Source organism: Rhizobium sp. RU35A, assembly GCF_900156005.1.
In the GTDB taxonomy this organism is placed as follows: Bacteria; Pseudomonadota; Alphaproteobacteria; order Rhizobiales; family Rhizobiaceae; genus Neorhizobium; species Neorhizobium straminoryzae.
Genome location: NZ_FTMR01000005.1, coordinates 1 through 57,671 on the forward strand (window position 1 = coordinate 1; position 57,671 = coordinate 57,671).

The 57,671-nt window shown below is 62.5% G+C and carries 48 protein-coding genes (1 of these 48 running past the window's edge); 27 read left to right on the forward strand and 21 right to left on the reverse strand.

Translation table 11 applies throughout. The features are described from left to right. The 3 genes from F3H95_RS12405 to F3H95_RS12415 form a co-directional block, all read right to left on the reverse strand. A partial coding sequence (locus F3H95_RS12405; protein ID WP_149746233.1) for a transposase occupies positions 1-177 on the reverse strand: 177 nt, incomplete at its 3' end. Positions 178-331: 154 nt separating this feature from the next. Beyond that, positions 332-544 (reverse strand): helix-turn-helix domain-containing protein, encoded by a 213-nt coding sequence (locus F3H95_RS12410; RefSeq protein ID WP_149746234.1) that lies wholly within the window; start codon positions 542-544, stop codon positions 332-334. Between the two features lie 669 nt (positions 545-1,213). Then, complete coding sequence (locus F3H95_RS12415; RefSeq protein ID WP_149746235.1) at positions 1,214-3,409, reverse strand: methyl-accepting chemotaxis protein; 2,196 nt, start codon at positions 3,407-3,409, stop codon at positions 1,214-1,216. Positions 3,410-3,954: 545 nt separating this feature from the next. On the opposite strand from F3H95_RS12415, the gene F3H95_RS12420 reads away from it, so the two are divergent. After that, complete coding sequence (locus F3H95_RS12420; protein ID WP_149746236.1) at positions 3,955-4,431, forward strand: methyl-accepting chemotaxis protein; 477 nt, start codon at positions 3,955-3,957, stop codon at positions 4,429-4,431. Positions 4,432-4,557: 126 nt separating this feature from the next. Here the strand turns inward: F3H95_RS12420 and F3H95_RS12425 are convergent, their stop codons facing one another. Further along, entirely contained in the window at positions 4,558-6,402 is a 1,845-nt protein-coding gene (locus F3H95_RS12425; protein ID WP_149746237.1) for a sulfotransferase, read from the reverse strand. A 289-nt stretch (positions 6,403-6,691) separates the two neighbouring features. Between F3H95_RS12425 and F3H95_RS12430 the strand changes: the two genes are divergently transcribed. After that, positions 6,692-7,408, forward strand: a complete 717-nt coding sequence (locus F3H95_RS12430; protein ID WP_149746238.1) for a hypothetical protein — start codon at positions 6,692-6,694, stop codon at positions 7,406-7,408. Positions 7,409-7,752: 344 nt separating this feature from the next. Continuing rightward, complete coding sequence (gene cysC, locus F3H95_RS12435) at positions 7,753-9,297, forward strand: adenylyl-sulfate kinase (protein WP_188134378.1); 1,545 nt, start codon at positions 7,753-7,755, stop codon at positions 9,295-9,297. 15 nt (positions 9,298-9,312) lie between these two features. Here the strand turns inward: cysC and F3H95_RS12440 are convergent, their stop codons facing one another. Beyond that, positions 9,313-9,777, reverse strand: a complete 465-nt coding sequence (locus F3H95_RS12440; protein ID WP_149746240.1) for a hypothetical protein — start codon at positions 9,775-9,777, stop codon at positions 9,313-9,315. Positions 9,778-9,922: 145 nt separating this feature from the next. Here F3H95_RS12440 and F3H95_RS12445 point away from each other — a divergent pair, with 145 nt between their 5' ends. From F3H95_RS12445 to F3H95_RS12480, 8 genes are all read left to right on the forward strand, one after another. After that, positions 9,923-11,842 carry a BTAD domain-containing putative transcriptional regulator gene (locus F3H95_RS12445; RefSeq protein ID WP_149746241.1) on the forward strand — a complete coding sequence of 640 codons (1,920 nt, stop codon included), beginning with the start codon at positions 9,923-9,925 and terminating at the stop codon, positions 11,840-11,842. A gap of 8 nt (positions 11,843-11,850) precedes the next feature. Continuing rightward, positions 11,851-12,282, forward strand: coding sequence for a hypothetical protein (locus F3H95_RS12450; protein WP_143127691.1), 432 nt, complete (start codon positions 11,851-11,853; stop codon positions 12,280-12,282). 239 nt (positions 12,283-12,521) lie between these two features. Then, positions 12,522-13,382: a hypothetical protein gene (locus F3H95_RS12455; protein WP_149746242.1), complete on the forward strand. Its 861-nt coding sequence runs from the start codon at positions 12,522-12,524 to the stop codon at positions 13,380-13,382. A gap of 3 nt (positions 13,383-13,385) precedes the next feature. Further along, positions 13,386-14,606, forward strand: coding sequence for a YcaO-like family protein (locus F3H95_RS12460; protein ID WP_149746243.1), 1,221 nt, complete (start codon positions 13,386-13,388; stop codon positions 14,604-14,606). Continuing rightward, entirely contained in the window at positions 14,603-15,316 is a 714-nt protein-coding gene (locus F3H95_RS12465; RefSeq protein WP_149746244.1) for a TfuA-like protein, read from the forward strand. Before F3H95_RS12460 ends, F3H95_RS12465 begins: the two co-directional genes overlap by 4 nt. Position 15,317: 1 nt before the next feature. Then, entirely contained in the window at positions 15,318-16,493 is a 1,176-nt protein-coding gene (locus F3H95_RS12470) for a hypothetical protein (protein ID WP_149746245.1), read from the forward strand. Positions 16,494-16,681: 188 nt separating this feature from the next. Then, positions 16,682-17,680: a GGDEF domain-containing protein gene (locus tag F3H95_RS12475; RefSeq protein WP_188134379.1), complete on the forward strand. Its 999-nt coding sequence runs from the start codon at positions 16,682-16,684 to the stop codon at positions 17,678-17,680. Between the two features lie 255 nt (positions 17,681-17,935). Next, a complete protein-coding gene (locus tag F3H95_RS12480; RefSeq protein WP_149746247.1) occupies positions 17,936-19,714 on the forward strand; it encodes a methyl-accepting chemotaxis protein in 1,779 nt (592 codons plus the stop codon). Between the two features lie 265 nt (positions 19,715-19,979). On the opposite strand, the gene F3H95_RS12485 is transcribed toward F3H95_RS12480, so the two are convergent. Both F3H95_RS12485 and F3H95_RS12490 read right to left on the reverse strand, forming a co-directional pair. Further along, complete coding sequence (locus tag F3H95_RS12485) at positions 19,980-20,249, reverse strand: hypothetical protein (RefSeq protein WP_143127684.1); 270 nt, start codon at positions 20,247-20,249, stop codon at positions 19,980-19,982. Positions 20,250-20,773: 524 nt separating this feature from the next. Next, positions 20,774-21,028 (reverse strand): hypothetical protein, encoded by a 255-nt coding sequence (locus F3H95_RS12490; protein ID WP_149746248.1) that lies wholly within the window; start codon positions 21,026-21,028, stop codon positions 20,774-20,776. Positions 21,029-21,450: 422 nt separating this feature from the next. Between F3H95_RS12490 and F3H95_RS12495 the strand changes: the two genes are divergently transcribed. The 3 genes from F3H95_RS12495 (at position 21,451) to F3H95_RS12505 (ending at position 25,299) form a co-directional block, all read left to right on the forward strand. Beyond that, entirely contained in the window at positions 21,451-21,645 is a 195-nt protein-coding gene (locus F3H95_RS12495) for a hypothetical protein (protein WP_149746249.1), read from the forward strand. Between the two features lie 127 nt (positions 21,646-21,772). Continuing rightward, positions 21,773-24,670: a PAS domain-containing protein gene (locus tag F3H95_RS12500; RefSeq protein ID WP_149746250.1), complete on the forward strand. Its 2,898-nt coding sequence runs from the start codon at positions 21,773-21,775 to the stop codon at positions 24,668-24,670. A 65-nt stretch (positions 24,671-24,735) separates the two neighbouring features. Beyond that, complete coding sequence (locus F3H95_RS12505) at positions 24,736-25,299, forward strand: GNAT family N-acetyltransferase (protein WP_149746477.1); 564 nt, start codon at positions 24,736-24,738, stop codon at positions 25,297-25,299. A 75-nt stretch (positions 25,300-25,374) separates the two neighbouring features. Here F3H95_RS12505 and F3H95_RS12510 read toward each other — a convergent pair whose 3' ends face one another. After that, positions 25,375-26,622, reverse strand: a complete 1,248-nt coding sequence (locus tag F3H95_RS12510) for an AGE family epimerase/isomerase (protein ID WP_149746251.1) — start codon at positions 26,620-26,622, stop codon at positions 25,375-25,377. A gap of 167 nt (positions 26,623-26,789) precedes the next feature. Between F3H95_RS12510 and metH the strand changes: the two genes are divergently transcribed. Further along, on the forward strand, positions 26,790-30,563 hold the full coding sequence (gene metH, locus F3H95_RS12515) for a methionine synthase (protein ID WP_149746252.1): 3,774 nt from the start codon (positions 26,790-26,792) through the stop codon (positions 30,561-30,563). 399 nt (positions 30,564-30,962) lie between these two features. On the opposite strand, the gene F3H95_RS12520 is transcribed toward metH, so the two are convergent. The 8 genes from F3H95_RS12520 to F3H95_RS12555 all read right to left on the reverse strand — a co-directional run bounded on the left by F3H95_RS12520 (position 30,963) and on the right by F3H95_RS12555 (position 38,310). Continuing rightward, positions 30,963-31,259, reverse strand: a complete 297-nt coding sequence (locus tag F3H95_RS12520; RefSeq protein ID WP_149746478.1) for a HigA family addiction module antitoxin — start codon at positions 31,257-31,259, stop codon at positions 30,963-30,965. An 83-nt stretch (positions 31,260-31,342) separates the two neighbouring features. Next, positions 31,343-32,212 (reverse strand): protein phosphatase 2C domain-containing protein, encoded by an 870-nt coding sequence (locus F3H95_RS12525; RefSeq protein WP_149746253.1) that lies wholly within the window; start codon positions 32,210-32,212, stop codon positions 31,343-31,345. Positions 32,213-32,218: 6 nt separating this feature from the next. Next, a complete protein-coding gene (locus F3H95_RS12530) occupies positions 32,219-33,262 on the reverse strand; it encodes a zinc-dependent alcohol dehydrogenase family protein (protein ID WP_143127676.1) in 1,044 nt (347 codons plus the stop codon). 68 nt (positions 33,263-33,330) lie between these two features. Continuing rightward, the gene (locus tag F3H95_RS12535; protein ID WP_149746254.1) at positions 33,331-34,392 is read right to left on the reverse strand and encodes an ABC transporter ATP-binding protein; all 1,062 of its coding nucleotides are present in this window, start codon (positions 34,390-34,392) and stop codon (positions 33,331-33,333) included. A 12-nt stretch (positions 34,393-34,404) separates the two neighbouring features. Further along, a complete protein-coding gene (locus F3H95_RS12540; RefSeq protein WP_143127674.1) occupies positions 34,405-35,187 on the reverse strand; it encodes an ABC transporter permease in 783 nt (260 codons plus the stop codon). Then, positions 35,184-36,083 carry an ABC transporter permease subunit gene (locus F3H95_RS12545; protein WP_143127673.1) on the reverse strand — a complete coding sequence of 300 codons (900 nt, stop codon included), beginning with the start codon at positions 36,081-36,083 and terminating at the stop codon, positions 35,184-35,186. Before F3H95_RS12545 ends, F3H95_RS12540 begins: the two co-directional genes overlap by 4 nt. Positions 36,084-36,179: 96 nt before the next feature. Continuing rightward, positions 36,180-37,286, reverse strand: coding sequence for an ABC transporter substrate-binding protein (locus F3H95_RS12550; RefSeq protein WP_143127672.1), 1,107 nt, complete (start codon positions 37,284-37,286; stop codon positions 36,180-36,182). Positions 37,287-37,422: 136 nt separating this feature from the next. Next, the gene (locus F3H95_RS12555) at positions 37,423-38,310 is read right to left on the reverse strand and encodes a MurR/RpiR family transcriptional regulator (protein WP_143127671.1); all 888 of its coding nucleotides are present in this window, start codon (positions 38,308-38,310) and stop codon (positions 37,423-37,425) included. A gap of 172 nt (positions 38,311-38,482) precedes the next feature. Here F3H95_RS12555 and F3H95_RS12560 point away from each other — a divergent pair, with 172 nt between their 5' ends. The 7 genes from F3H95_RS12560 (at position 38,483) to F3H95_RS12590 (ending at position 46,585) form a co-directional block, all read left to right on the forward strand. Beyond that, positions 38,483-39,262 carry an N-formylglutamate amidohydrolase gene (locus F3H95_RS12560; protein ID WP_149746255.1) on the forward strand — a complete coding sequence of 260 codons (780 nt, stop codon included), beginning with the start codon at positions 38,483-38,485 and terminating at the stop codon, positions 39,260-39,262. A gap of 112 nt (positions 39,263-39,374) precedes the next feature. Next, a complete protein-coding gene (locus F3H95_RS12565; protein ID WP_149746256.1) occupies positions 39,375-40,949 on the forward strand; it encodes an amino acid permease in 1,575 nt (524 codons plus the stop codon). 68 nt (positions 40,950-41,017) lie between these two features. Continuing rightward, positions 41,018-42,388 carry a glutamine synthetase family protein gene (locus F3H95_RS12570; RefSeq protein ID WP_149746257.1) on the forward strand — a complete coding sequence of 457 codons (1,371 nt, stop codon included), beginning with the start codon at positions 41,018-41,020 and terminating at the stop codon, positions 42,386-42,388. A gap of 101 nt (positions 42,389-42,489) precedes the next feature. Then, positions 42,490-43,869, forward strand: coding sequence for an aldehyde dehydrogenase family protein (locus F3H95_RS12575; protein ID WP_149746258.1), 1,380 nt, complete (start codon positions 42,490-42,492; stop codon positions 43,867-43,869). 4 nt (positions 43,870-43,873) lie between these two features. Continuing rightward, positions 43,874-45,019: an iron-containing alcohol dehydrogenase gene (locus tag F3H95_RS12580; RefSeq protein ID WP_149746259.1), complete on the forward strand. Its 1,146-nt coding sequence runs from the start codon at positions 43,874-43,876 to the stop codon at positions 45,017-45,019. A 116-nt stretch (positions 45,020-45,135) separates the two neighbouring features. Further along, positions 45,136-45,534, forward strand: coding sequence for a hypothetical protein (locus tag F3H95_RS12585; RefSeq protein ID WP_149746260.1), 399 nt, complete (start codon positions 45,136-45,138; stop codon positions 45,532-45,534). Between the two features lie 334 nt (positions 45,535-45,868). Beyond that, a complete protein-coding gene (locus F3H95_RS12590; protein WP_149746261.1) occupies positions 45,869-46,585 on the forward strand; it encodes an AAA family ATPase in 717 nt (238 codons plus the stop codon). Positions 46,586-46,660: 75 nt separating this feature from the next. Here the strand turns inward: F3H95_RS12590 and F3H95_RS12595 are convergent, their stop codons facing one another. Beyond that, positions 46,661-48,037: a L,D-transpeptidase gene (locus F3H95_RS12595; protein WP_244618013.1), complete on the reverse strand. Its 1,377-nt coding sequence runs from the start codon at positions 48,035-48,037 to the stop codon at positions 46,661-46,663. 225 nt (positions 48,038-48,262) lie between these two features. Here F3H95_RS12595 and F3H95_RS12600 point away from each other — a divergent pair, with 225 nt between their 5' ends. From F3H95_RS12600 to F3H95_RS12610, 3 genes are all read left to right on the forward strand, one after another. Next, positions 48,263-49,102 carry a DUF4432 family protein gene (locus F3H95_RS12600; protein WP_149746263.1) on the forward strand — a complete coding sequence of 280 codons (840 nt, stop codon included), beginning with the start codon at positions 48,263-48,265 and terminating at the stop codon, positions 49,100-49,102. 122 nt (positions 49,103-49,224) lie between these two features. Further along, the gene (locus F3H95_RS12605; protein ID WP_149746479.1) at positions 49,225-49,563 is read left to right on the forward strand and encodes a TIGR01244 family sulfur transferase; all 339 of its coding nucleotides are present in this window, start codon (positions 49,225-49,227) and stop codon (positions 49,561-49,563) included. Between the two features lie 57 nt (positions 49,564-49,620). Then, positions 49,621-49,962 (forward strand): RidA family protein, encoded by a 342-nt coding sequence (locus F3H95_RS12610; protein WP_149746264.1) that lies wholly within the window; start codon positions 49,621-49,623, stop codon positions 49,960-49,962. Positions 49,963-50,271: 309 nt separating this feature from the next. Here the strand turns inward: F3H95_RS12610 and F3H95_RS12615 are convergent, their stop codons facing one another. The 4 genes from F3H95_RS12615 to F3H95_RS12635 form a co-directional block, all read right to left on the reverse strand. After that, the gene (locus F3H95_RS12615; RefSeq protein ID WP_149746265.1) at positions 50,272-50,922 is read right to left on the reverse strand and encodes a pyridoxamine 5'-phosphate oxidase family protein; all 651 of its coding nucleotides are present in this window, start codon (positions 50,920-50,922) and stop codon (positions 50,272-50,274) included. 100 nt (positions 50,923-51,022) lie between these two features. Continuing rightward, on the reverse strand, positions 51,023-52,672 hold the full coding sequence (locus F3H95_RS12620; protein ID WP_149746266.1) for a thiamine pyrophosphate-binding protein: 1,650 nt from the start codon (positions 52,670-52,672) through the stop codon (positions 51,023-51,025). After that, positions 52,669-53,916 carry a CaiB/BaiF CoA-transferase family protein gene (locus F3H95_RS12625; protein ID WP_149746267.1) on the reverse strand — a complete coding sequence of 416 codons (1,248 nt, stop codon included), beginning with the start codon at positions 53,914-53,916 and terminating at the stop codon, positions 52,669-52,671. The genes F3H95_RS12620 and F3H95_RS12625 overlap by 4 nt, the downstream gene beginning before the upstream one ends. A gap of 248 nt (positions 53,917-54,164) precedes the next feature. Further along, positions 54,165-55,127 carry an alpha/beta hydrolase gene (locus F3H95_RS12635; RefSeq protein WP_149746269.1) on the reverse strand — a complete coding sequence of 321 codons (963 nt, stop codon included), beginning with the start codon at positions 55,125-55,127 and terminating at the stop codon, positions 54,165-54,167. 90 nt (positions 55,128-55,217) lie between these two features. Between F3H95_RS12635 and ettA the strand changes: the two genes are divergently transcribed. Both ettA and F3H95_RS12645 read left to right on the forward strand, forming a co-directional pair. After that, positions 55,218-56,867 (forward strand): energy-dependent translational throttle protein EttA, encoded by a 1,650-nt coding sequence (gene ettA / locus F3H95_RS12640; RefSeq protein ID WP_149746270.1) that lies wholly within the window; start codon positions 55,218-55,220, stop codon positions 56,865-56,867. A gap of 232 nt (positions 56,868-57,099) precedes the next feature. Beyond that, on the forward strand, positions 57,100-57,671 hold the 5' end (the start) of the coding sequence (locus F3H95_RS12645; RefSeq protein WP_149746480.1) for a methyl-accepting chemotaxis protein. The gene runs 1,735 nt beyond the window's last position; the window shows 572 of its 2,307 coding nt (coding positions 1-572); its start codon is at positions 57,100-57,102; the stop codon falls past the right edge of the window.

A 57,671-nucleotide genomic window follows, 5' to 3' on the forward strand; every position in this document is an offset into this window, starting at 1 on the left:
AAGAGCCTTCAGCCGTTTGGCCTCCGCCACTTCCATGCCGCCATACTTCGACCGCCATTTATAGAAGGTCGCGTCGCTGACACCGTATTTGCGGCACAGATCAACAGCCGAAAGACCGGCCTGATGCTCCTTCAGAATACCGATGATCTGCTCGTCGCTGAAACGGGAACGCTTCATTGTCTGTCTCCTTCTCCGGACAACAGACTAACCTCAAACCGAGGACATTCCAGGGGAGAAGGTCAGCTGGGTTGAAGATTTTGCGCGGCGGACAGGCATTTGCGGCATAAGAGCGGAATATGTAACCTTTCTGCCGCCTTAGGTCCTGCGGGTATTATTTCGCTGCGGGGAAATGATAGGTGTAAGGATCGGAAGGGCCGCCGTTTCCACGTCGCTCGATTTCACCTTTGGCGACCAGGAGGCGACAAGTGGAGTTCACGCGCTGCTGATACCCGTCCATGCCGAAGATGGATCGAGCAAGCTCCGACTCCGTGAGGCCGGGCTGTTCGGCTATCCGTTCCTTTATGCGTTCCTGCACCGTGGCCATGGCGCCCCCTGCCTCTTTCCTTCAAGCAAACAGGAAACCGAACCTGCGATAGCCTGTCAACCGGATCAAAAATCAAACCGAGACACGACCGAGAGGTCAGGAATGCACACAAGTTAAACCTTTTCCGCCAATCCCCCGCCGCCCGAAAATCTCATCGAGGACGTAGGCGATTATCCGCCAGAAATTGCGCCGGCATCCGCAACGCACGCGGCTTTTCAGGCAGGCTACCGGAAGTCCCCTTGTCATCCTCGCTCGTGATTTTGGAGACTCCATCCGGGGAAGGCTTGCCGGAATCTTCGAACGCCTGAACCCGCGTTAAGGCTTTGAAAAATAAATGTTTTGCGGGTTTTGCGCGTCATTGCCAAAATCTCGGACGAGATTCTGGCCTCAATTCACCGTTTCCGAGCGTTGGCGGTTTCCGCTTGAAGCCCGTAAAATCAAATGCTTGAAGAGGCAACGTCGGTTTTTGAAGGCGTCTTGAAGGTTTCCGCCTCACCACCCGGATTTTGCGGCATAAGCTCCATTATGAATTTGGTCCGGCTGCGGCCATCCCGACTGCACCTCTGCTTCGCAGCGGCAAAATCCCTTCGAAATAGGACGCTTCCGCGCATTCCCGTCCGACCCCGGAAATTCCCGCAAATTCCGTCTCGGTTTGTCGAACAACAATCCTCACCCGAAATGCCGGTCGTCCTCGTCGGGGCCGCCGAGTTCGAGGGCGAAGCCGCGGACGCGGGCTTGCTGCTGGCCGACCGATGATGCGGCGGAATCCCTGCCGGAGCGGCCTGCGGGCTTCTGGGCCGGGCGACGCGGGCCCTGTTCGGATCGGCCCGCCTGCGTTGCGGCGGTGTATTGCGCCCGGGTGCCTTCGCGGGCGGTGCGGAAGAATGCGATGGAGGTCAGCAGCTGTTCGGCCTGGCTTGCCAGTTCTTCCGAGGTTGCGTTCACCTTTTCCGATGCTGCGGCATTCTGCTGGGTTACGGTGTCGAGCTGCTGGATGGCCTGGTTGATCTGCTCGGCCCCCACATCCTGTTCACGGCAGGCGGCCGTGATTTCAGAGACGAGTTCCGCGGTTTTGCGGATATCCGGCACGAGCGCTGCCAGCATTTCGCCGGCCTCCTTGGCGGCGCGGACCGTTTCGGATGAAACGGAACCGATTTCGGCAGCTGCTGTCTGGCTGCGTTCGGCAAGCTTGCGCACTTCGGACGCGACAACCGCGAAGCCGCGGCCATGTTCACCGGCCCGTGCAGCCTCCACGGCGGCGTTGAGGGCCAGCAGGTCGGTCTGACGTGCGATTTCCTGCACGATGGAAATGCGCTCGGCAATCGTCTGCATTGCCTCCACTGCCTTGCGCACGGCGTCTCCGGAACGTTCCGCATTCTTGGCGGACTGACGGGCGATTTTTTCGGTCTGCGATGCGTTGTCGGCGTTCTGCTTGATGTTGGCCGCCATCTGCTCCATCGAGGCAGAGGCTTCCTCCGTCGCGGCCGCCTGCTCGGAAGCCCCCTGGCTCATCTGTTCCGAACTTGCCGCCAGATCCTGGCTTCCACCAGCCACCTGGGACGAAGCGCTGTTCACCTCAAGCGCAAACTTGGCGAGGTTTTCCACGAGATCATTGATCGCATTCTTCATGCGCTGGTGATCGCCTTCGCAGGCAATCGTGACACGTTCGGTCAGGTCCCCGTTGCTGACCAGGGCCAGCACCCGGTTTCCTTCCGCAATCGGCAGAAGAATGGCATCGAGCATGCCGTTGATTCCCGAGACCAGCTTGCCGAAATCGCCGACGAAGCGGCCCGCATCGCCGCGCTCGCTGAGGCGTCCGGCGGTGGAGGCTTCGATGAGGCGCTGGATTTCCGCGATGATGGCGCGCAGGTTGCGGCGCAGCGTTTCGATCGTCTCGTTGATGAAGGCCTTCTTTCCGGGAAACTGCTCAAGGCTCGCTTCGAAATTCCCTTCGCCGAATTCCTTCACGCAGGCCATGGCCTTCTTCTTGACCGCGATATGGCCGGCCACCATGGCGTTGACACCGCGCGCCATCGACGCGAAATCGCCGCTGAACTTGTCGACGGGAACGAAGACATCGATGTCGCCACGGTCATGTTCCGCCGACATCCGGTTCATTTCGGCAATGAGGCCCTGGAGATTGCCGCGCAGGGTTTCGATCGTGTCGTTGATGAAGGCCTTCTTGCCCGGGAACGGCTCCAGCTTGGCTTCGAAATTGCCGTCGGCGAATTCCTTCACGCAGGCCATGGCCTTCTTCTTGACCGCAATATGGCCCGCCACCATGGTATTGATGCCCTGCGCAACCGTTGCAAAGTCACCCTTGAACTTGTCGATGGGCACGAAGACGTCGATGTCGCCGCGGTCGTGTTCCGCCGACATCCGGTTCATCTCGACAATCAGCCCCTTCATGTTTCGCCGCAGCGTCTCGATCGTGTCGTTGATGAAGGCCTTCTTGCCGGGGAATGGCTCGAGGCTTGCCTCGAAATTCCCGTCGCTGAATTCCTTTACACAGGCCATGGCCTTCTTCTTGACCGTGATGTGACCGGCCACCATGGCGTTGATGCCCTGCGCCATGTCGGCGAGGTCGCCCCGGAACTCGGTGACCGGGATGCGCACGTCAATGTCGCCATTGTCATGCTCTGCCGCCATCCGGCCGATCTGCCCGTTCATGACCGCGACGGGCCGCAACGCCTTGTCCAGGAGGTCATTGACGGCTGCGAGGATCTCCTGCGCTTCGCCCGTGGCCTGCGAGAGGTCGGCCCGCGCCGAGAGATCGCCTTTGTCCACAACGCTTGCGAGATGACGGATGGCCGCCATGGCAGTGGCTGACCGAGATGACTTCTTGAAGTCCAGAAAGTTCGACATATTCGCTCCGCGGCGCAAGGGCGGCGGCTTGCCCGTCCGTCATGTATCCGGACCTGGAAAGCGCCTAATGAGCCAGCGTATATTCGAATAATTTAATGTGCGGTAAATTCAGTCGATATGGATGTGTTTTGGTGCCTTGATTAGAATTTATCATTTAATTTATTGTAATATAATTTAATTTTTTACTTAAAATTATGATATTGTTTTGAATATCTATTGTATCTCAATTTTATATTTTCATTAGTGCGTTCCTTTGTGTGTTTTGACGTGTTCAATACGTAAATTTTGATCGGTTCGTGTTCAGGCGCGACTGGTTCACGCGTTCTGAGCGTCGTCATGCGTATCGATGTTTCGCGCTGTCGTCTTGTTTCCCGAGACGTCACCTTCGCATCCAAGCCCTGGAGTGGCGTATCCCTTGTCCGGACCAAGACACGGGCACTCCGCCCGTCTGTGCTCTGCCTCGGAAGCCGGAGAGGGAACGTGATGCTTTTTCTGGTGCAACCTTAAGTTAAAAATTTCTGCTTGATAACTTTTGAGCCTAACCAATGGCGAGAGGCTTGTGGGATGGGGTTGAGGCGGCGCGTGCCGGGGAGGCTGGCAAGGGGTTTGCGGTTGTTGCGCAGGAAGTGCGCGAACTTGCCCAGCGTTCGGCCTCTGCCGCAAGGGAAATCAAGGCGCTGATCGCGAAGTCCTCGACAAGCGTGGGGCAGGGCGTCACCCTGGTTCAGAAGACCGGGCATGCGCTCTGCGAGATCGTTGAACAGGTGCAGATCTTGGACCAGAACGTGGCGGCCATCGCAACGGCCAGCCACGAAAAGGATCGCGGCATCAACGAGGTCTCCGCCGCCATCAATGCTCTGGATCAGGGCGCGAAACGCAGCGCGGCCTCCATGGGGGCAATGCGGCATCGCAGAACCTGGCACGGGAGGCCGCCAAGCTGTTCGAACTGGTTTCCAACTTCAAGGTCTCGGCTGCGGCGGACCGCAAGCCTGCGAAAGTGGCGTGACGTGACGTGGCGTTGAACAGCGTCTGTCCGGTCCATATTCACGCCGACAGACGCTTGCTTGAACTGTTTGTCTTTGTTCTTTCGGTCTACAGGAGCCCACGTTTCCGTGGCAAACTCTGGATGGTGCCTTGAGGCTGGGTCCTTACCTGCCGAGCATCAGTGCCAGTTCCCGTCTCCAGCTCTCTCGAAATCGTTCTTGAGAATAGCGGGCGGCGGTGGCCGGCCCGTGGGAGGCAATGGTCGCGGTGGATTCCGGGTGCCGGAGGCAGTGTACAAGATCCTGGGCGATGCCTGCCAGATTCGGGTAGGGCTGGACTCTGCAATTCACACCGGGTCGCGCATAGTCCCGGCCGCCAAATCCGTCAAAACCAAGAACCATGGTGCCAAGCGCCATGGCCTCGAGAGGCACAAGGCCAAAGCCCTCGCAAATCGACAGGCTCACCAGGTGCCGGCGCTCCCCGAGTTTTCGGAGCAGGTCGTGCTGTCTGTATTCGCCGGCGCGCAGGATCGAGCCTTCCCAGTCGATGGCTGCCTCGGCTGCCGGATCGATGCGTCGAAGTTCCTCACGCAACCGCGCAACGAGCGCGATCTGCAACCCGCCCTCGCCCTTGAGATAAAGCCATATCGAGTCCGGTTCCCTGTTCCACCAGTCTGTGGGAGTCAGTCCCCGGGTGGATACAAACGGCGCAATGACCGGCGCCTCCACCCCATAGATGTTGGCGAGAAAGTCCTGAACGAAACTGCCGACCGCCACATGCCGGTCGAACCAGCAGTCCAGCGTCGAGAAGGTGTTGAAACCCTGCACATACATCAGCTTGCGGCAATGATGGGTGAGGCCCACCGATCCGTTTGAAAAGGAAGGGTTGCACACAAGCAGATCCTGGGGGCGCAGCAGCCCGGCCAGTTCTGTGCGATCAACCGAAGCAAATGACGCAGGATAATCGAAAAATGATTGTTCTGGGCTTTCATGCCCCCATTTTACGGCATAGCACGCAAATCCCATGTCTTCGCTTGCCACGTGCCCGATTTCATAGGCCATGCGCGTTCCGCCAGCGGGGATGTAGGCGCCCATGACAAAGACCCTGGGGGGATCGGTGGTATGGGGCGCTACGGGAATGGGCATCTGCCGGGTTAGGCTGCCTTCCGCTACGGGGGCCACCGTCCTCGCCGGCAGATATGCTTCCCATCGGCGCGCGAAATCCGGATAGATTTCCTCGATCATCGGCAGAAGCGGCATCAGCCGTTTCGCCAGTGCCGAAAAATCCACCCCGACATAGCGCTGCACAGGATCGAATGCGGATTGTTCGGGATAGGCTGATCGGCCCGGGCAGATCGGAGCAAGCGTCGCGCGCGGGTTGGCGATCAGATCCTCGTAGCGCAGAAGGCGACCCTTCGGCAGCGACAGATACGTCTGCAGCTGCAGGGAGAGGAGCTTCACCTGGCGCTCCAGCGGCTCTTCGATCGCATCCAGCTGCACGCGCCAGTCGGTGGGCGCGAGGCGCTCCAGCATCGGCATCCTGCCACGGTTGATGGGCATGTCGACCGTCTGCCAGGCCGCCATCACCGCAAGCGGATCGCGCACCACCGCATAAAGCGGAAAGTGATCCACCAGCAAATCCGCGAGTGCCGTGAATTCGGCGGGATGCTTCGCGACCAGCGTGAAGTCGTCGGTCAGCGGCTTGTCGAACAGCAGGGCGCCCCGCTCTTCCAGAACGCGCCGCAGGCCTCCGTTTTCCTTGGGCGGTTCCACCCAGTTGTCCGGAATCCTGCCGCCCATATGCTTGGTGACCAGCGGCGAGCCGGCCAGGGCCTGCGAACGATAGTCGTGCATCAGCGCACGGATATGTTCGACAGCTCCCTCTCTATCCTGTCCCTGCGGCAGCGCGAAGGGCTCTGCCAGCGCAATCACATCCGGCTGTGTGTTCAGGAGCGATGCGACCAGTGTCGTGCCCGATCTTGGAAAACCAGTGATCAGAATATCAGCCATGTGTCCCCTTTCAATGCATTCGCAAATCAGACCGCAAGCAGGTTCACGCAAGCTCGTTTCGGCAGAGCGTCATGCGAGGTGGGTGAAACGTCATCACCTCCTTGACGTGAAGCATTCTGCGAAGTTTCAACGCGTTTCGCCGAACTCATGCCCCGGTATGCCTGCGGTGCAGAAGGCGGGACGAAGAGGGCCTGCAAGAGTGCGTTCATTATTGATGTCATTATGCGTGCGATGATGTTATTTCTGGTTGTATTGGAGGTGCATTCTGGACGCAACCGATCAAACTGACATGGAAACAGTTTATGTTCTGCCCGGGAGTCCTGACGTCAGGCGGGCCGTCATTGCCTTTGCCGGCATTCAGTCCATTTTGGGTGGCATCGAGGTGTGGGAGTTTGCGAAAACGCTCACCTCGGATGAGAATGTCGAGGAAGCCCGGCGCCACGTGGCCTTCGTTCGGGAACGGCCGGCACTCTGGTATAACAGCGTGGATCCGGCATGTCTCGCTCCGTTTCTGGCGATGCAGGACGGCCGGGCTGTCGTCACGCTGGGCAACAGCATGGGGGGCTTCGCAGCCATCCTGTTCAGTCTTGTATTGCCCGGGATCCGACGTTCCATTGCCTTCTGTCCCCAGTATTCCGTGCACCCTGATCATTGCCCCTGGGAGCGGCGTTGGCAGGATCAGATTGCGGAAATAGACAACTGGCGGTTCGAGACTTGCCTGCCTCACGGCCCCTGTCCCGAGGCGCAGGATCTTGACCACATGATCTTCTGTGGCAGTGACGTCGGCGACGATGTGCGCCATGCCGAGGCGATCCTTGCCGGTGCAACGCATCCAGTGTCCGTCTTTTTGATTCATGGCTGCGGTCACGATGTCGCCCGCAGCCTGAAGCGTCGAGAGGCGCTTGTTCCTGTGCTCGATCTCTTGATTGACGACCTCGCGCCGCCGCAACATGTCGCCGCCGAGCTTACGAGGCGCGGGATCGCGTTCGACCTGTTGTCGAGCTGAGCAGAGATTCGTACATGTGGCCTCGCCCCGTCAGACTATCGGCATGGGGCCAGTCGGCATTTTCTGAAGGCCTGGCTGCCCTGTAGGCGGCCGGCAGTGGAAGGACAGTTAGGATGGCAGCGGATGGGGCTCTGGACATGACGACGGAAAAGGCCGCTCTCGCGTTTCCAACGAAATCCTTGCGCCGCCTGCTGGTCGGTGGATCTGCACCTGCCGGGACAGGCGCTCTCATCGACAGGCTGCCGGCGTTGATAGAGGTCCCGGGAACCCAAGCGGGCGCCTCGACGGGGCCTTGTCCTGTCATGGGCCATCGTGGTTTTGAACCGGTGGATGTGTCACGCGCGATGACCGCGGCCGGGGGTAACCTTGCGGGCAGCCCGACAGCCGATCTGGCGCTGATGGTGGTGGATGCCCGTCACGGACTGGTCTCGCCGGTGTTGCAGCACAGTTTCGCCGCCGCGCTTCAGGGTGCGTCGCAGGTCATCCTCGTCATTGATCACATGGACCAGGTGGACTTTTCGCAAAGGACCTTCACCTCGATGGTCGAGGTCTATGAACAGGCGGCGGCGCAGATCGGTTTCCGCTGGATCAGGGCCATTCCCGTGGCAAGCGCATCCGGTGACAATCTTGTCCGGCAGTCAGGCCGGATGCCGTGGTTTGCAGGCGGCACGCTTCTGGACGAAATCGAGGCGGCTCCCCTCGCGCCCTCGTTGACAGAAGCGCCGTTTCGCTTTGCTGCCGGCGGTGCCTCCTTCAGGATCGGGACGGCGGCGGCCGTGACCGGACGGGTGATTGGCGGGCGCATTGCGCTCGGCGATCCGGTCGTGGTCGCAGAAACCGGTCAGGCGGCGCGGGTGACCGGCATTCGCGCCCAGGACGGCGAGCAGGCATCTGCATCGGCGGGCGAGGCCTTGACGCTGGTTCTGGATGCCGAGGTGGCAGAGGGGCGTCTGCTGGTTTGCCCTGATGCGCGCCCGCATGTGGCGGATCAGGTGCAAGCCCATATCCTCTGGCTGGATTCCGAGCCGTTGTTGCCGGGGCGGCGTTACCGGCTGCAGACGCAAGGCGATGAGGTTGTCGCGACCGTGACGGCGCTGCGTTACGCCATGAGCGATGACAGCCTCTCGCATGAGGCTGTCCGCCTGCTGCCGGCCGGCCGCATCGGGGTGTGCAATCTGTCGCTGGCGCGTCCGATCGCCTTCGATGCCTCGCGCGACAGCCGGGCGACCGGCAATGGGGTGCTGTTCGACCGTGTCTCGGGTCAGCCGGTGGGGGTGGCCCTTCTCGATTTCCCGCTGCGGCGAGCGGCCAACATCCACTGGCAGGCCACCAGCCTGACGAAACAGGATCGTGCGCATCTGAAGGGACAGCGGCCCGCGGTGCTGTGGTTCACCGGCCTGTCCGGGTCCGGCAAGTCCACACTGGCGAACCGGGTGGAGGCGCTTCTGCATGCCGAGGGGTGCCATACCTATCTCCTCGATGGCGACAATGTGCGCCATGGCCTGAACCGCGATCTTGGTTTCACGGCCGAGGACCGGGTGGAAAACATTCGCCGCGTGGCGGAGGTGGCCCGGCTGATGACCGATGCCGGGCTGATCGTGCTGGCGGCTTTCATTTCGCCCTTCGCGGCGGAACGGCAGATGGCGCGAGACCTGATGGAGCCGGGAGAGTTCATCGAGATCTTCGTCGATACGCCGATCGAGGAATGCGCGCGGCGTGATCCGAAGGGGCTTTATCGCAAGGCAGCGGCAGGAGAACTGCGCAATTTCACCGGGCTTGATTCGCCCTATGAAAAGCCGCTTTCGCCCGACCTGCGCATCGAAACGAACGGGCATGATCCGGACGAGGGCGCGCGGCAGATTGTTCGCTATCTCCTCGATCGCGGTTGAGCGGCGGCCTCTCCCTCAGCTGCCTCCGCTTTTGCTGACCGGCAACTCGTTCAGGCAGCGGTAGCGGCCGGTGGTCGCATCCCAGGCAAAACGGAAAGCGTGCCTGCCATTGTGGGTGGTCAGAACGCGATAGCCATCATGGATCTCGTCGCCGATACTGAGTTCCTGGCCCCAGGCCCAGCCGCCATAGGCGGTGCCCTTGTCGTTGCGCAGGATGATCTCGAAAAAATAGCCGCCGGTTGCCCGCCGCATCTGCAGGATCAGGTCGATATTGTCTTCATCAGTCTCGTCAAAGCGTCCCTCCGCAAGTCTTGCGCAAGCATATCTTGCTTCAGCAAGGGCGGTGACGGGATAAAAGGGCTTTCCATTGTGCCACAGCAGTTCCGTCATGGCATAACCCACATCGTCGGCGCGCTGATAGGGCTCCGTTCGTAAGGGGAAACTCATATAGGAATGCTTGAAGTGCACGCGATCTGTCATGAAGTGTCACGCAATATTTAGACGCGTGTCGTTTTCCTTGCTGTAGATTGTTTCAGAATCATGCACAAAGAGCGTCACGCAGACGTCAAATCTGACAGGTAGTTGATTTTTATTGCAACCTCCGGGGGCAGGGTAGGGAATAGTCGTGGCAGGGCATGAGCAGGGCTTCACGATCAGTCTTCTGGGGATCCCGCGCTGCCATCTGGAGCGTGACGGCTTCTTTCCGGCCAAGGGTTTCGTGCTGGTGGCGGCCCTGCTTCTGGCGCCTGGCCGGCTGTTGACCCGCCAGGCGGCGGCGCTGCTTCTGTGGGAAGATGCGGACCAGAAGCGGGCGCTCGGCAATCTGCGGCAGTTGCTGTCGCGCCTGCAGCCCTTTGCCGAGGGGGATGAGGCGCTGATCGAGGCGACGCCCGGCGGGCTTGCCGCCGGCCCGCTGGCCCGTCGCTCGGATCTCTCCGCCTTTCTCGATGTCGTCGGCGCCGACGACGTGGCGCTGCGGCTGAAGGTGCTGCGCGGCATCGGCGGCGAGTTGCTGCAGGGCGTGGATGCCGATCAGGAACAGTTCCATCTCTGGCTGCTGGCCGAGCGGGCCCGCCTGAAGGACCTCTTCTTTGCCGCGACCGCCCGCCTGCTGGAGGATATGACCCGGTTCGGCGCCCGGCCGCTGGCCGATATCGCCGCTCTTGCCGAAACCGCGCTCAGGCTGGAGGACGACCGGGAGGAGACCTACCGCATGGTGATCTCTGCCTATGCGCGGGCAGGCGATGCGGCAGCCGCCGAGCGCATGTTCGAAAAGCTGACGCAGCGGCTGAAGCTGGACGGGGTGCAGCCCGAGGCGGCGACGCTTGCCCTGATGCGGCGCCTCAGAAGCCATGCCGCGCCGGCCGAGCCGCAGGAGGTTCAGCCGGAGCCGGCGCGCACGGCGCGGCCGCGCGTTGCCTTTCTGCCGCCGGTGGCGCCGGTCGGCGGGCTGGTGCCGGTGCTCGCCCGCGCCTTCATCGAGGATGTCGCCAACAGCCTCGTGCGCTATCGCACGTTCACGGTGCTTGCCCCGCACAGCAGCTTTGCCGCCGCCGTTGACGGGACCGGCGCGCTCTACCAGTCGCTGCGCGCGAATTACCGGGTGCAGTCGCTGCTGCTGGACGAGGCGCGCCTCTCCCTGACGCTGGTGGAGGATGCGACCGCGGAAATTCTCTGGTCGGTGGAGGTGGCGCTGGACGAAGGCAATGCCCACGCAGCCTTCCGCCTGCTGTCGAAGCAGATTGCCGCAGCACTTGCCGAACAGATCGAGCGGCTGCAGATCGATCTCGTGCGCAGCCATGCGGCGGATGCCTATCGCCATCTGCTGGCCGGCCAGCACATGCTGGGCGGCAAATGCGATCTGCCGATCCTGCGGCGGGCGCGCTCCGAATTCCGCAAGGCGGTGGATCTGGATTCCGGCATGGCGGTGGCGCGTGCCCGCATTGCCCAGACGCTGCAGCTGGAATGGCTGATGCTGGGCGGCGGCGATCCGCATCTCCTGCACCGCGCCAAGGCCGAGGCCGAAGCCGCCGTCGATCTCGACCCCGCCTCCGGCATCGGCCACTGGATGTGCGCGGTGGTGGCGCTCTATCGCCGCGACTTCGATACCTCGGCCGAAAAGTTTTTCGAAGCGGAGGCGCTTGCGCCGAATTCCGCAGACCTGCTGCTGCAGCATGCCGATGCGCTGGCGCATTTCGGACAGTCGGGTGCGGCTTGGTTGCGCTTCCAGCAGTCCATCGATCTCAATCCGCTTGCGCCGGATATTTACTGGTGGGCGGGTGCCAGCATCGCCTTCAAGCTTGAGGATTATGCCGAGTCGGTCCGTTTGTGTCGACGCATGCAGAATGACGAGCCCGCCTTGCGTGTATTAACGGCGAGCCTCGCTTTGAGCGGAGATCTGGAGGAAGCCCAAAGCGCGGGCGAGCGGCTTCAACAAAACTATCCGGGCATGACGGCCAAGCAAATTAGCGGGTTGTCTCCCGATCAAGATGTCGACGCGAACGAACGTTTTTGTCATGCGCTTCGACTGGCAGGCCTAAAATAGGAGATACTATGGGCACTTCTCATCTGTACGTAATTGGAAAAAGGGGTTTGGGCGTGCTGTTCGTTAGAACTGCACCGCTTCGCGTCGCGATGGTTTCTGATGAAACCATCTTGAAGTATGAAGAAGCGCATCCCGGTGTTGACGGCTATGCAAAAGTCGCCGCATCGGCCAAGGCGCTTCTTGCTTCCCGCGACGGCCAGCCTGAGGGCGCCATCGATCAAGCGCAAAGAGCAGGAATTGAGGCCCTTGTCGCAGGCGGTGCGGTCATTTCTGATGTAGATTTCTCCTTCCTGGGAGAGGTTACCGACTCGGGTTGGACGATAAACCGTATGGTCAATTCACCTCTTGAAGGCGCACTCGCGGCTTTGGGGCCAGATGCGCCGGCAAGTGGTGACCTGTTCGATGCCATTCTCTCCGACAGCCCGAACAGCGCCGTCTGATAGCGTGAAAATCGACACCACGGTCGCCGCCATGGCGGCCGTGGATCTTCCTGGACGCGCCATTTGCCGACATCCGGCAAAATTGTTCGTCTGACTTCGAAAGCTCTCTGTACAACCAGAAAAACCTGAGCAATGGTTGCATTTTGGCGAGGCTGCAAGCGCCGGCGCCGAGATCGAACCAGAGGGGAAGCATCATGTCCAAATCGCAGCTTTTCATCGTCGGCAAGCGGGGCTCCGGCGTGTTGTTCGTGCGCACTGAGCCTTTGCGCGTCTCGCTCGTTTCGCATGAGACGATTCTTGCCTATGAGGCCGGGCATCCGGGCATTGATGGCTATGCCAGGGTTGCGGCCGCGGCCAAGGCCATGCTGGTGCAAAACGATGGCGAGGCCGACAGTTTTGTCGACATGGCGGAGATGGAGGCTCTCGAAGCCCGCATGACGCAAGGACAGCCTGTGCGGGAGGCCGACATCGCCATGGTTGGCGGCGTGGCTGACGAGGGCTGGGATTTCAATCGAGACATTACCACGCCGCTGGATGATGTGATGGTGGCGCTCGGCCCTCAGAACGGTCGTGCAACCAAGGCTGCTCCCGGCGCGGAACCGGCGGATATCGCCATGGTGGGCGGTGTCGGCGATGACGGCTGGGACTTCAACCGGGATATCACCACGCCGTCTGATGGTTTCGATATCACAAATCAGGCTCATCCGTTGAAAGCCGACATTGCCATGGTTGGCGGTGTTGTTGAAAACGGCTGGGATCTCAATCGCCACATTAAGACCCCACTGGATGACGTCATGACCGCCCTGCAACCCGAGGGCGCTGCTGCGGACATCGCAATGGTCGGCGGCGTTGTGAACGATGGTTGGGATTCCAATCGCTTCATCAGCACGCCGTTGGATGATGTGATGACGGCGCTGGGGGGCCAGGTGGCCGGTTTGGACATCGCTGTCGTCGGTGACATTGTCGGGCAGGGCTGGGATACGAACCGGAAGGTGCATGCACCTGCCGGTGACCGGCAGGAGACGGTTGCCGCAGGACTTGTTGCGCGGGGTGGCCTGCAACACGCCATCCTGTCCGACGCCCCGAACACGATCCAGTAATCCATGCAGCAGGCAGGGCAGGCCGCAGCCGTCGCATCCGGCGGCTGCGAGGGCGGGCAGGTCGCTCCCGACAAGGGGGCGGCGCTGCTGGGGGATCGGGCGCGGCTGCGCCGGTTCGGGGTCACCCGCATCGGCGATGTCACGGGGCTCGATATCATCGGTGTGCCCGTCTGGTTTGCCGTGCGGCCGAATTCGCGCGGCCTCTCCGTTTCGCAGGGCAAGGGCCTGACGGAGCGGCAGGCGCAGCTTTCCGCCCTGATGGAAGCCATCGAAGGCGCTGTCGCGGAAGAGACGCAGCGCCATGTTGCCGCACACGGCAGCTGGACGGCCCTGCAGGCGCGCGGCGAGCGCACTGTGCCGCTCGACAGGATCGCCCGCGTCAATCCCGATCATTTCGAGGCCGGCCGCGAGCGGGCCTGGGTACGCGGGGTTTCCGCCCGCCATGGCGGCCCGGTTCTCGCTCCTTTCGAACTGGTCGGCATGGATTTCCGCGCTGATTTTCCCTGGGACCGCAAGGCGTTCCAGATGAGTTCGCAGGGGCTCGCCGCCGGCTTCGATCATGACCGCGTGGTGCTGCATGCCCTGCTGGAACTGGTGGAGCACGATGCCTGCATCCTCATCGATACGTTCGAGACGCGCTCGCTCGGTCTGCGCCCCTGGGCGCCGGCTGCAGGTCACCGTCCCTCGCTCGACGGGCTGATCGCCACGCTGTCGGCAGCGGGTCTTGCGGCGCGCTTTCTCGATGTCACGGCGTCGAACGGCGTACCCGTCATTCTGGCAAGCCTGGAGCGGCCGGTGATGTCGGCGAGCGGTCCCGGCTTTCGCCATGCGGCCGGCATGGCCTGCCGGTTCGATCCGCTGGCGGCCGCCGAGGCGGCGCTGCTCGAAGCCATCCAGTCGCGCCTCACCGATATCAGCGGCGCGCGCGACGATCTGGCGCCGGACCGCTATCTTCCCGATCTCGCCGGCCGGGCGCCGCCGGTCAGCGCAACACCCTCCGGCACCGGCCCTCAACGGCTTGACCTTGAGGGGGAGGGGCCGCTCTGGCAGCGGCTTGCCGCGCATCTCTTCCGCCATGGCGTGGAGGATGTCTACGTCTTTGCGCTGGAGACCGGCGATCCCGATATTCATGTGGTGCGCGTGCTGGCCGATGGGCTGTCTGCCGCCCATGGCGGACTGAACCGCATGTCGCTGTCTACGCTCGACGGGTTCCTGAGACGATGACGCCCATCACGCACACCGTGATCTTCGCCGGCCCCTCCGTGCATGGGCTGGATCCTTCGGCCTTTCCCGGTCTTGTCTGGCGCGGTCCCGCCGCCTGCGGCGATCTGTTGCAGGCCGTGCAGCAGGGCGCGCGGGTAATCGGCCTGATCGACGGGCTCTATGGCGATTGCGCTGCCGTGTGGCACAAGGAAATCCTCTTTGCCCTGTCGCAGGGTGTCGCTGTCTACGGTGCGGCCAGCATGGGCGCGCTGCGCGCTGCCGAATGCGACCTGTTCGGCATGCAGGGTGTCGGCCGGATTTACGAGGCCTACCGCGATGGTCTGCGCGTGTCCGATGCGGATGTGGCGCTTTCCCATGCGCCGGCCGATCTCGACTACCGTCCGCTGACGCTGGCGCTGGTGGATGCGGAGGCGACGCTTGCGGCGCTCGCTCTGGATCTTGCACCGGCACGGCTCGCCCGGCTTCTCTCTGCGGCGCGTGCGCTGCATTTCTCCCGCCGCACCTGGCGCGCCGTGGCGCTTGCCGCCGGCGAGGGGGCTGATGTTGCGCAGGTCCTTGCCGAACGCGCCGTCAGCCCGAAACAGGCCGATGCGCTGGCGCTGTTGACCCTGCTGCAGAACGAATGTTCTGCCGCGCCTCAGCCGGGCTGGCGGTTCCAGAACACGCTGTTCTTCCGCAGCCTCGCCGTCCGCGTTGCGGGGCAGCGTTGAGATGGGTGACCCGATGATTGTCGAGCAGGTGTGCGATGGGTCGAAGGCCGCGGGACTGCCGGAGGCCGGTCTGCTGCCGGATTGCGGCGGCCTCATCCGTCGCATCGCCTTCTCGCTGCCGCCTGCCTTTCTGGAGGCGCGGCCTTCGGACTGGTATCGTCCGCTGGTGCCGATCGGCAACCTTTTGCAGGCCTTGGCCGAGGATATCGAGGTTTTCGTGCTGGTCGAGCCTCAGGCGTGCGCGTCCGCCGAGGCCTGGATCGGCTGCCTGTCGCTTGCCTGTCCGCTGCGCATCATCCCGGTGGAGGGGCCGGCCCGCGCCCGCCAGAGCCCCTGGACGCAGGATCTGTTTCACGTCCGGGCGCCCGCCACGGCTGCCCATGAACAGGGGAAAATTCTCGCCCGACCTGGCGCCCGCATCGGCCCGACGCTCGCGGCCGCGCTCGGCTGGCAAGTGGCCGATCCCGGTGTCGATCTCGATGGCGGCAACCAGCTGGTGGGGCCGGATTTCCGGCTCATCGGCCGTTCGGCGATTGCCGGAGAGGCGTTTCCGCCGGGCGATGGCGGGGCGGGGGCGGCCCTCCTGTCGCTCGATCCGCGCCCCGTGCACCTCTTCGCCTATCGTGCCTCCGATCTCGGCGGTGCGGCGATGCCGGTTCCAGACCCGCGCTCGCTGAAGGGCGTCTATCAATGCGGCTTCCATGTCGACCAGTATGTGACGGTGACCGGGCTTCGGCACGCGGGGCAGCCGCTGTTGATCGTCGCCGAGGCGCAGATGGCCGATGCCGGCACGAGTCCGATGGTGGAGCAGATCGGCCGTCAGCTCGATGCCTCCGCGCGTCGTCTTGCCGATCAGGGCTTTGCCGTCAGGCGCAATCCGGTGCCTTTTTGCGTGACGCCGGACAGCGGCAAGCGCCTGCCGCGCCTCTACAACAATCTGGTGCTGGAAAATGCGGTGCGGCCGGGAGGCGAGCGCCCGCTGGTCTTTCTGCCGCAGTTTGCCGATGTGGAGCCGCTCGACGCCTATGATGCCGCCAACCGGGCACTGTGGGAGGAGTTGGGCTTCGCGGTGGTGCCCGTGCATGGCTTCAGCCAGCTTGCCAGCCGCAACGGCGCCCTGCGCTGTATCTCCAAAATCGTGCAGCGGCAGTCGTTCCAGTTCGATACAGAAGTGTGACGCCCGCGTGACGCGGCGCATGATGCTTTGACATTCAATATCAGGATCGATGCTTCATATCCGTTCGGACCGGGACCATCAGGCGGGCAGGTTTTGCCTCACCCCATGACCCCTGACCGGGGGCATGTGTGCCGCAGGAGGAACGGGGAAAATCGCCCGAGCCGCGGCTGATCACTATGGAGAGGTGCATGACGCGGGTGGTTGAGCAGGCGCAGAGGCAGGCTGTGTTGGGTTGGCGCGAGCTCCATGCCGTTCTCGATCTCACGCCCACGGCCCTTTTCTGGGCGTCTCTTCCCGATCTTGCCGTGCGCGCCGCCAATTCCGCCTTCATCGGGCGCTTCGGCGCCTTGAATGGCTGCTTTTCCTCCATCGATGAGTGGCTTGCCGCGGCCTGCTCCAATCCGGAACACCGTCAGCGGGCACGGGCGCTCTGGCAGGCGCTTGCACGCGAGGATGAGGTTTCTGGCGCTTCGCCTGCAGCCCTGGAGCTGGATCTTCGCTGTGCCGATGGCACGATCGTCTCGACCCTGCACCGGGTGGCGATTGACCGTCGCGAAGGCGTGGCCATCGCCACCTTCGAGGATATTTCCCACTGCAAGGCCGTGGAGCATGCCCTGCGCCGTGTCGCGCACGAGGACCCGCTGACCGAGCTTGCCAACCGCCGGGCGCTGGCCGAGCGCTGGCAGTTCGAACTGCGTTGTCTGGAGGGGCGCACCGATGGCATGCTGGCGCTGATCCTGCTCGATCTCGACCGCTTCAAGCAGGTGAACGACGATTTCGGCCACGAGGCCGGTGACGAGGTGCTGAAGGCCGTTGCAGACCGGCTGCGCGAGGCGGTGCCGCCATCGGCCACGATCTGTCGTCTCGGTGGCGATGAGTTTGCGATTTTGCTGTCCGTCACCCGCGAACAGCAGGTGGAAGGAGTGACCCGGCGGATCTGTGATGCGCTGCGGCGGCCGCATGTGTGGAGGGGGCATCAACTGGCGCTTGGGGTCAGTGTCGGCATTGCGAGCAGCAAACGCGATGGCAGCGATCTGACCGGGCTGATGCGGCGTGCGGATGCGGCGCTCTATCGTCACAAGCGATCCAGGCAGGGGGGCTTGGACTGGTCCCGGCCGGCCGAGACGCGGGTCGAGACGCCGGTTGTCGCGGATATTCTGGCCTTTTCCCGGCTGCGCACGGTCTGACAGTTCGCATCAATTTTTCATCGTGCCAATGCGTGGTGAGCGCACAGATCACCCGTTCACAAGGGGTTTCACGGCTGCACCCCAATTCTGCATGACACATATTAGCAGTCTGTTCTTAACTGCTGTTTCAGTCTGTCTGTCGGAATCTGAGAGGGAGGCTGCATCGGATTGACGTGTTTCCGCTCACGCCAAGGCCCCGACCGTTCCAAACCCTGGTTCCGGTGTCCGTTTGACCGAGTCACCAAGGAGGTAGGAATGCTGGACCTGATGAGCAAGAGCAACCGCGCGCGCATGCGGGCGCTGGACGATGTGTCCGCCAATATCATGATCGCGGATACGCAGCTCAGGATCCGGTATATGAACCAGGCGGTTCGCGGCCTGCTCCAGGAGGCGGAGTCCGATCTCAAGAAGGAATTGCCGAGCTTCAGTGTCAGCACGCTGGTTGGCAGCACGATCGACGTCTTTCACAAGAAGCCGCAACACCAGCGCAGCATGCTGGCGCGGCTGCAGGCGCCACACAAGGCCACCATCTGGGTTGGCAAGCGGGCCTTCGATCTCACGGTGACGCCGCTGAAAGAAGGCGGCAGCGTGATCGGGTTCGCGGTGGAGTGGTTCGACGCCAATGCCCGTCTTCAGAATCTTGATTATCAGAACCAGATGGCAGCCATCAGCCGCGTGCAGGCCATCATCGAGTTCACGCCCCAGGGCAAGGTGGTCACCGCCAACGAAAACTTCTGCAAGGTGCTGGGCTACCGGCTGGACGAGATACAGGGCAAGGACCATGCGATGTTCGTCGAGCCGGACTACGCGGCAAGCCCCGCCTACAAGCAATTCTGGGCCGATCTCAACGAGGGGCGTTATCAGGCGGCCGAATTCACCCGCATCAGCAAGAGTGGCAAGCCCGTCTATATCAGCGCCTCCTACAACCCGATCTTCGATGCCAACGGCAAGGTGGCCAAGGTCGTGAAGTTCGCAACGGACGTGACCGATCGCGTCAAGGCGGTGGGTCGCATCGGCCAGGGCCTGCAGCGTCTGGCTTCCGGGGATCTTGCCACAACCATCGACAAGCCCTTTGCGCCGGACTTCGAGCCGCTGCGGGAAAATTTCAACGAGGCCCTGCGGCAGTTGGGGACCACGCTGCGCTCCGTCTCGCAGTCCACCCAGGAAATCGATACCGGCACGCGCGAAATCAGCCGCAGCGCGCAGGATCTGTCCAAGCGGACGGAACAGCAGGCCGCATCCCTGGAGGAGACCGCTGCAGCCCTCGACCAGATCACCACCAATGTGACCAATTCCTCGCAGCGTGCCGACGAGGCGAAGGCCGCCGCCGCCACCGCAAACTCCAGTGCCGTCAGTTCGGCACGTGTCGTGGCCGATGCGGTCAGCGCCATGGCACGCATCGAATCGTCCTCCGGACAGATTTCCAACATCATCGGCGTGATTGACGAGATCGCCTTCCAGACCAATCTTCTCGCCTTGAATGCTGGCGTCGAGGCTGCCCGTGCCGGCGAGGCGGGCAAGGGCTTTGCGGTGGTCGCGCAGGAAGTGCGCGAACTTGCCCAGCGTTCTGCCGCCGCCGCAAAGGAGATCAAGGGCCTTATCCAGAACTCCTCCGTCGAGGTCGAAAGCGGGGTGCGTCTGGTCAGCGAGACCGGCCAGGTGCTGAAGGCGATCGAGCAGAACATCTCCGCGGTGAACGAGCGGATCGAGGCGATCGCCAATGCTGCCAAGGAGCAGTCCGTTGCCCTTGCCGAGGTGAATTCCGCCATCAACCAGATGGACCAGATGACGCAGCAGAATGCGGCCATGGTCGAGCAGTCGAATGCCGCCAGCGCCGCCCTTGCCAACGAAACCGCCAGCCTTCGCGAACTGCTCGGCCGCTTTGCGCTCGGCGGGCACGGCGGCGCCGTTGCCGTCGGGGCAAGGCCTGCCGTGCAGCAGCGCGCTGCGCCTGCCCGGACACCTGCCCGATCCCGCCCGGCTGTGGCCGTGAGCGGTGCCAACGCCCTCAAGGAAGACTGGGAAGAATTCTGATCCGATGGAGCGTGCCGGCCCGAGAGCACGTCCGAGCCAAAAGTGCGTCAGCGGTTTTGCGTCCGGACTGCGTGAAAACAAAGAGACAGAGCATTTCAGATGATCTGGTTTTCACCGGAAAAGCTCCAGCAACCGGGTTCGGCGCCAGCCAATCGGAGATATCGAATATCCGGAAGTTCCAAAATGAAACGGCTTGCGACAAATCTGTCGCGAGCCGCTTGCTTTGCGCTGGAGATCGTGCCAAAAACTGACACGAACAAGCGTGTCAAGCCGATGCGCTGACCAGCGTGAGGGTGACGGTTTCACTGGAAGACGGGATCTGGTCCTCGATCAGTTCGCGTGCAAGGTCGAAAACACCGGACGGATCATCTTCGCCATTCTCGTCAAGGGCGTCGAGTGCGTTGGTGTAGATCGCCTTTTCGTCGTCTTGTGAAAGAACGCCGTTCTGGACCAGACGACCGATCAGCGAGGTCAGCAGGGCTGCTGACGACAGGGCGCTGGCCTGTGCGCAGAGAAGTTCCGTATCTGTCTTCATGATTGTGTCCCCGTACAAATCAATAGGGATAGTTTGTCAGTTCCTTTGGTGAAAGGAAAGTGGCGATGCGGCATGGCTGTCGCAAATCGCCCCGCAAACCGTCCGAGTGCCGCTCACATTTTATCTCAATCAATTTATGATTGTTTATAGCTGGCGCGCAATACTCTCTTGGGTTGCTGCCCTCCCAAGCGCTTCACTACCCACCTGGCGTTGCAGGTCACCTCGCGCGCGCTGTTCGCGTCGCAGCGGATGGGAAGCCTTGATTGACAAGGCTCGTCCAGTCAAGGGGTCGTTGTCGCGGTCTCTGACTGGGCTTTTCACGGGCTATATTGCCGCGGCGCGCCCGCCACCATGCACGCCTGATTCCGGGCAGGGGGGCACTTTCCGGCGGGGTGGTGCAAGTGTCAAGAACCGCACAATGCGGTGTTTCAAAATGAAGCGATGCCGGACTCCGAAGGAGACGTGGATCTGCGGATCACGCCAGGCAGTAGCATGTGCCGCCACCCGTCAATCGGTCCTCACCGTCACTCTCCAGGCTTTCCGGGTCTTGTCCGCCGCTGGCCACGCTGCGTCGATGTGCCTGCAAGGCTGAGATCCAGACGCTGATAGAATTCGCGGGCGCGCTGCTCGCGGATGCGCGTTTCCAGACGCTCCACCTGTGCCTGCGTTGTTGCCTTCAGCAAGATTTCCAGATCCTCGATCCGTACGCCGTCTGCCTGCATCAGCAGTGCGATGAGCGGGTCTGCCTTGACATCATTGATGCTGAGATCGCTTTCCATGCCCTGTTCCTCCGCAACATGCGCAAAATGTCAGTCAAATACGACATAATTGTAGAGAATTGGTCCGAACCGGTGATTTTTTGACCGACTGCTCTCTGCGGTGGATGGTGAAGGGGCCCGATGCACAGGGCGACCAACGCGGATGCCGCAAAGGCTTGCATGTCAGGCAATCCGAAGCATCCGTGCGCTCTGGACAAGCTGTGGACAATCTGTGGATAGCGCGAGAAAGGGAACAAATGCGTTTTTGCTATGTTCCGTTCTGTTCACTGCTGGCTTCGCTGTGCACGCATCCCGCCTGTGGAAAACCTTTTTGTCGAAAGCCAAGCTCGATCAGCTGCTTGCATGGTTAATTCTTAAGGTTTCCGGTTTTTTATGGAACGTGTGGCCCGATGTGTCGTTATCGGGCTGAACAGGAGGGCGTCATGGTATTCCGGCTTATCGAACAACTTCGCAACCGCAGCGACCTTGCCGAGCCGACAGGCACCTATCCCGATGGTGCCTTTCCTGCAATGCGCTCCATCGGTCTTGCCAACGAGCATCCGCGTCCGCGCAAGTCCTACGAACGGGATCTCGCGGCCGCGAGGCGCCTTGCCGACATGGTTCCCGTCTTCCACTGACCGCGCCGCGCCACCGGGTCTGAAACAAATTCCGATGCATTGTCGCATGTGAATGCTTGCGCCATTGTCTTTGTCCAGTGCTGCGCTATATGCGCGCAAATAACAGGGCAGTGGCGTGGGGCATCGAATGTTTCGTAGGACTGGGCTCTCCGGGCTCGATCTTGATCACCTCTTTAATCTATCTCCCAATCCTTACGTCATCGTCGATCCGCAGCTTGTGATGGTCGGCATGAACGATGCCTATCTTGCTGCCACGATGCAGACGCGCGAGGCGCTGTTGGGCCGCGGCATCTTCGATGCGTTTCCGAGCGATCCGGATTCGGGGCATGGACGCATGCTGCGGCAGTCCTTCGCCAAGGTGTTGCAGACACGGCAGGTGGATCATCTGCCGATCATTCCCTATCCGATCGCCAAGCCGGATGGCTCCATGGAAGAGCGCTTCTGGAGCGCGACCCATACACCGATCCTTGGCGAAGACGGTCAGGTGCGGCTGATCCTGCAGCATACGGTGGATGTGACCGAACTGCACATGTTGCGGCAGGCGGCGCCGCAAAATGCATGGAAGATCGAGACGGACGTGCTGCGGCGAGCCGATGCGGTGCAGGGCGAGAACCTGGCGCTGGGGCGTGAGCGGGAATATCTGCGCGGTCTGTTCGAACAGGCACCGGGCTTCATGGCGGTGCTGCGCGGGCCGACCCACGTGTTCGAGATCGCCAATGCGGCCTATCTGGCGCTTGTGGGGCGCAGTGACCTCATCGGCAAGCCTGTGCGCGAAGCGCTGCCCGATATCAGCGGCCAGGGCTTCTTCGAACTGCTGGATCAGGTCTATCGCACTGGCCAGCCCTACAGCGCGCATGGCGCCATCGTTTCGCTGCAGCGTGGGCCCGATGCCGAGCGGGAGAATCGCTTCCTCGACTTCATCTACCAGCCATTGCGCGACGGCAGCGGCGAGATCATCGGTACCTTCGTACAGGGCCATGACGTGACGGATCTCAAGCGGGCACAGGATGCCGCCAGCGAGAGCGAGAATCGATTCCAGACCCTGGCGCAGTCGCTGCCGAACCATGTCTGGACCGCGACCGCCGAAGGAACGCTGGATTGGGCCAACCTTGCCATGCGCGACTATTCCGGCCTGCCCGAGACACCGGAAGAACTGAGCCGGATTCGTGACCTCGTGCATCACGATGATCTCTCGGTGGTGGCGACGACCTGGGCTACGTCGATCAAGACGGGCGATGCCTATCACACCGAGATGCGGCTGCGCTGCCGGGAAGGCAATTACCGCTGGTTCCTCAGTCGTGCGGTGCCCATCCGCAATGCGCGCGGCGACATTGTCCGCTGGGTCGGCACCAACACGGATATCGAGGAGCAGAAGAAGACGGTCAGCCGGCTGGAAAACCTGGCCAATACGCTTGAAACCCGGGTGGAGGAGCGTACGGCCGAACTGCTGCGCACGCAGGAAGTGTTGCGCCAGAGCCAGAAGATGGAGGCTATCGGCAATCTGGCCGGCGGCATCGCGCACGATTTCAACAATCTTCTGCAGGTCATTACCGGAAACCTGCAATTGCTTGCAAAGGATCTTGCAGGCAACGAGGCGGCCGAGCGGCGGCTGAGCAGTGCGTTGTCCGGAGCCTCGCGTGGCGCGCGCCTTGCCTCCCAGTTGCTCTCGTTCGGGCGACGCCAGCCGCTGGCACCGAAGGTTCTCAATCTCGGCCGGCTGGTGCGGGAAATGGACCACCTGATCCGCCGCAGCCTGGGCGAGGCGATCGAGATCGACACCATCGTCGGTGGTGGTCTGTGGAACACCCTGGTCGACCCATCCAATGTGGAGAATGCCCTTCTCAACCTCGCCATCAATGCGCGCGATGCCATGGACGGGCGCGGGCGCCTGACCATCGAACTCGGCAATGCCTATCTCGACGATCGCTATGCCCAGAACGCCTTCGATGTGGAGCCGGGGCAATATGTTATGCTCGCCGTCAGCGATACCGGCTGCGGCATGCCGCCGGAAGTGCTGTCGCGTGCCTTCGATCCCTTCTTCACCACCAAGCCGGAAGGCAAGGGCACCGGTCTCGGTCTCTCGATGGTCTATGGTTTCGTCAAGCAGTCCGGCGGCCATATCAACATCTACAGCGAACTGGGGAGTGGCACGACGGTGCGCATCTACTTGCCGCGCTCGATGGAGGCCGAGGACATGCTGGCCGAGGATTCCGGCGGTCCGGTGGCTGGTGGCACGGAGACCATTCTGGTGGTGGAGGATGACGAGGCGGTTCGCGACATCACCGTCAGCCTGCTCAGCGAACTCGGTTACAAGGTGCTGAAGGCACGCGATGCGGATAGCGGTCTTGCCATCATCGAAAGTGGCGTGCCGATCGATCTTCTCTTTACCGATGTGGTGATGCCAGGGCGTCTGAAGAGCAGCGAACTGGCCCGCAAGGCCAAGGAGCGCCGACCGGACATCGAGGTCTTGTTCACCTCTGGCTATACCGAAAATTCCATCGTGCATGGCGGCCGGCTGGATCCCGGCGTCAACCTTCTGAGCAAGCCCTATGCCCGCGAAACGCTGGCCCGCAAGATCCGCATGCTGCTGGACAAGGCGAGGCTACGCGGCCCGTCTTCGGACGGTGCAACGACCGTCTCGTCGGCTTCGAGTGGTCCGCCCCCATCGATCCGCGTTCTGCTCTGCGAGGATGAGGCGCTGATCCGCATCTCGACGGCTGATTACCTGCAGGATTTCGGCATGACGGTGGTGGAGGCGGGCACGGCGCGCGAGGCGCTGGAGGCCGTCGATGGGGCCGCGATCGACATTCTTGTGACCGATGTGCACCTGCCGGACATGAATGGCCTCGATCTCCTGCGGCGCATGCGCGACACGCATCCGGACCTGCCGGTGATCTTTGCGACCGGCGACATGCATGTGCCGGGATCGGAGGGGCTTGCGAAGGCAAAGCTGGTGACCAAGCCCTATGATTACGACGTGCTGGCGCGCCGTATCCGCGAGATGGTGGGCGATATCCGCCGTTGACATTCAGTCACGTCTCCCCGAAGTCCTGGCGGGGAACCCGTTTCATGATTGGAAGGCAGTCCTTGATGTTCAGGCCGAGTTTTGATCCGCAGCCGAGCCTTGATGGTCCGTCGATCTCCATCCGGCCGCTCCGGCGCGACGATTGGGACGGGCTGTTTGCTGCTGCCGGCCATCCCGCCGTCTGGGCCGGCCATCCGGCCAGCGACCGCTACACGCGTGAAAAATTCGAACCGTATTTCGGGCTTCTGCTGGACAGCGGCGGAACCGTTGCCGTCATCGACAGGGCAAGAGACACGATCATCGGCTGTTCGCGCTATTACCCGGCGCCGGATCGTGAAGACAGCCTGTCCATCGGCTACACATTCATCAATCATGAATACTGGGGCGGGCGCACCAATTTCGAGCTGAAGCGGCTGATGCTCGATCATGCGTTTGAAACCTATGACGAGGTGTGGTTCCACATCGCGCCGACCAATATCCGCTCCCAGAAGGCGGTGGCAAAGCTTGGCGCGGAAAACATGTATGAGACGGTGCTGAACCTCTCCGGCGTGCCGGCGCCAGGGTTCTGTTTCCGTCTTGGCAAGAATGCCTGGCTTCTGCGCCGCAAGATGCTTGAAGCTGCCGCGTGAGAAGAGACGGCAAGCCGGGCTTGCCACCTGCTGGAGGGGCGCCACCGGCGTAATGGCCGGTGGCTTGAAATTCCCCTAAAGCGCCGCGCCATGTTCCTGAACGACCTTGGTCAGGCTGCCGGTTGCCGGGAAGAGCGGGATAAGGCAGGCCTGCAAGGCGTGATAGATATCGCCCTTGCCGGGAAACAGCGTGTTCGCAGGGATGAGATCCTCGGTGGTTTCTTCGAACCAGCCGCCGTTCTGGCGGTCGAGGAAATGAGCGGCAATCGTCGACCAGATGGTGCGATAGCTCTCCTCGTGGAAGGCGCCCGGCACATGCTGGTTGAGGAAGTGGGCGGCGCCGGCCGCCTCACTCATCGGCCACCACAGCTTGGAGCGCTTGTCGGGCCGGTCCTGCCAGTCGAGCGTATAGAAGAAGCCGCCCTTTTCCTTGTCCCAGCCGAGCGTCATCGAGCGTTCGAACAGGGCCGCGGCCGCCTCCGGCATCCAGGCATGGCGCTTGCCGCCCAGCGCATAAAGCTGCAGCAGCAGGCGTGCCCATTCCAGCCAGTGGCCAGGCGTCGTGCCGGCCGGACGGAACATCTCGTTCGGATGGTAATAGTCGCGGTCGACCACCCATTCCTCGGAGAAATGCTCCGCTACGCGAAAACCTTCTTCGCGGGCGCGGCGGTTGATCAAAAGGTCGGCAATGCTTTCCGCCTTCCTGAGATAATGGCTTTCGCCCGTCGCCTCGAAGGCGGCCATCAGGCTCTCGGTCAGGTGCATGTTGGAATTCTGGCCGCGATAGCCGGGCACCGGCTGCCAGTCTTGCGAAAACTCTTCGGCAATCGCGCCGTGGTGTTCTTCCCAGAATTTCGTCTCGATCACCTCGGTAATGTCGGCCAGCATGCTGTCGGCCAGGGTATGGCCGATCACCTTGGCGGAGGAGGCCGCCAGCAGCACGAAGGCATGACCATACCCCTGCTTGGAGGCGTCGGCTGCCCCATCGTCATTCGCCTGCCAGAAATAGCCGCCGTGGGTCTGGTCGCGATGCTTTTCCCAGAGGTAGCGCATGCCGTGATCCACCACGTCGGCGGCACCCGGGCGGCCGAGCAGGTGGGCGATCGCGAAGCAGTGCACCATGCGGGCGCTGGCGTGAATGCCGCGCACCGGGTTGTGGGTGGTAAGCGGCGCGCCCTGAGGGTCCAGATCGTAGAAACCGCCCTTTGGATTGATGGCGCGGTACTGGAAGAAATCCATCAGGCCTTCCGCCTGGGCAAGAAGCCAGTGGCGATGGTACGGGCGGTCTGCCCAGAGCGAAGGAAGCGGTCCGGCGGCGTTCATGCGAGCTCCGAAACTTGGAATGGCAACGGAACATGCCTATACCGGTCCCGGGAGAGACTGTCATGACCGATTGCAGGCCAGAGCGTTCTCCCGGTAAAATATTGACATAAAGATATCTTTATGTGATTAACCCTGATCTGCCATCCAAGCCCCCGAGGAGAGTGCCTGTGTTTGATCATCTGTTTGGTCCCGAAGGAGCGGCGCGCAACGGTCACGAGATCTTCGAGGCGCTGGCGAAGGCCGCGCGCGAGCGCATTCTCATTCTGGATGGCGCCATGGGCACGCAGATCCAGGGGCTGGGCTTCGATGAGGATCATTTCCGCGGCGAGCGTTTCATCGGCTGCGCCTGCCACCAGCAGGGCAACAACGACCTGCTGATTCTGACGCAGCCGCAGGCGATCGAGGAGATTCACTATCGCTATGCCATGGCGGGCGCGGATATCATCGAGACCAATACCTTCTCCTCCACCCGCATCGCCCAGGCCGATTACCAGATGGAAGGGGCGGTCTACGATCTCAACCGCGAAGGCGCGCAGGTGGTGCGCCGGGCGATCGAGCGGGCGATGCGCGAGGATGGCAAGCGCCGTTTCGTAGCGGGCGCCATCGGTCCGACCAACCGCACCGCGTCCATCTCGCCGGATGTCAACAATCCCGGCTACCGCGCTGTTTCCTTTGATGATCTGCGGCTTGCCTATGCCGAGCAGATCGACGGTCTGATCGATGGCGGCGCCGACATCATCCTGATCGAGACGATCTTCGATACGCTGAACGCCAAGGCGGCGATCTTTGCCTGCGAGGAGCGCTTCGAGGCGAAGGGCATCCGCCTGCCCGTGATGATTTCCGGCACGATCACCGACCTTTCCGGCCGCACGCTGTCCGGCCAGACGCCGACGGCCTTCTGGAATTCCGTCCGCCACGCCAACCCGTTCACCATCGGCTTCAACTGCGCGCTGGGGGCAGATGCCATGCGCCCGCATCTGCAGGAAGTGTCGGCGGTGGCCGATACCTTCGTCTGCGCCTATCCGAATGCCGGCCTGCCGAACGAATTCGGCCAGTACGACCAGTCGCCGGACGACATGGCGCGGCAGGTGCGCGAATTCGCCAGGGAAGGCCTCGTCAACGTGGTCGGCGGCTGCTGCGGCTCTACCCCTGAGCATATCCGCGCCATTGCCGAGACGGTGAAGGAATTTGCCCCGCGCCAGGTGCCGGAACACCGGCCCTTCATGTCGCTCTCCGGTCTCGAACCGTTCACGCTCACCAAGGACATTCCCTTCGTCAACGTGGGCGAGCGCACGAACGTCACGGGCTCGGCCAAATTCCGCAAGCTGATCACAGCTGCCGACTATACCTCGGCACTTGCGGTCGCCCGCGACCAGGTGGAAAACGGCGCGCAGATCATCGACATCAACATGGACGAGGGCCTCATCGATTCCGGCCGCGCCATGGTGGAGTTTTTGAACCTCATCGCTGCCGAGCCGGATATCGCGCGCGTTCCCGTGATGATCGATTCGTCAAAATTCGAGATCATCGAGGCCGGCCTCAAATGCGTGCAGGGCAAGGCCGTGGTCAACTCCATCTCGCTGAAGGAAGGCGAGGAGAATTTTGTCCGGCAGGCCCGTCTGATCCGCCGCTATGGTGCCGCCGTGGTCGTGATGGCCTTCGACGAGCAGGGGCAGGCCGATACCTATGCCCGCAAGGTGGAGATCTGCCGGCGCGCCTACAAGATCCTGACGGAACAGGCGGGCTTTGCGCCGGAAGACATCATCTTCGATCCGAACATCTTCGCGGTCGCCACCGGCATCGAGGAGCATGACAATTACGGCGTCGATTTCATCGAGGCAACGCGCACCATCCGGCAGGAAATGCCACTGGTGCATATTTCCGGCGGTGTTTCGAACCTCTCCTTCTCCTTCCGCGGCAACGAGCCGGTGCGCGAGGCCATGCATGCGGTGTTCCTCTACCACGCCATCCAGGCGGGCATGGACATGGGCATCGTGAATGCCGGCCAGCTGGCGATCTACGAGAACATCGATCCGGACCTGCGCGAGGCCTGCGAGGACGTGGTGCTGAACCGCCGGAAGGATTCGACCGAGCGCATGTTGGAAGTGGCCGAGCGCTTCCGTGGCGCCGGCGCCAAGGAGGCCAAGGCGCAGGATCTCGCCTGGCGCGAGTGGCCGGTGGAAAAGCGCCTGTCGCATGCGCTGGTCAACGGCATCACCGATTTCATCGAGGTGGATACCGAGGAGGCCCGCCAGCAGGCGGAGCGTCCGCTGCATGTCATCGAAGGGCCGCTGATGGCCGGCATGAACGTGGTGGGCGATCTGTTCGGCTCCGGCAAGATGTTTTTGCCGCAGGTGGTGAAATCCGCCCGCGTGATGAAGCAGGCGGTTGCCGTGCTGCTTCCCTACATGGAAGAGGAAAAGCGCCTCAACGGCGGCGACGAGAAGCAGGCCGCCGGCAAGGTGCTGATGGCGACCGTGAAGGGCGATGTGCACGATATCGGCAAGAACATCGTCGGCGTCGTGCTCGCCTGCAACAATTACGAGATCATCGATCTCGGCGTCATGGTGCCGGCGACGAAGATCCTCGAGGTGGCGAAGGAACAGAAGGTCGATATCATCGGCCTCTCCGGCCTCATCACGCCGTCGCTGGATGAAATGGTGCATGTGGCCGCCGAAATGGAGCGCCAGGGCTTTGACGTGCCGCTGCTGATCGGCGGTGCGACCACCAGCCGTGTGCACACGGCCGTCAAAATCCATCCGCAATACAAGGCGGGGCAGGCGGTCTATGTAACGGATGCCAGCCGCGCCGTCGGCGTCGTCTCCAGCCTGCTCGCCGAAGGCGGCCGCGAGGTCTATGTCGAAACGATCCGGGCCGAATATGCCAAGGTGGCGGCGGCCCACGCCCGGGCCGAGGCGGAGAAGGTGCGCCTGCCGATCGAGCGGGCGCGCGCCAATGCGCAGAAGATCGACTGGGCGGCCTATCAGCCGGTTGCGCCAAGCTTTACCGGCACCAAGGTGTTCGAGGATTACGCGCTGGACGAGCTTGTGCCCTATATCGACTGGACGCCCTTCTTCCAGACCTGGGAGTTGAAGGGGCGTTTTCCGGCGATCCTGGAGGACGAAAAGCAGGGCGAGGCGGCGCGCCAGCTCTATGCCGATGCGCAGGCCATGCTGAAAAAGATCGTCGAGGAAAAGTGGTTCCGTCCGCGCGCCGTCATCGGCTTCTGGCCGGCCAATGCGGTGGGCGACGACATCCGCCTGTTCACCGACGAAAGCCGGGCGCAAGACCTGGCTACCTTCTTCACGCTCCGTCAGCAGCTTTCCAAGCGCGATGGCCGTCCGAACGTGGCGCTCAGCGATTTCGTCGCACCGCTCGAGAGCGGCAAGGTGGACTATGTCGGCGGCTTCGTGGTGACGGCCGGCATCGAGGAGGTGGCGATTGCCGAACGCTTCGAGCGCGCCAACGATGATTATTCCTCGATCATGGTCAAGGCGCTCGCCGACCGCTTTGCCGAGGCCTTTGCCGAGCGCATGCATGAACAGGTGCGCCGCGACTATTGGGGCTATGCCAGGGACGAAAGCTTTTCCAACGAAGAGCTGGTGGCGGAAGCCTATGCCGGCATCCGCCCGGCGCCCGGTTATCCCGCCCAGCCCGACCACACCGAAAAGCGCACGCTGTTCGATCTCCTGAAGGCCGAGGAAACGACCGGCGTGGTGCTGACGGAAAGTTTTGCCATGTGGCCCGGCTCCTCCGTCTCCGGCCTCTATATCGGCCATCCCGACAGCTATTACTTTGGCGTGGCCAAGGTGGAGCGCGACCAGGTGGAAGACTATGCCCGTCGCAAGGGCATGGAGATCACCGAGGTTGAACGCTGGCTGGGGCCGGTACTGAACTACGTACCGGTGAGCGGCGAGGAGGCGGTGGACGACGCGGCGTGAGTCCGTCTACCGTCATCGTAGCCCATTAAAGTCAGAAGGAAGAGGCGGGCTGTCCCGCCTCTTCCTTTGTTATCATCGGCCCTTCATCAGGCCCTCGCAGCGCAACTGATCGCGCATGGCTTCTGATCTGCGCAGAGTTCCTGCCTGCATGTCCAGATGGCGGGGGCAGGCTCCGTTCACCTTATGTGGTTTGCACATCAGGCAGCCGGCGCGACGGTTTTTCGGGCGTTTTCGTTTATGATGCATGGTCTGTCTCCGTTTTCCGGCGCGGCCGCAAGCCGCCCGGGCTTCTTGGAGACATCAGTGCCTTGCCTGTAGTCGTTCATATTCTCTGCTCTCTCGGTAGCAAAATCAGATCAATTCTCACGACGAGGCGATGCGCTACGCAGACGCTGCGGATTACGCCGCTTCATACCGCTCGATCCTGTCGAGATCTGCTTGCAGTGCCCTTGCGCTTATCTTCAGGTCGTAGCTCGCCTGCAGGTTCATCCAGAATTCGGGTGAAGTCGTAAAAAACTTCGCCAGCCGCAACCCCGTGTCGGTCGTGACCGGCGCTGTTTCCGTGACGATCCGCTCGATGCGCGTGCGGGGAACGCCAAGTTTCTTCGCAAGGGAGCCTGCGCTCATCGCGAGCGGGAGAAGATATTCCTCGCGGAGAATTTCGCCGGGATGCACAGGCGGAAGAATATCCGGCATCATGTGATCTCCGTCATCTCATGGTTGCGCATGGCGAAAAAATATAACAGCAAAACCAAGAGATGAGGAGAGGCTTTCCGACCTCACCCCTCCACCCGCACCAGCATCGCCGTGGTATCATCGCTCTGCTTGAAGCGTGGGTATTGCAGTCCGTCCGGGTCCACCTCGCGCTCCAGATGCCTGAGTTCCGCGATAAGGGACCCAAGACCGGCGGTGGCGGCGCGGCGGACGAGGTTGGCGGCATCCGTCGTCTTGTAGAGGCTGACGAGATCGGCAAGGCCATCCGAGCAGATCACGGCGGTGGCGCCGCCCGAGAGCGGGATCGTCTGGAGCGCCAGATGGTCGGCCGCCTCGGGGACAAGGCCCAGCGACCAGACCCAGCCCTCCGGCGTGTTCTGTCTGGCACGGCTTGCCCTCAGATCCTGAAGCGTCTGCGGATCGTGAACGAGGGCGCCCGCCGCCCCGATGCCGCCGAGGCGGGAAAGATGGGCGCGGGCGGCGGCCTGTTCCCGTTCGAAGGCCTGGGGCAGGGCGGTCAGCGTCTCGGCGCGACCGTCATCATGCAGGAGATAGACGACGCTGTCCCCGAGGCCGAAGAATTCGAGGCCGCGCTCCGTGACGCGGAGCCCTGCCAGCGCGGCCGCCGGCCAGGCATAGCGTGGCTGTTCGCCCGCCGTCGCATCGAAGAGTGTGCGCGCATCGGCGCTGATGGCGCGCAGCACATCTGCGACCTCCACCTCCGGCGTCAGCTCCACGGCCATCCGCCGCGTCGCGTAATCGGCAATCCAGGCGGCATCTGTGTCATGGCTGGTCATGAACTGCCGGTCGCCGAGGCCGGTGGCGCCGTCCAGCACGAAGGCGGCGGTTCGGTTGGCACCAAAACGGTCCTCGTTGGGACGGCCCGGTTTGCTGGCATCGGAGAGGCTGGCAATGACGTCGAGACGAAAGGTCATGGGAGGTTACTCGAAGCGGTCGATGATGCTGATGCCGCTTTCGCGGAAGCTGTCCATGGCGGGAAGGGCTTCTGCCGCATCGGTGAGGCTGATGTGGCGGCCAATGAGCTTCTCCGGTTGCAGCGTGCCGGCCTCGATCATCGACAGCATGGCATCGTAGCGCCAGGCCTGCATGCCATGGCTGCCATAGATTTCCAGCTCATGGGCGATGACCCGCGCCATCGGGATCTGCGGCATGGCATGGTCGGCCAGCATCAGGCCCACCTGCACATGGCGGCCGCGCCGCCTGAGGTTGGAGATCGAGTTGCAGCAGGTCTGCGGATGGCCGAGCGCATCGACGGAAACATGCGCACCGCCGCCGGTCACCTCGCGCACGGCCTCCGCCACATCGGCCACGTCGCGGCTGTTGATGGTCACATCGGCGCCGAGGTCGCGCGCCAGCGACAGCTTGTCCGCGGCAATGTCGATCGCCACGATGCGCGCGCCAAGTCCCTTGCCGATCATGATGGCCGAGAGGCCGACGCCGCCGCAGCCATGCACGGCAAGCCACTCGCCGCCCTTCAGCCGTCCCTGGTCCACCACGGCGCGGAAGGAGGTGGCGAAGCGGCAGCCAAGGCTCGCCGCCGTCGCATAGGACATGCTTTCCGGCAGCGATACAAGGTTCTGCTCGGCATGGTCGATCGCCACATATTCGGCAAACGAACCCCAGTGGGTGAAGCCCGGCTGGAACTGCGCCTCGCAGACCTGCTGGTTGCCCGAGCGGCATTCATGGCAATGTCCGCATCCGGAGACGAAAGGCACGGTGACGCGGTCACCCACCTTGAAGCGGCGCACGTCACGCCCTGTCGCGGCAATCACACCGGCAAATTCATGGCCCGGCACATGCGGCAGGTGGATATCGGAATCATGCCCCATCCAGCCGTGCCAGTCGCTGCGGCAGAGGCCCGTTGCCTTGACCGCGATCACCACGCCATCGTCGGACGGCGTCGGATCGGGCAGGTTGGCCACCACCGGCGCTTCACCGAAACGTTCGTAATAGAGGGCGCGCATGATCTCGTCTCCTGTCATAAACCGGGCATAGCAGTAGCCTGATTTGCCCGGATCGCAAGAGGCTCGGCTCAGTCCGCCAGCACCATCAGTCCATCCTGCTGCAGCGAAAGCGAAACGGTCTCGCCCGTCTTCGGCAGAACGGCAGACGGCTGGTTGAACATGTCGAAGGAGACGATGTTGCCGCCGAGATCCACCTTGGTGCGCAAAACCGAGCCGAGGAAGTTCGAGGAGATCACGGTGCCGGAGAGCGCCGCATCGCCGTTTGCGGCATCCGCCAGCGTGGCGGCTTCGGGACGGAAGGCGAGGGAGATGCTACTGCCATCGGCCTTGCCCGTGACCGGCTGCGACAGCTGCAGCGTTTTGTTACCGATCTGCACGGTGCCGGCTGCGCCATTCACCAGCACGGCCTGCACCACGTTCAGCGTGCCGACGAAATTGGCGACGAAGCGGGTGGTCGGGCGGTTGTAGATTTCGCCCGGCGTGCCGATCTGGTCGGCCTTGCCGGCATTCATCACCACGATGCGGTCGGAAATGGACAATGCCTCTTCCTGGTCATGCGTGACGAAGACGGTGGTGATGCCAAGCTGGCGCTGGATCTGGCGGATCTCTTCGCGCAGCGACACGCGGATCTTGGCATCGAGCGCCGACAGCGGCTCGTCGAGCAGCAGGACCTGCGGCTTTGGCGCCAGGGCGCGCGCGAGCGCCACGCGCTGCTGCTGGCCACCGGACATCTGGTAGGGGTAGCGGTCGGCCAGATGCTCGAGATGGATCAGCTTCAGCATCTCCTTCACGCGGGTCTCGATCTCGCCCTTCGGCTTGCCTGCCACCTTCAGCCCGAAGGCCACGTTGTCGAAGACATTCATGTTGGGAAACAGCGCATAGGCCTGGAACACCATGCCGATATTGCGCTGGTTGGGGCGAAGGTTGGTCTGGTTCTTGCCGTCGATCTCGATGGTGCCGCCGGTCGGCGTTTCGAAGCCGGCAATCATGCGCAGCACGGTGGTCTTGCCGCAGCCGGACGGGCCGAGGAAGGAAATGAATTCGCCCTTCGCAATCGCCATGTTGAAGTCATGGACGACCTTCACGGTGCCGAAGGATTTTTGCAGATGGGTCAGTGTCAGAAAACTCATGGATAAAAATCCTCAAACCGGGCGCTGCGGGGTTTTCTGCAGCCGGGAAACCAGCTGCATCAGGCCAAGGCAGGCCCAGGTGATGCCGAAGGCGATAACCGCCAGCGCGGCAGGTTCATAGGCCCGGTTGGCGCCGAGCAACTGCATGTAGGGGCCGAAGGCGGGCTTGTTCAGGAGCGCCGCCATGGTGAATTCGCCCATCACGATGGCGAAGGTGACGAAGGCGCCGGACATCACGGCAACGGTGACATTCGGCAGGATCACGCGGCCGATGATGGTGGCCCAGCCGGCGCCGAGGCTCTGGGCGGCCTCCGTCAGCGTCGTCACGTCGATCGTGCGAAGCCCCGTATCCACCGCGCGGTACATGTAGGGAAGGCTGAGCGTCGCATAGCCGAACACCAGCAGCACGTCGGTGCCGACATAGGAGCCCGTCAGCGGCAGCCAGCTCGAGGTATTGTAGAGCCGGATATAGCCGAACACGATGACGATCGCCGGAATGACCAGCGGCAGCAACGTGACGAACTCGATATAGGGTCGAAGATAGGGCAGCTTCAGCCGCACCCAGTAGGCCGTCGGCACCACCAGGAATACGCCGAAGACGATGGTCAGCAGTGCCATCCACACGGAATAGCCGAAGGTCTCGTGGAAGCGGCTGTCGGCGAAGACCTTGGCATAGGCATCGAAGGAATATTCGCCGCGCCGCATCTTCAGCGAGAAATTGGTCATGCCGACGAGCGGCAGGATGAAATAGATCAGGCCGATGATCAGCGCGGCCCAGGCCCAGAGACGTTTCATTTCAGCCACCTCTCGCTGCGGGCGCGAAGCCAGATGTAGATCGCATTTGCGCACCCGGTCACGACGATCATGCCGAAGGCCAGTGCATAACCAAGATGCGGATCGCCGAGCACATCGCCGCGAATCTGGGCATAGAGCAGGATCGGCACGATATTGAGCGAGGAGCCTGTCAGCGCGATCGCGGTTGCCACGGCGCCGAAGGCATTGGCAAACAGGAGCGCCAGCGTGCCGAGCAGCGAGGGCAGCAGGATGGGAAAGCCCACCATGCGCCAGTACTGGCCGTTGGTCGCGCCGAGAATGGCGGCCGCCTCCCGCCATTCCTTCTTCAGCCCGTCCAGCGCCGGCGTGATGATCAGGACCATCAGCGGGATCTGGAAGAACAGATAGGTGACCGTCAGGCCCCAGAAGGAAAGAATGTTGAAGCCCAGCATGCGCAGGTCCACACCGAATTCGCTGCGCAGGAACAGGTTGACGAGGCCGACGGGCCCGAGCGTTGCCAGGAAGGCGAAGGCAAGCGGAACGCCGGCAAAGTTCGATGCGACGCCGGAAAAGGTCAGGAGCGGATCGCGGATCGAGCGCGGCAGGCCGCCCAGCACCACGGCGGCGGCCATGGCAAACCCGATCAGGCAGCCGAGGATCGCGGACATGAAGCTGATCTTGATGGAAATCCAGTAGGCCGCCAGAATCGAGGGCGTGAAGAGCCCCGCCACATTGGAAAGCGTGAAGCCGCCATCCGCGGTCTGGAACGCGCCGATGACGATCTTCATCGTCGGCAGGATCAGGAACAGCAGAACGAAGGCGGCAAATGGCACGACACCCAGCCAGTGCATCGGGAAGCGCGCGAACCGTCCAGGCGGCGCAGCGCTGTTGGCCTTCGTGGCCGTCTCTGTCGACATCTCGTCTTGCCCCTCTTTCCTGCAGTCATCGCAGGTTATGCAAAAACGGTGCCGCCTCGATTGTCAAATGCGAGGCGGCACCGGATTTCAGTTCAGTTACTTGACGTTGGCGCCAACGACCTTGTCCCAGCCGCCGGTGACGGCAGCCTTGTTGGCATCGACTTCCTCGAGCGTCGGGAAGTAGGCCTTTTCATAGGCGGCTGCCGGCGGCAGCTTGGCGATCAGGTCCTGCGGAACCTTGCCGGCCTTGACCATGGCGTTGAAACGGACCGGGTGGCAGTAGCCCTTCAGCCACAGGTTCTGGCCTTCGTCGGAATAGAGGTGCTCCATCCACAGCTTGGCGGCGTTCGGGTGCGGTGCATAGGCCGAGATGCCCTGAACGTAGACGCCGGCCAGAACGCCAGACGCCGGAACGACGACGTCCACCGGCGGGTTGCCGGCCAGCGTGTCCTTGGCGGCCAGCGCATTATAGTCCCACATCACGACGATCGGGGTTGCGCCCTGTGCCAGCGTGCCGGACTTGCCGATGACGGGGACGAAGTTGCCGGCCTTGTTGAGTTCGGCGAAATACTTCAGACCAGCTTCGCCGGCATCCTTGCCAGCCTTGGCGCCACCTGCCATGCCGGCCGCGAGAACACCGAGAATGGCCTGGTTCGAGGCACGCGGGTCGCCGGCAAGCGCAACCTGGCCGGCATATTCCGGCTTCTTCAGGTCAGACCAGTCCTTCGGCGTGTTCTTCACCAGGTCCTTGTTCACCAGAAGCGACATGACGCCGTAATAGTCGCCGTACCAGTAGCCTTCGGCGTCCTTCAGGTTGTCAGGGATTTCGGCCCAGGTGGAGACCTTGTAAGGCTGAAGCAGGCCTTCCTTCTTCATCTGCGGACCGAAGGCGAGGCCCACGTCCACGACGTCCGGAGCCTGCGGGCCCTTGTTGTCCTTGTTGGCCTTGATGGCTTCGACTTCGTCTGCCGAGCCGGCGTCCGGGTTCAGTTCGTTGACCTGGATTTCCGGATACTTCTTCTTGAACGAAGCGATCACATCGCCATAGCCGCACCAGTCGTGGGGCAGGGCGATCGTCGTCAGCATGCCTTCCTTCTTGGCGGCAGCAATCAGTTCTGCGCTCGGTTCGGCATAGGCGAGGCTTGCCGTCGCAACGACCATGGCAGTGGTCATGGAAAGCAGTCGATGGAACTTGGTCATCACGATGTCCTCCTGGGGTGTTGTCGTGTGGCGCGACTCGTAGAGTCGTTTGATGAATGGCATGTGACAGGATTGTTAACACTAACGATGGCGATGCCGCCTTGCGTTCTCCTTCTTCTTTTGGCGTCTTTACAGTGGCTTAGCTTCCTTCCGCCGGCGTCGGCCGGCGAAACAGCCTTGACCGTTCGAAGAGCTTTTCCAGTGAATTCATGCGCTCACGGGTCTTTTCCCAGGCCGCACTCTGCACCGCCTCGATCAGCGCCTCCACCGTGAACAGCGTCACCACGGACGAATCCCAGGCGGACGGCGCCTCGATGCTGATCTTGAACACATGGCGGGCATGGCGGGCGACCGGAGAGGCCCAGACATCGGTGAACAGGATGATATCCACGCCGCTGGCCGCCGACGCTTCTGCGAGCGTCGCAAGTTCCTGCTCGTAGCGACGGATGTCGAAAATCACCAGCACGTCGCCGGGGCTCATGTTCAGGAGATATTGCGGCCAGGAACTGCGATTGGTGGAGATGAGCGTTGTCTTCGGCCGGATCACCTGCATGTGGGTGAAGAAGTATTCGGCAAGCGCGCCCGTAATGCGACCGCCAACGAAATAGAGGCTGCGCTTTTCGTCCCGCAGGAGTGCGGCCGCGCCATCGAAAGTCGCGACATCGAGACTGCTCAGGGTGTCGCGCAGATTGGCGGTGATGGCATCGGCGAAGCGGTTGAGAATATGGGCTGTCGGCGCGCCGGCCGCCCAGCGGTCGTGCTTGGCAATCGGGCTTGAAATGGTTGCTTCCAGATCCTGATGCAGGTGCTGCTGGAACTCCGGATATCCCTTGTAGCCGAGCTTTTGCACCATGCGGGCCACGGTCGGCGTTGATACGCCGGCATTTTCCGCAACGGTCGTAATACTGCCGAGGCCGGACACCGGATAGTGTTCCAGCAGGCTGTCGGCCAGCTTTCGCTCGGCAGGCGTCAGTCCGTCATAGTTCAGACGGATGACGTCCAGCACCGTGTGTGGAGGTGACGTCACGTTTCCCTGTTTTCCCCTTGCCGGTCTTCTGCCGGTTTACATGCCGGAATTAACAATCGACTGCGGATGAAAGTCAATGTGTCCGCTGAAAAGAATCTTTCAGCATGGTGATTGACGGCGACCCAATGTTGAAGAATTCTCTTCTTCATGATCACAGGGGGCTGGATGATCCATGCTTGCGCAGACGCACCTGCTGACTGAGGCGGACGGGCAACCGGTCGCTGTGGAAAACCCGCAAGGACGCGGCGAGGTTCTCCTCGTGTGCGAGCATGGCGGTCGCCTGCTTCCTGCATCGCTCGGAACGCTCGGTCTATCGGCAGAGGCGCTGTCCTCGCATATCGCCTGGGATCCCGGCGCGCTCCCGGTCGCGATGATCATGGCAAGGCAGCTCGATGCCGTTCTCATCCACCAGCGCTTTTCGCGGCTCGCCTATGATTGCAATCGTCCGCCGGAATCGCCCGGCGCCATCCGTGATGTCAGCGAAGTCTATCAGATCCCCGGCAATGCGAACCTGACGGACGGGGAGAAGGCGGCGCGTGCGCAAGCCATCTATCTGCCGTTCCGCAGCCGGATTGCGCAGGAGATTGCCGCGCGCCGTGCGGCGGGCAGACCGACGGTGCTTGTCACCGTCCACAGTTTCACACCCATCTATTTCGGTCAGCCGCGCGCGGTGGAGATCGGCATCCTGCACGAGCGGGATGCCCGTCTTGCCGATGCGCTCCTCAAGGCGGCCGAGACCACGCATCTCTATCGCATCGCGCGCAACGAGCCGTATGGGCCCACGGACGGGGTGACCCATACGCTGGAAGAGCACGCCATTCCGGCGGGCCTGCTCAACGTGATGATCGAGGTGCGCAACGACCTTATTCAGGAGGAAACCGGCCAAGGGGTTGTGGCCGATTTCCTGACGGGGCTGCTCGGCGAGACACTCGCCGACATGCACCGATCATAAAAAGACGAAGACCCCGCGGGAGCAGTTGTTTGCGTGACCGCAGCGAAAGCTGCGCAAGTTCAATCTCGGAATCCGTCCGGCAGACGGCGGATCTTGTGAACAGGGGAACGTCATGTCCGATTATACTGAAAGCGATAAGAAGCAGGATATCCAGATCCTGCACTCCATGGGCTATGCGCAGGAACTCGAGCGTCGCATGAGCTCGTTTTCCAATTTTGCCATTTCCTTCTCGATCATCTGCATCCTGTCCGGCGGCATCAATTCGCTGGGGCAGGCAACGGCCGGGGCCGGTGGTGCTTCCATCGGCATCGGCTGGCCGCTGGGCTGCCTGATCTCCGGCATCTTCGCGCTGGGTCTGGCGCAAATCAGCTCCGCCTATCCGACAGCCGGCGGCCTCTATCACTGGGGCTCCATCCTCGGCAACCGGTTTACCGGCTGGCTGTCGGCCTGGCTCAACCTGCTTGGCCTCGTCACCGTGCTCGGCGCGATCAATGTCGGCACGTTCTATTTCTTCTTCGGCGCCTTCGGTACCACGTTCGGCATTGAGGATACGCTGGTGGACCGCGTTGTCTTTGCGGCCGTCATCACGGCACTGCAGGCCCTGATCAACCATTTCGGGATCGGCCTGACCGCCAAGCTCACCGATTTCTCCGGTTATCTGATCTTTGCCACCGCGCTGGCTCTCACCATCGTGTGCCTGGTGTCTGCGCCGAGCTACGAGTTCGCCCGGCTCTTCACCTTCGCCAACTACACGGGCCAGCCGACAATAGCTGCCGATGGCACGATGACGGGTGCGGCGGTCTGGCCGAATGTCGTCTCGGGCGGCATGGCCTTCCTGCTCGGCCTGCTTCTGCCGATCTACACCATCACCGGCTATGATGCCTCTGCCCATACCTCGGAGGAAACGGTGAAGGCGGCCGTCTCCGTGCCGAAGGGCATGGTGTCTGCCGTCATATGGTCCGCCGTGTTCGGCTACATCATGCTGTGCGCCTTCGTCCTGATGCTGCCCAACATGGAGGATGCGGCCAAGCAGGGCTGGAACGTGTTCTTCTGGGCCATGGATACCCAGGTGAATGCCACGGTGAAGACCGTGCTCTACGCGCTGATTTTCGTCTCGCAGTTCCTCTGCGGCCTGGCGACGGTCACCTCCGTCTCGCGCATGATCTTCGCCTTCTCGCGCGACAAGGGCCTGCCCGCCTCGGCGGCGCTTGCCAAGGTCAGCACGAAATACCGCACGCCGGTGGCGGCCATCTGGACGGGGTCGATCCTGTCGGTCCTGTTCATCTGGTTCACCTCGGCGATCACGATTGCCGGGACGCCGGCCTATTCGATCGTCGTGTCCTGCACGGTCATCTTCCTGTTCCTGTCCTTTGCCCTGCCGATCGCGCTTGGCCTGGTGGCCATCGGCACGCCGAAGTGGCCGAAGATGGGGCCGTGGAACATGGGGATCGGTACCTACAAGCTGGTGTCCGTGCTGGTGATCATCTCGATGGCCATCATCTTCTACATCGGCGTGCAGCCGCCAAACGACTGGGCGCTGGAAATCACCGTCGGCTTCCTTGTGCTGACGGCGATCGTCTGGTTCGGCTTCGAGAACCGTCGTTTCATGGGCCCGCCGATCGGCGACGCCATCGCCAAGCGCAAGGCCGAGATTGCTGCCGCCGAGGCAGCCGTCGGCGAGGCCTGAGCCATCGCCGGCATCCTGCCGCCGCGCGGGGAGGCGCGGCGGTATCCTCCTTTCGAACGGATATCGATATGACTTCGACTTATACCTTTGACGACCTGAAGATCGACGTGGCGGCCGGGCGGATCGACACGGTGATCGCGGCGCAGGTGGACATGCAGGGCCGTCTGATGGGCAAGCGCTTTCAGGCGGAATATTTCGTCGACAGCGCCTTTAAGGAAACGCACAGCTGCAACTATCTGCTGGCGACCGACATGGAGATGGAAACCGTGCCGGGCTACAAGGCCAGCAGCTGGGAGAAGGGTTACGGCGACTATACGATGAAGCCGGACCTTGCGACGCTGCGCAAGCTGCCGTGGCTTGAAGGCACTGCGCTTGTGCTGTGCGACGTGCTCGATCACCATACCCATGAAGAGGTGCCGCACTCGCCCCGCACGATCCTGAAGACCCAGGTGAAGCGTCTGGCGGATATGGGCTATACCGCCTTCATGGCGAGCGAACTCGAATTCTTCCTGTTCGACCAGAGTTTCGAGGCCGCGCGCGAGGGCGGCTATCGGAACCTAAAGCTCGCCAGCGCCTATAACGAGGATTACCACATCTTCCAGACCACCAAGGAGGAAGAGGTGATGCGTGCGGTGCGCACCGGCCTGCAGGGCGCCGGCGTACCGGTGGAAAACTCCAAGGGCGAGGCCTCGGCCGGCCAGGAGGAGATCAATGTGCGCTATGCCGAGGCGCTGACCATGGCCGACCGGCACGCGATCATCAAGAATGCCGTCAAGGAAATTGCCTGGTCGAAGGGCAAGGCCGTCACTTTCCTTGCCAAGTGGCACAATGCGGCGGCGGGCTCGTCTGCCCATATCCATCAGTCTCTGTGGAGCCTCGACGGCAGAACGCCGCTGTTCCTCGACAAGGACGCGCCGCACGGCATGTCGGAGCTGATGCGCCATTATGTGGCGGGCCTGCTCGCCTATGCCGAGGAATACACCTATTTCCTGGCGCCCTACATCAATTCCTACAAGCGCTTCGTCGCCGGCACCTTCGCGCCGACCAAGATCGTCTGGAGCCAGGATAACCGCACGGCCGGCTTCCGCCTTTGTGGCGAGGACACCAAGGCGATCCGCATCGAGTGCCGGGTGGGGGGCTCCGACGTGAACCCCTATCTCGCCATGGCCGCCCTTCTCGCTGCCGGCATCCGCGGCATCGAGGAGAAGCTTGATCTGGAACCGGCTTTCGAGGGCGATGCCTATATGGGGCAGGGGATCCGGCAGATTCCGCGCACGCTGCGCGATGCGACCGCCACGCTGAAAAACTCCGCCATGCTGCGTCAGGCCTTCGGCGACGCGGTGATCGATCATTATGTCCGTGCTGCCGAATGGGAGCAGGAGGAGTATGATCGCAAGGTGACCGATTGGGAGGTGGCGCGCGGTTTCGAGCGGGCGTGAGATCTGCCACATTCCCCTGATCGTGTGGCTCGACTAAGATGCGAACAAGGGATAGCGGAGCATGCCGCTGTCCACCCTTTCATGACAACAGGAAGACGATCATGGCAATGATCCAATGTATCTCGCCGGTGGACGGTTCGGTCTACGCGGAGCGGCCGGTTCTGACGCTGGAGGCGGCGACTGCCGTGGTCGCCCGGGCGCGGCAGGCACAGAAAGGCTGGGCAAAACGCCCGCTCGAGGAGCGTGTCCAGCTGGTGCTGAAGGGCGTTGCTCGCCTCAACGAGATGGCTGGCGAGGTGGTTCCGGAACTGGCTTGGATGATGGGCCGGCCGGTGCGTTACGGCGGCGAGTTCAAGGGGTTCAACGAGCGCTCGAACTATGTGGCCAATGTGGCGGCCGAGGCGCTGGCGCCGATCGAGATCGAGACGAGCGCCGCCTTCACCCGCCGCATCGCGCGGGAGCCGCATGGCGTCGTCTTCGTCATTGCGCCGTGGAACTATCCATACATGACCGCGATCAACACGGTGGCCCCGGCACTGATGGCCGGCAACACGGTGATCATCAAGCATGCGGCGCAGACGCTTCTGGTCGGCGAGCGCATGGTGCGCGCCTTCGTGGAAGCCGGCGTGCCCGAGGATGTTTTCCAGAACGTCTTCCTCGATCACCAGACATCGGAGCAGCTGATCGCGACGGGCGCCTTCAACTTCATCAATTTCACCGGGTCCGTTGCCGGCGGACGCGCGGTGGAGCGCGCCGCAGCCGGCACCTTCACCGGCATGGGTCTGGAACTGGGCGGCAAGGATCCCGGCTATGTCATGGAAGATGCCGACCTGGATGCCGCTGTCGATACGCTGATGGATGGCGCGACCTACAATTCCGGCCAGTGCTGCTGCGGCATCGAGCGCATCTATGTGCACGAAAGCCTCTATGATGCCTTCGTGGAAAAATCGGTGGCCTGGGTGTCGAACTACAAGCTCGGCAATCCGCTGGAGCAGGAGACCACGCTTGGCCCGATGGCCAATGCCCGGTTTGCGAAAACCGTGCGCGAGCAGGTGGCCGATGCGGTGGCGAAGGGGGCGAAGGCGCTCGTCGATCCCAAACTTTTCCCGCAGGACGATGGCGGCGCCTATCTGATGCCGCAGGTGCTGGTCGATGTGGACCATTCCATGGAATTCATGCGCGAGGAGACCTTTGGTCCTGCCGTCGGCATCATGAAGGTGAAGAGTGATGCAGAAGCGCTCGACCTGATGAACGACTGCAAGTACGGACTTACCGTCTCGCTCTGGACGAAGGACGAGGAGCGTGCGGCACGCCTCGGCGCCGATCTCGAAACCGGCACCGTGTTCATGAACCGCTGCGATTATCTCGATCCGGCGCTTGTCTGGACTGGCGTCAAGGAAACCGGCCGCGGCGGCTCGCTCTCCGTTCTCGGATTCCACAACCTCACCCGGCCGAAATCCTATCACTTCAAGAAAGCCTGACCCCATGAACATCACAGCCAACTGGAGCTATCCCACCGCCGTCAAGCTTGGCCGCGGGCGCATCAGGGAACTGGGCGAGGCCTGCAAGTCGCTCGGCATGAAGAAGCCGCTGCTGGTCACCGATCGCGGATTGGCCGGCATGGCGATCACGCAAGGCGCGCTGGAGGTGCTGGACGACGCCGGCCTTGGCCGCGCGCTGTTTGCCGATGTCGATCCGAACCCCAACGAGAAGAACCTGGACGCCGGCATCAAGGCCTATCGCGATGGCGGCCATGATGGCGTCGTGGCCTTCGGCGGCGGTTCCGGCCTCGATCTCGGCAAATGCGTGGCCTTCATGGTCGGTCAGACGCGGCCGGTCTGGGATTTCGAGGATATCGGTGACTGGTGGACCCGCGCCGGCGTCGAGGGCATCGCGCCGATCGTTGCCGTGCCCACCACCGCCGGCACCGGTTCCGAAGTCGGCCGTGCCTCGGTCATCACCAATTCCGAAACCCATGTGAAGAAGATCATCTTCCACCCGAAATTCCTGCCGGGTGTCGTCATCTGCGATCCGGAACTGACGGTCGGCATGCCGAAGGCGATCACCGCCGGCACCGGCATGGATGCCTTCGCCCATTGCCTGGAAGCCTATTGCTCGCCCTTCTTCCACCCGATGAGCCAGGGGATTGCGCTGGAGGGCATGCGGCTGGTCAAGGAATTCCTGCCGCGCGCCTATCACGAGGCGACGGACATTGAGGCCCGTACCAACATGATGGCTGCGGCCGCAATGGGGGCGGTCGCCTTCCAGAAGGGGCTCGGCGCCATTCACGCCCTGTCGCATCCGATCGGCGCGGTCTACAACACCCATCACGGCATGACGAATGCGGTGGTGATGCCGCCGGTGCTCCGGTTCAACCGTGCAGCCATCGAGGATAAGATCACGCGCGCGGCCGCCTATCTCGGCATTTCCGGCGGCTTCGACGGCTTCTATGACTATGTTCTGGCGCTGCGGGCAGAACTCAACGTACCGCAGACACTGGGTGCGATGGGGATCAAGCCCGATCGTCTCGATGAGCTTTCGGCCATGGCGATCGAGGATCCGTCCTGCGGCGGCAATCCGGTCAAGATGACGCTGGAAAATACCCGGCAGCTGTTTGCGGACTGCTTTTGAGAACAGGCCGCACGTCTTTGCGCAACGCCGGAGACCCTGTCATCGTCCGGACAGGGTTTTCTTTTCATCGTCGGCCTGTCTGGGGGCGGTCCTTTCATCATCACGGGGGGTGATCCATGTCGTTTTTCAAGAAGCCTGTCTGCCGCATTCTCATCGGCGCATTGGCCGCCGGTCTTGCGCTGGAGGCCGGTCCTGCTTCGGCCGAAAGCTATCAAGGGCTGCTGAACAAGGGCTACACGGTCGGCAAAATGAGCCAAGGCAAATCCGGTGCTCTCGGCTGGGTGCTCACGGGCAAGGATGGCAAGCAATTCTGTGAGGCGAACGTCAGTCTGGCCGTGGTGGACAAGAAAACACTCGTCAGCATTCTCCGCAGTGGCCGCATGATCAAGGTCGATCGGGCGACGTTCGAATCCAGAATCGGCGGGCCGGACCCGTCGCTTCCATTGCTGTCCGATCTGAAGGCGGGTCGCGTCGGACCGCGGCACGTCGGTTTCTGCACGCCGCTGCGCAGCTGATCTTCCGGCGTTTCATGCTCATTGCGTGTTGCGAAAGACCGGCATTTTTCGGTGCGTCTCCCCAATATGGAGGAGGCGGCACCGTCTGTTTGCGGATTGCTTCCAGGCCAGCGTCGCCGCAGGGGAGAGCCAGGAATCTGGGCCGTCGGACCCGGATTTTTCACGAGCTTCTATCAGTGAAACGCCACAACCTCAGTTCTGCCGGGTCATATTGATGGCCCTGAAATTTACCGATCATTAACCCTGTTTTTGCAAAGGTTACCGTCATAGGCACCATGTCATGAGGCGGTGCCGCTTCTGAGCGATGTGGCTCGATGATCATCGAGGACAAACCATGCCTGTGATTTCATTTGCAAATGCCAAAGGTGGTGCCGGCAAGACGACGGCAGCGCTTCTTCTTGCCACCGAGCTGGCGCATCAGGGCCACCGCGTGACGCTGGTCGATGCCGACCCGCAGCGCTGGATCAGCCAGTGGCACGAGATGTCCGGCACGGTGCGCAACATCACCATCATCACGGAAGTCACGGTTGCGTCGCTGCAATGTCACCTGCGCGAAATGTCGTCGGCAACGGATTACTTCATCATCGATCTCGCAGGCGCGCGCGATGCGCTGGTGACGACCGCCATCGGCCTTTCCGACCATGTCCTGATCCCCGTCCAGGGATCCGCCATGGATGCCAAGGGTGCCGCCCAGATCCTCGATCTTCTGACCCTGATGAAGGACAAGGCGGGGCTTGCCATTGCCCACTCAGTCGTGCTGACCCGTGTCACGCCCGTCGTCACCACCCGCGCGCTGGTCGCCATCAAGGGCCTGCTCGCCCAGCGTGGCGTCAACGTGCTGAACACGCCGATCGGCGAACGCACGGCCTTCCGCGAACTGTTCGAAGTGGGAGGCACGCTCCACTCTCTGGATGCCGCCAAGGTCTCGAACCTCGACAAGGCGCGGGAGAATGCCCGCATGCTTGCCGAAGAGGTCAAGCGCCTGATGCCCGTCAAGGTCGTCCGTTCCGGCCTTCCACGCGTGCTGAGCTTTCGCCGCGACGCGGCCTGAGATGGTCGGGTAGCATCATGGTCATGAAAAAGGGCGCCCCTGCGGCGCCCTTTTTGTATTTGGTTGCGAGATGTCTCAATCGACGAATTCGACGACCGTTCCGGGCTTCACCATCTTGGCCAGTTCCGTGGCATCCCAGTTGGTCAGGCGAATGCATCCATGGCTGTTTGTCTTGCCGATCTTTGACGGGTCCGGCGTGCCGTGGATGCCATAGGTCGGCTTCGACAGCGCGATCCAGACGGTGCCGACCGGGCCATTGGGCCCGGGCGGGATCTGCAGGATCTTGTCATTGGCGCCCTGCTTGAAATTGATCTTCGGATTATAGGTGTAGCCGGGGTTCAGCGCCACGCGCACCACGGTATGCGTACCGGTCGGCGAGGGGGTGTCCGTGGAACCGATCGTTGCCGGATAGGCGGCCAGCAGCTTGCCATCGGCGCCATAGGCAAAGACCTGCTTCTTGGCCTTGTCCGCCACCACGCGCACCACCTCGCCGGTCTTTGGCGGGCCGGGATTGACGACCTTGACGATGGTGCCGGGTATGGTGAAATCAACGCCGGGATTCAGTGCCTTCAGATAGCCTTCGTCCATGTGGAAGCGCTCGGCCAGCGCCTCCGTCACCGAGGTATAGGACATGGCGGGCAACTGGGACTTGTGCGCATAGTCTTCCGGAATGGCGGCCACATAGGGGCCTGCCGCATCGGCCGGGGTAATGGTGTAGGTGGTGAAGGGCAGGCCACCGGAATAGGTGAGCCGCTGCATGATGTCTTCGGAATTGTTCGGATCCAGCGTTTCGCCGGTCATTTCCTGCCAGGCGGCGACCGCCTTGTTGACGTTATCGCCGAGCCGTCCGTCGATCACGCCCGGCGAAATGCCCTGCCTATCCAGAAACACCTGCAGCGCCACCACTTCCGCCTGCGCCTTGTTGGTGATGGCCATCACCGGCCGGTCGTTGCGCGGCTGGATGGTCGGTTGCGGCAGCGGCTGCACCCGGTCCTGCTCCAGCGAGGCTTCCTGCTGCTCGTCATCCACGATCGCGCCGTTGGCATCGAGCGGCAGACGCGTCACCGAGGTGTCGCGCGGGATGGACCCTGTGACGGCACCCGGTTCGTTGCCGCGATACTGCCGGTAATCGGGGTAGCCGCCGCGCGGGTCGTTCCAGCCGGCGGGCCCCTGATCGGGATAGCCACGTTGCGAATAGCCGCGTGGCGCGCCGGCGGGCGGCTGGGTGTAGGCGTCGCCGCCCCCATTAAAGGCTCCGCGCGGCACTTCCGTGGCCACCACATTGCCAAAATGATCGATCAGCACGCGTCGCCCGCGCCGATCCCGTGCCACCGTGACCTCGCCGGCTTCCGGCACGTAATCCAGAATTTCGCCGGTGGGCGTCACGAGTATGGTATCGGGGCGGCCATAAACGGTCTGCGCGGTCGCGGATGCTGCGCCCTGCAGAATCAGAAAAGCGCCGATCAGAAGGCTGGAAACAAGCGTGGACTTCACAATATCCCCGATTCGCGATTACGACGTAGAACAGCGGCATGCGCCGATGCGTTCCCGACGGCCGGGTTTCACTCAGACAGGTGAAATTTGACCTGAATGAGGAAGAATTGGCTGTCATGGTGAAGCAATAGTAAATTCTGATGTTTTGTCACGCACTCTTGAGGCGTGACGGAGGAGGGTGACGTGAAGGCATTTGTCGCGGCTGCAGGACCCAAGCTGTTCCTGGATGAGACCAGCGTGCTCGATATCGGCGGTTGTGTCGTCGATGGAACGGATATCGCACCGGGCCGCGCCATTCCCGACGACGGGGACCCGCGCATCGATCATTCGCTGGAAGGCTTTCTTTTCACCTGCGGGCCCGACCATATCCGTCACCCGGAGCCGATCCCCGGCGATGCGACGGGCCGCAAGTTTCCCCTGCATGGCTCCTATTCCGGCCATCCCGCCGAGATCCTGTTCTGGGACCTGCAGGGCGAGGATGCCGAGTGCAAGGCGCGCGTGCCGGTGAAGACGGCCGACGGCGGCGAGGCGCTGCTGGAGCGGCACTGGCGCATCAGCGGCGAGACCGGTGAAGTGTGCCTGTCCGACCGGCTGATCAATGTGGGGCAGGTGCCCTTCGCCAGGGTTCACATGTACCACATGAACATCGGCGCCTGGCTGTTCGACCAGCATGTGCGCCTTTCCGGGAAGATGCTGGAGGGTGGCGGCTTTCCCTGGAATTTCGGCGAAGAACCGGGCGGCGTGTTCTGTGTTCCGGCGCGTGTCGAGGGTGAGGACTGGGCGGAGGTGGCGCTCGGCCCCATCGCATCGCTCGGCGGCGTCACGCTCAAGGTGAAGTTCAAAACGGATACGCTGCCCTATCTGCAGATCTGGCGTAACCAGCAGGCACCGGCGCATGTGCTGGGCATCGAGCCGGTCTCTCATCGCTGGGTCGGTCGGGAGGAACTGGCCGCGTCCGGAGAACTTCAGATGCTGAAGCCCGGCGAGAGCGCTGAATACGGACTGCGCTTCTGCTTCGCCTGATGACCTGTGTGAGCCGGGACGCGGGGCAAAACACAGGGCCGGGGGCGCGTCATTGACGTGCCCCACCCGCCATCGTAAGGGAAAGCCCTGATTTTTGAAGCACAGCGCCGGAGGCCGACATGATGGATATCCGAGAGATCAACGACGAATACGCGGTGACGGGCCAGATCACCCCCGAAGACCTCGACCAGATCAAGGCCATGGGCTTCAAGTCGATCGTCTGCCATCGCCCCGATGACGAGGAGCCCGGCCAGCCGAACTTTGATGTGGTTGCTGCCCGTGCTCGCGAACTGGGGCTTGAGATCGCCCATGTGCCGGTCGGCAGGATGGGCGTTGATGCCGATGCCGTGCGCGGCATGGTCGATGCGCTCGACGAATTTCCGCGGCCGATGCTGGGATACTGCCGCTCCGGCGCCCGTTCCACGGCGATCTACGAAAAGAGCCAGCACCTGCGCGGCTGAGCGGTCTCTTCACCGCCCACTCTTTCTTTCCAAGCTCATTTTATGGGGAGCATGTCCATGAGCATCAAGCGTATCGAACCCGGCAAGCGCATGAGCGGCGCCGTTGTTCACGGCAACACCGTTTATCTCGCCGGCCAGGTGGGCGAAGGCGCGACCGTGACGGAACAGTCGAAGTCGGCGCTTGCCGAAGTCGACCGTCTGCTGGCTGCTGCCGGCACCGACAAGTCGAAGATTCTGCAGACGATCATCTATCTCTCCGACATGTCGACCTTCGCCGAGATGAACGCCGTCTGGGAAGCCTGGATCGATCCGGCCAACCCGCCGGCCCGCGCCACGAGCCAAGCCGCTCTGGCGACCCCGGACTACAAGGTGGAATTCATCGTTACCGCAGCTCTTTGAGCCTTTTGACGGATTGAGACAGAGACCCGGCAGATCCTGTTGATCTGCCGGGTTTTTTGTTGGGAGCGGGGCCGCGCGCCGATCCTGACGCTGGATCTGTCGGCCGGTGAGCCGGCACATCCGCTAGCCGATGGCGCATCCCGTACGGTCGTTCAGACGGCGCCTGGCCAATCGCATCTAAGGGCGAGACGGTCGCTGGAAAACGCGATCGACGCCACGGCCGCGGCGAAGCTCCCCGCCGCTTGCAGCACGCCTTTCAATCCTGCCCTTCACGCACCGTTTCAAGGGCGATTCTCGTGGAGGCGGCGCTCAGTAAAGCGTGCGCCGGTATTCCTCTTCCAGATCGTCATCCAGCTTGCGTTTTTCCGCAGCATCCTGCGGGGCACCGGTGGTTTCGTCGAGAATGATCTCGACGAGGGACGGCATTGCCTTGCGATCCTGCAGGTGATCGGCGCTCCAGAGGTGCGAGCGGCGGAATGCCTTGGCGCAGTGAAAGAAGATCTCCTCGATATGAACAATGATCGCGAGTTTGGGCGCCCGGTCGTTCACCGTCATGCTGTTTAGCAGTTCAGGTTCCGTCGTCAGCGCGGCGCGTCCGTTCACGCGCAGGGTATCGTCAAATCCGGGCACGATGAACAGCAGGCCGACGTTCGGATTGCTCAATAGGTTGCTCAGCGTATCCAGCCGGTTGTTGCCGGGCCTGTCCGGTATCGCCAGGGTCCGGTCATCCAGGATGCGGACGAAACCGGCCGGATCGCCGCGCGGGCTGACATCCGCCTTGCCATTCGCGTTCTGCGTACCGATGCACAGGAACGGCGACCGCTGAATGAATTCCTGTGCGTGGTGGCTGAGCGTCGTCTGGCATTTCTTCAAGGCCAGATCATGCGTCGGCGGGAACAGGCCTCTCAGCCCGTTCTCGTCGGTAATCGCAAAATCCGGATCGGGCGTGAATGTTTGCATCTGTCTCCCCCAACAGACGAAAATGGATCGGAATAGCTCTGATGTACGTACCTCAAATTGATATGGCAGGCCTTAGTCGCTGTCAAGCGGACGAATCGCCTTAAGCGCGCGTTCGGATCTGCGTCAGCGTCCGGCTCGGGGTAATGGCTTCCGGGGAGAGCATCACCTCGATGATGGCGGGTTTGCCGGAGGCGCGGGCCCGCTCGAAGGCCGGGCCGAACTCTTCCGTCTTCGAGACCCGTTCGCCATGGCCGCCATAGGCGGACGCGAAGGCGACGAAATCCGGATTGACGAGATCGGTGGCGCTGACGCGCCCCGGATATTCCCGCTCCTGATGCATGCGGATCGTGCCATAGGTGCCGTTGTTGACCAGCACGGTGATGATCGGCAACTGGTAGCGCACGGCGGTGATGAACTCCTGCCCATGCATCATGAAGCAGCCATCGCCGGCAAAGCAGATCACTTCCCGTTCCGGAAACAGCTGCTTTGCCGCCACTGCCGCCGGCAGGCCGTATCCCATGGAGCCCGAGGTCGGGGCGGCCTGCGTGTTATAGGCCTGGAAACGGTGGAAGCGGTGCAGCCAGGTCGCATAATTGCCGGCGCCATTGGTGAAGATCGCCGTCTTCGGCGTGTGTTCCTCGATCCAGTCCATGATCGGACCCATGTGGACATCACCGGGACCGGTCCGGGGCGGGGTCGACCAGTTCAGATAGGCATCGTGCATGGCGGCCGTGCGCTCGGCCCAGATCGGCCAGGCCGGCGCTTCGAGATCGCGGATCGCCGCGACGAATTCGGCAGGCCCTGCGCAGATGGCGAGATCGGGGCGATAGAGCCGGCCGAGTTCTTCCGGATCGGGGAAGATGTGGATCAGCTTTTGCCGCGGGTAGGGGATGTCGATCAGCGTATAGCCGGAGGAGGGCATTTCCGACATGCGGGCGCCCAGCAGCACGAGGAGGTCGCTTCCCTTGATCTCGCTTGCGAGCGCCGGGTTGATGCCGATGCCGACATCGCCGGCATAGCAGGTGTGGGTGTGATCGAACAGCATCTGCCGGCGGAAGGAGCAGCCGACCGGCACGTGGAAGCGTTCGGCGAACTGGCGGATGTCTGCCACGGCCTGTTCGCTCCAGCGGGTGCCGCCGAGGATGAACATCGGGCGCTGCGCTTCCTTCAGCCGTGCGGCGAATTCCGCCACCTGGCTCGGGCCCGGATGGCTTTCGACGCGCCGGTAGGTCCTTGCCTCGGGCGCCTCGACCTCATCCACCAGCATGTCTTCGGGCAGCGTCAGCACCACGGGGCCGGGCCGGCCGGAGGTGGCGACCGCAAAGGCGCGCGTGACGAATTCGGGAATGCGCCGGGCATCATCGATCTCGCCGACCCATTTGGCGAATTCGCTGAAGGCGCGGCGATATTCCACTTCCTGGAAGGCCTCGCGTTCGCGGGCATCGCGCTGCACCTGGCCGATGAACAGGATCATCGGCACGGAATCCTGCATGGCCACATGCAGACCGGCCGAGGCATTGGTGGCGCCCGGGCCGCGGGTGACCATGCAGATGCCGGGCTCGCCGGTGAGGCGGCCCCAGCAATCGGCCATCATCGCCGCGCCGCCTTCCTGGCGGCAGACGAGAACGTCGATGCCGCTGTCATAGAGCGCATCGAGCACGGCCAGATAGCTTTCGCCCGGCACGCAGGACACGCGCTTCACGCCGTTTGCCTGGAGGGCTTCCACGATGAGTTGGCCGCCGGTCTTCATGGGGTCTGCCCTTCCTTTTGCTGTGCCTGTTGTCTTGTGTGTTCTCTTTGTCTTGCGTGTTCTCTGGCCTGAAGCTCGGCCAGCACCTGGTCCGTATGCTCGCCGAGGCCGGGGCTCGGCCGATGATAGGTCAGCGGCGTTTCAGAGAGCACGATCGGCGTGCGCACGCCCGGAATGCTTGTGCCGTCGGCCGCGTCGAGATCGATCTTCAGCCCGCGTGCCGCGATCTGCGGATCGGCGAACATTTCGCCGATGGAGTTGATCGGGCCAGCCGGCACCGCATTCTCGCCGCAGGCGGCCAGCAGATCGGCCTTCGTCCATTGCACGGTCTTCGCCACCACGGCGGCGCGCACGGCATCGCGATGGGCGACGCGGGCCTTGTTTGTGGCATAGCGATCGTCGTCGGCCATCGCCTCGATGCCGAGGATTGCGCAGAGGCGGCGGAACTGGCCGTCATTGCCAACCGCCAGAATGAGGTGGCCATCGGCGGTCGGCACCACTTCGTACGGGCTGATGTTCGGATGGGCATTGCCCAGCCGCACCGGCGCCGTGCCGGAGATCAGATAATTCATGTTCTGGTTGGCAAGCACCGCCGACATCACGTCGAGCAGCGCCATGTCCACCTGCTGGCCCTCGCCGGTCTTCATGGCATGGATGAGGGCGGCCTGGATCGCGGTGACCGCATAAATGCCGGTAAAGATGTCGGCGATCGCCACGCCGGCCTTCATCGGTTCGCCATCGGTGGCACCGGTCACCGACATGAAGCCGGACATGCCCTGCACGATGTAGTCATAGCCGGCAAGGCTCGCATAGGGGCCGTTCTGGCCAAAGCCGGTGATCGAGCAATAGACGAGGCGCGGATTGATCGCTTTCAAGCTCTCGTAGTCGAGACCGTATTTCTTCAGGCCACCGAGCTTGAAGTTCTCGATGAACACATCGGCATCGGCCGCCAGCCGGCGCACGATCTGCTGCCCCTCCGGCGTGCTGAAATCCACCGCGATGGAGCGCTTGCCGCGATTGGTGGAATGGTAATAGGCGGCGGAGAGATTTTCACCGTCCTTGCCCTCCACGAAGGGTGGGCCCCAGCCGCGCGTGTCGTCGCCGCCATCAGGGTTTTCCACCTTGATCACGTCGGCGCCGAGATCGGCCAGCATCTGGCCTGCCCAGGGGCCGGCCAGCACGCGTGCCAGTTCGATGACGCGGATACCGTCGAGCGGCGGCTTCTTGTGGGATTCGCTGGTCATGTCTCCTCGCCTGTGTGCAGACCTCACGGCAACATTGTCCGTCGGTCATGGCGGTTGTCGTAGCCCTCTTACCCCGCCTCCGCTTTGCTCGGAGGACCTCTCCCCGAGGGGAGACGGAAACCGCGACGTTGCGGCCTATCCCTTCGCCCCTCGGGGAGAAGGTGCCCGAAGGGCGGATGAGGGGGCTTTCAACGCCGCCTTGCCTTCGTTCATACCGCCACCGCCCGATCACGGCACTTGATATCTAGTCATGAGGTCATTCCTGCAACGGCATGTACCGCTGGCATGGGTAGGTTGGCCTCCGCCCAGGCGGCAAATTCCGCCATGGCCTCCTCGCGGCCGAATTCATTCAGTGTCTCGTGGCGCATCTCGGGATAGATGCGCTTGGTGATCCTTGAAAATCCGGCGGCGGCGAGGCGGTGCGAGAGCCAGGCGGTGGCCTTTGCGCCATCAGTGGCCGGATCCTGCCCGCCACCCACCAGATGGATCGGCAGATCCTTCTTCAGGCGGGAGAGCAGGGCGGGTTCGGTGCCGCGAAAGGTCAGCGCAAAGACGTCGAGCCAAAGCGAGACGCTGACGGCAATGCCGCAGAGCGGATCGGCCTCATAGGCTTCCACCTCGGCCCGGTCGCGGCTCAGCCAGTCGGCCTGGCTTTTAGAGTTGGGCATCGAGCGGCCCCAGGTGTCGAAGGTGAGCCGCGGCAGGATGCCGCTCGGCACGTCGGAGCCTTTCAGCGCCCGCTCCGTCTTCAGCACCACCTGCGCCACCCGGCCGAGAAGGCCGACGGCGAAATTGGAATTCCAGACGGCAAGCGCATCGTACGTGCGTGGATGGCTGAGCACGGTATTGAGCGCAATCAGCCCGCCCATCGAATGACCGAACAGCAGGACGGGAAGCCCGGGATGTTCGGTTGCGGCGTGATCGGTGACGGCCCGAACATCGGCAATCACCTTGTCCACGCCGTCTTTCACGGCAAACCGGCCGGAAGCGGCGTCCGGTGCCGTCGTCAGCCCGTGGCCGCGATGGTCATGCGCAAAGACCGCAAAGCCCCGCGACGCCATGAAGGCGGCGAAGCGGCCATAACGCCCGCTGTGTTCGCCAAGCCCGTGGCAGATCTGCAGGATGGCACGCGGCCGGCCCTCCGCCGGCTGGTGGCGCAGGGCAAGCGAGGCCCCTGTCGGGCTTTCCAGCCTGTGGGTTGTATCGAACATGCCGTCTTCCTCCCCGTCCTGCATTGCTCCAGGCCGCCGATTCGCCTAGATAGCTCCCAAACCCCAAGAGACGCCGGAGCGATCACCCTTATGGCACGTCAATTCATCTATCACATGGCCGGGCTGAACAAGGCCTACGGCAACAAGAAGATCCTCGAGAACATCCACCTGTCCTTCTACCCCGATGCCAAGATCGGCATTCTCGGCCCGAACGGTGCCGGTAAGTCGACCGTGCTGAAAATCATGGCGGGTCTCGACAAGGAGTGGACGGGTGAGGCCTGGCTCGCCGACGGCGCAACGCTTGGCTATCTGCCGCAGGAGCCGCAGCTCGACCCGACCAAGACCGTGTTCGAAAACGTGATGGAAGGTGTTGCCGACAAGACGGCGATCCTCAACCGCTACAACGAACTGATGATGAACTATTCCGACGAAACCGCGGAAGAAGGTTCGAAGCTTCAGGACATCATCGACAGCCAGAACCTCTGGGATCTCGAAAGCCAGGTCGAAATGGCCATGGATGCGCTGCGCTGCCCGCCGGGCGATGCCGATGTGTCCAACCTGTCCGGTGGTGAACGCCGCCGCGTCGCGCTCTGCCAGCTCCTCCTGCGCAAGCCGGACCTGCTGCTGCTCGACGAACCGACCAACCATCTCGACGCTGAGACGATCGCCTGGCTCGAAAAGCACCTTCGCGAATATCCGGGCGCCATCCTGATGGTCACCCACGACCGTTACTTCCTCGACAACGTCACGGGCTGGATCCTCGAGCTCGACCGTGGTCGCGGTATCCCCTACGAGGGCAACTACTCGGCCTATCTGACTGCCAAGGCCAAGCGCCTGGCGCAGGAAGAGCGCGAGGAAGGCAGCCGCCAGAAGGCGCTGTCGCGCGAACAGGAATGGATCGCGGCAAGCCCGAAGGCCCGTCAGGCCAAGTCCAAGGCGCGTATCCGGGCCTATGACGAACTGGTTGCAGCCGCAGAAAACCGCCGGCCGGGCGAAGCCCAGATCATCATTCCCATCGGCGAGCGTCTCGGTCAGGTGGTGATCGAGGCGGAAAACATTTCCAAGTCCTATGACGGCCGCCTGCTGTTCGACAATCTGTCCTTCAAGCTGCCGCCCGGCGGTATCGTCGGTGTCATCGGCCCGAACGGCGCCGGTAAGTCGACGTTGTTTCGCATCATCACCGGCCAGGAGAAGCCTGACAGCGGCGATATCCGCATCGGCGACACCGTGCATCTCGGTTATGTCGACCAGAGCCGCGATTCGCTCGACGGGTCCAAGAACGTCTGGGAGGAAATCTCCGGCGGCAACGACATCATCAAGCTCGGCAAGTTCGACATGAACTCGCGCGCCTATTGCGGCGCCTTCAACTTCAAGGGCGGCGACCAGCAGCAGAAGGTCGGCAATCTGTCCGGCGGCCAGCGCAACCGCGTGCATCTGGCCAAGATGCTGAAGGCTGGCGGCAACGTGCTGCTGCTCGACGAACCGACCAACGACCTCGACACCGAAACGCTGGGCGCGCTGGAAGACGCATTGGAAAACTTCGCCGGCTGCGCCGTGATCATCAGCCACGATCGCATGTTCCTCGACCGTCTGGCCACGCATATCCTCGCCTTCGAGGGTGACAGCCATGTCGAATGGTTCGAAGGTAACTTCGAAGACTACGAGAAGGACAAGATCCGCCGCCTTGGCCCGGAATCGGTCAATCCGAAGCGCGTTACCTACAAGCGCCTGACGCGCTGATATCTCAGCCGGCGCGGCATCTGCTGCCGCGCCGCCACGCCGCTGCAGACTGTGGCGCCGGGTGGTCCTGCTGCCCGGTGCGTTCTGCATTGCAAATATTCGAAATTGGCATTTACGTAGTTCTTAACCCGTTTGTGTACGCTTCCCCGCATTGCCAAGGGGAGTACCGACGGTGTCGATACGAAACATTCTGTTTGCAGCATTCCTTATCGTCAGCGCTGTGCTGGCGGTCATGGTGGGAAATTCCACCTATCAGGCCTATCGCCAGTTCCAGAGTTCGGACCGGGTGGAGATGCTGGCGCGCTATGACAAGGCGCTGTTTCTGGCGCTGCTCAGCTTCCGAAGCGAGCGGGGCGACAGCGCGACCGCGTTGACGCTGGCGCCGGACAAGGCGGCGGCCTCCATTGCCAGCTTCAAGGGCATGCGTACGAAGGTGCAGGCGGCGATGGCCGATGCTGCGATCATTGCCGCCGACTTCGAGGATGCTGACCTCAAGAGGGCAATCGCAGATCTGAACACGGTCTATGCCAGCTTCGATACGCTGCGGAAGAAGGTGGATGCCAATATCGAGCTGCCGCTCGACAAGCGCGAAGCCGGCCTCGACAAGGCTGTGCTGTCGCAGGGCAATGACCTGATCGCCAGCCTTGAAAAGACCTCCACCACGGTCGAGGGTGCGATCCGCAGCCTGGATGAGACCAAGCTTGCGCTGATCCAGACGCGTTCCTATGCCTGGGCTGCCCGCTCCCTCGGCGGTTCTGCCACGGTCATTCTCAACGGCGTGATTGTCCAGAACCGCAAGCCGGA

What these genes read in the sequence shown, in the direction of transcription:
- F3H95_RS12410 (WP_149746234.1), bottom strand. Translation starts at nt 544, where the DNA reads ATGGCCACGGTGCAGGAACGCATAAAGGAACGGATAGCCGAACAGCCC.
- F3H95_RS12415 (WP_149746235.1), bottom strand. Translation starts at nt 3,409, where the DNA reads ATGTCGAACTTTCTGGACTTCAAGAAGTCATCTCGGTCAGCCACTGCC.
- F3H95_RS12420 (WP_149746236.1), top strand. Translation starts at nt 3,955, where the DNA reads ATGGCGAGAGGCTTGTGGGATGGGGTTGAGGCGGCGCGTGCCGGGGAG.
- F3H95_RS12425 (WP_149746237.1), bottom strand. Translation starts at nt 6,402, where the DNA reads ATGGCTGATATTCTGATCACTGGTTTTCCAAGATCGGGCACGACACTG.
- F3H95_RS12430 (WP_149746238.1), top strand. Translation starts at nt 6,692, where the DNA reads ATGGAAACAGTTTATGTTCTGCCCGGGAGTCCTGACGTCAGGCGGGCC.
- cysC (WP_188134378.1), top strand. Translation starts at nt 7,753, where the DNA reads ATGACCGCGGCCGGGGGTAACCTTGCGGGCAGCCCGACAGCCGATCTG.
- F3H95_RS12440 (WP_149746240.1), bottom strand. Translation starts at nt 9,777, where the DNA reads ATGACAGATCGCGTGCACTTCAAGCATTCCTATATGAGTTTCCCCTTA.
- F3H95_RS12450 (WP_143127691.1), top strand. Translation starts at nt 11,851, where the DNA reads ATGGGCACTTCTCATCTGTACGTAATTGGAAAAAGGGGTTTGGGCGTG.
- F3H95_RS12460 (WP_149746243.1), top strand. Translation starts at nt 13,386, where the DNA reads ATGCAGCAGGCAGGGCAGGCCGCAGCCGTCGCATCCGGCGGCTGCGAG.
- F3H95_RS12465 (WP_149746244.1), top strand. Translation starts at nt 14,603, where the DNA reads ATGACGCCCATCACGCACACCGTGATCTTCGCCGGCCCCTCCGTGCAT.
- F3H95_RS12470 (WP_149746245.1), top strand. Translation starts at nt 15,318, where the DNA reads ATGGGTGACCCGATGATTGTCGAGCAGGTGTGCGATGGGTCGAAGGCC.
- F3H95_RS12475 (WP_188134379.1), top strand. Translation starts at nt 16,682, where the DNA reads ATGACGCGGGTGGTTGAGCAGGCGCAGAGGCAGGCTGTGTTGGGTTGG.
- F3H95_RS12480 (WP_149746247.1), top strand. Translation starts at nt 17,936, where the DNA reads ATGCTGGACCTGATGAGCAAGAGCAACCGCGCGCGCATGCGGGCGCTG.
- F3H95_RS12485 (WP_143127684.1), bottom strand. Translation starts at nt 20,249, where the DNA reads ATGAAGACAGATACGGAACTTCTCTGCGCACAGGCCAGCGCCCTGTCG.
- F3H95_RS12490 (WP_149746248.1), bottom strand. Translation starts at nt 21,028, where the DNA reads ATGGAAAGCGATCTCAGCATCAATGATGTCAAGGCAGACCCGCTCATC.
- F3H95_RS12495 (WP_149746249.1), top strand. Translation starts at nt 21,451, where the DNA reads ATGGTATTCCGGCTTATCGAACAACTTCGCAACCGCAGCGACCTTGCC.
- F3H95_RS12500 (WP_149746250.1), top strand. Translation starts at nt 21,773, where the DNA reads ATGTTTCGTAGGACTGGGCTCTCCGGGCTCGATCTTGATCACCTCTTT.
- F3H95_RS12505 (WP_149746477.1), top strand. Translation starts at nt 24,736, where the DNA reads ATGTTCAGGCCGAGTTTTGATCCGCAGCCGAGCCTTGATGGTCCGTCG.
- F3H95_RS12510 (WP_149746251.1), bottom strand. Translation starts at nt 26,622, where the DNA reads ATGAACGCCGCCGGACCGCTTCCTTCGCTCTGGGCAGACCGCCCGTAC.
- F3H95_RS12520 (WP_149746478.1), bottom strand. Translation starts at nt 31,259, where the DNA reads ATGCCGGATATTCTTCCGCCTGTGCATCCCGGCGAAATTCTCCGCGAG.
- F3H95_RS12525 (WP_149746253.1), bottom strand. Translation starts at nt 32,212, where the DNA reads ATGACCTTTCGTCTCGACGTCATTGCCAGCCTCTCCGATGCCAGCAAA.
- F3H95_RS12530 (WP_143127676.1), bottom strand. Translation starts at nt 33,262, where the DNA reads ATGCGCGCCCTCTATTACGAACGTTTCGGTGAAGCGCCGGTGGTGGCC.
- F3H95_RS12535 (WP_149746254.1), bottom strand. Translation starts at nt 34,392, where the DNA reads ATGAGTTTTCTGACACTGACCCATCTGCAAAAATCCTTCGGCACCGTG.
- F3H95_RS12540 (WP_143127674.1), bottom strand. Translation starts at nt 35,187, where the DNA reads ATGAAACGTCTCTGGGCCTGGGCCGCGCTGATCATCGGCCTGATCTAT.
- F3H95_RS12545 (WP_143127673.1), bottom strand. Translation starts at nt 36,083, where the DNA reads ATGTCGACAGAGACGGCCACGAAGGCCAACAGCGCTGCGCCGCCTGGA.
- F3H95_RS12560 (WP_149746255.1), top strand. Translation starts at nt 38,483, where the DNA reads ATGCTTGCGCAGACGCACCTGCTGACTGAGGCGGACGGGCAACCGGTC.
- F3H95_RS12565 (WP_149746256.1), top strand. Translation starts at nt 39,375, where the DNA reads ATGTCCGATTATACTGAAAGCGATAAGAAGCAGGATATCCAGATCCTG.
- F3H95_RS12570 (WP_149746257.1), top strand. Translation starts at nt 41,018, where the DNA reads ATGACTTCGACTTATACCTTTGACGACCTGAAGATCGACGTGGCGGCC.
- F3H95_RS12575 (WP_149746258.1), top strand. Translation starts at nt 42,490, where the DNA reads ATGGCAATGATCCAATGTATCTCGCCGGTGGACGGTTCGGTCTACGCG.
- F3H95_RS12580 (WP_149746259.1), top strand. Translation starts at nt 43,874, where the DNA reads ATGAACATCACAGCCAACTGGAGCTATCCCACCGCCGTCAAGCTTGGC.
- F3H95_RS12585 (WP_149746260.1), top strand. Translation starts at nt 45,136, where the DNA reads ATGTCGTTTTTCAAGAAGCCTGTCTGCCGCATTCTCATCGGCGCATTG.
- F3H95_RS12590 (WP_149746261.1), top strand. Translation starts at nt 45,869, where the DNA reads ATGCCTGTGATTTCATTTGCAAATGCCAAAGGTGGTGCCGGCAAGACG.
- F3H95_RS12605 (WP_149746479.1), top strand. Translation starts at nt 49,225, where the DNA reads ATGGATATCCGAGAGATCAACGACGAATACGCGGTGACGGGCCAGATC.
- F3H95_RS12610 (WP_149746264.1), top strand. Translation starts at nt 49,621, where the DNA reads ATGAGCATCAAGCGTATCGAACCCGGCAAGCGCATGAGCGGCGCCGTT.
- F3H95_RS12615 (WP_149746265.1), bottom strand. Translation starts at nt 50,922, where the DNA reads ATGCAAACATTCACGCCCGATCCGGATTTTGCGATTACCGACGAGAAC.
- F3H95_RS12620 (WP_149746266.1), bottom strand. Translation starts at nt 52,672, where the DNA reads ATGAAGACCGGCGGCCAACTCATCGTGGAAGCCCTCCAGGCAAACGGC.
- F3H95_RS12625 (WP_149746267.1), bottom strand. Translation starts at nt 53,916, where the DNA reads ATGACCAGCGAATCCCACAAGAAGCCGCCGCTCGACGGTATCCGCGTC.
- F3H95_RS12635 (WP_149746269.1), bottom strand. Translation starts at nt 55,127, where the DNA reads ATGTTCGATACAACCCACAGGCTGGAAAGCCCGACAGGGGCCTCGCTT.
- ettA (WP_149746270.1), top strand. Translation starts at nt 55,218, where the DNA reads ATGGCACGTCAATTCATCTATCACATGGCCGGGCTGAACAAGGCCTAC.